50 protein-coding genes and 1 pseudogene (2 of these 51 cut by a window edge) are annotated in these 55,855 nt (G+C 68.9%); 30 read left to right on the top strand and 21 right to left on the bottom strand.

Annotation, left to right across the window (positions count from 1 at the left end; genetic code table 11):
- Nucleotides 1-230, top strand: partial view of an IclR family transcriptional regulator gene (locus VAPA_RS24480; RefSeq protein WP_021012692.1) — the end only. It extends 610 nt beyond the left edge of the window; the window shows 230 of its 840 coding nt (coding positions 611-840); its start codon lies off the left edge, out of view; it ends in the stop codon at nt 228-230.
- A 9-nt stretch (nt 231-239) separates the two neighbouring features.
- Here VAPA_RS24480 and rsmI read toward each other — a convergent pair whose 3' ends face one another.
- Complete coding sequence (rsmI, locus tag VAPA_RS24475) at nt 240-1,196, bottom strand: 16S rRNA (cytidine(1402)-2'-O)-methyltransferase (protein ID WP_021012691.1); 957 nt, start codon at nt 1,194-1,196, stop codon at nt 240-242.
- 46 nt (nt 1,197-1,242) lie between these two features.
- Between rsmI and VAPA_RS24470 the strand changes: the two are divergent.
- From VAPA_RS24470 to VAPA_RS24460, 3 genes and pseudogenes are all read left to right on the top strand, one after another.
- Nucleotides 1,243-1,615 (top strand): annotated as a pseudogene (locus VAPA_RS24470) (YraN family protein).
- 75 nt (nt 1,616-1,690) lie between these two features.
- Nucleotides 1,691-2,335 (top strand): SIS domain-containing protein, encoded by a 645-nt coding sequence (locus VAPA_RS24465; protein ID WP_041946232.1) that lies wholly within the window; start codon nt 1,691-1,693, stop codon nt 2,333-2,335.
- Nucleotides 2,332-3,093 carry a BON domain-containing protein gene (locus VAPA_RS24460; RefSeq protein WP_021012688.1) on the top strand — a complete coding sequence of 254 codons (762 nt, stop codon included), beginning with the start codon at nt 2,332-2,334 and terminating at the stop codon, nt 3,091-3,093. Before VAPA_RS24465 ends, VAPA_RS24460 begins: the two co-directional genes overlap by 4 nt.
- 37 nt (nt 3,094-3,130) lie before the next feature.
- Here VAPA_RS24460 and VAPA_RS24455 read toward each other — a convergent pair whose 3' ends face one another.
- From VAPA_RS24455 to VAPA_RS24445, 3 genes are read right to left on the bottom strand one after another with little or no spacing between them, the layout of a single operon-like run.
- Nucleotides 3,131-4,039, bottom strand: a complete 909-nt coding sequence (locus VAPA_RS24455) for an NAD(P)-dependent oxidoreductase (protein ID WP_021012687.1) — start codon at nt 4,037-4,039, stop codon at nt 3,131-3,133.
- 43 nt (nt 4,040-4,082) lie between these two features.
- Entirely contained in the window at nt 4,083-5,219 is a 1,137-nt protein-coding gene (locus VAPA_RS24450; RefSeq protein ID WP_021012686.1) for a PilT/PilU family type 4a pilus ATPase, read from the bottom strand.
- 27 nt (nt 5,220-5,246) lie between these two features.
- On the bottom strand, nt 5,247-6,290 hold the full coding sequence (locus VAPA_RS24445; RefSeq protein WP_021012685.1) for a type IV pilus twitching motility protein PilT: 1,044 nt from the start codon (nt 6,288-6,290) through the stop codon (nt 5,247-5,249).
- Between the two features lie 51 nt (nt 6,291-6,341).
- Here VAPA_RS24445 and VAPA_RS24440 point away from each other — a divergent pair, with 51 nt between their 5' ends.
- On the top strand, nt 6,342-7,028 hold the full coding sequence (locus VAPA_RS24440) for a YggS family pyridoxal phosphate-dependent enzyme (RefSeq protein ID WP_021012684.1): 687 nt from the start codon (nt 6,342-6,344) through the stop codon (nt 7,026-7,028).
- On the opposite strand, the gene VAPA_RS24435 is transcribed toward VAPA_RS24440, so the two are convergent.
- Nucleotides 7,025-7,498, bottom strand: coding sequence for an Lrp/AsnC ligand binding domain-containing protein (locus VAPA_RS24435; RefSeq protein ID WP_021012683.1), 474 nt, complete (start codon nt 7,496-7,498; stop codon nt 7,025-7,027). The two genes, VAPA_RS24440 and VAPA_RS24435, sit on opposite strands and share 4 nt — an antisense overlap.
- Before the next feature lie 88 nt (nt 7,499-7,586).
- On the opposite strand from VAPA_RS24435, the gene VAPA_RS24430 reads away from it, so the two are divergent.
- A complete protein-coding gene (locus tag VAPA_RS24430; RefSeq protein WP_021012682.1) occupies nt 7,587-10,559 on the top strand; it encodes an L-glutamate gamma-semialdehyde dehydrogenase in 2,973 nt (990 codons plus the stop codon).
- A gap of 18 nt (nt 10,560-10,577) precedes the next feature.
- On the opposite strand, the gene VAPA_RS24425 is transcribed toward VAPA_RS24430, so the two are convergent.
- Both VAPA_RS24425 and VAPA_RS24420 read right to left on the bottom strand, forming a co-directional pair.
- Complete coding sequence (locus VAPA_RS24425) at nt 10,578-11,042, bottom strand: hypothetical protein (RefSeq protein ID WP_021012681.1); 465 nt, start codon at nt 11,040-11,042, stop codon at nt 10,578-10,580.
- A 143-nt stretch (nt 11,043-11,185) separates the two neighbouring features.
- Nucleotides 11,186-11,518, bottom strand: coding sequence for a hypothetical protein (locus tag VAPA_RS24420; protein WP_021012680.1), 333 nt, complete (start codon nt 11,516-11,518; stop codon nt 11,186-11,188).
- Between the two features lie 251 nt (nt 11,519-11,769).
- Here VAPA_RS24420 and VAPA_RS24415 point away from each other — a divergent pair, with 251 nt between their 5' ends.
- The 5 genes from VAPA_RS24415 to VAPA_RS24395 all read left to right on the top strand — a co-directional run bounded on the left by VAPA_RS24415 (nt 11,770) and on the right by VAPA_RS24395 (nt 16,065).
- Complete coding sequence (locus tag VAPA_RS24415; protein ID WP_021012679.1) at nt 11,770-13,041, top strand: Glu/Leu/Phe/Val family dehydrogenase; 1,272 nt, start codon at nt 11,770-11,772, stop codon at nt 13,039-13,041.
- Between the two features lie 34 nt (nt 13,042-13,075).
- Nucleotides 13,076-13,729, top strand: a complete 654-nt coding sequence (locus VAPA_RS24410; protein ID WP_021012678.1) for a nucleoside/nucleotide kinase family protein — start codon at nt 13,076-13,078, stop codon at nt 13,727-13,729.
- Nucleotides 13,730-13,813: 84 nt separating this feature from the next.
- The gene (locus tag VAPA_RS24405; protein WP_021012677.1) at nt 13,814-14,485 is read left to right on the top strand and encodes a DUF2242 domain-containing protein; all 672 of its coding nucleotides are present in this window, start codon (nt 13,814-13,816) and stop codon (nt 14,483-14,485) included.
- Between the two features lie 51 nt (nt 14,486-14,536).
- Nucleotides 14,537-15,028: a MarR family winged helix-turn-helix transcriptional regulator gene (locus tag VAPA_RS24400; RefSeq protein WP_021012676.1), complete on the top strand. Its 492-nt coding sequence runs from the start codon at nt 14,537-14,539 to the stop codon at nt 15,026-15,028.
- Between the two features lie 5 nt (nt 15,029-15,033).
- Nucleotides 15,034-16,065, top strand: a complete 1,032-nt coding sequence (locus tag VAPA_RS24395) for an FUSC family protein (RefSeq protein ID WP_230558928.1) — start codon at nt 15,034-15,036, stop codon at nt 16,063-16,065.
- Nucleotides 16,066-16,071: 6 nt separating this feature from the next.
- Here the strand turns inward: VAPA_RS24395 and rocF are convergent, their stop codons facing one another.
- A complete protein-coding gene (gene rocF, locus VAPA_RS24390) occupies nt 16,072-16,995 on the bottom strand; it encodes an arginase (protein WP_021012674.1) in 924 nt (307 codons plus the stop codon).
- Nucleotides 16,992-19,085 carry a prolyl oligopeptidase family serine peptidase gene (locus tag VAPA_RS24385; protein WP_021012673.1) on the bottom strand — a complete coding sequence of 698 codons (2,094 nt, stop codon included), beginning with the start codon at nt 19,083-19,085 and terminating at the stop codon, nt 16,992-16,994. Before VAPA_RS24385 ends, rocF begins: the two co-directional genes overlap by 4 nt.
- A gap of 154 nt (nt 19,086-19,239) precedes the next feature.
- Between VAPA_RS24385 and VAPA_RS24380 the strand changes: the two genes are divergently transcribed.
- From VAPA_RS24380 to VAPA_RS24360, 5 genes are all read left to right on the top strand, one after another.
- On the top strand, nt 19,240-20,898 hold the full coding sequence (locus tag VAPA_RS24380) for a WS/DGAT/MGAT family O-acyltransferase (protein WP_021012672.1): 1,659 nt from the start codon (nt 19,240-19,242) through the stop codon (nt 20,896-20,898).
- A 136-nt stretch (nt 20,899-21,034) separates the two neighbouring features.
- The gene (locus VAPA_RS24375) at nt 21,035-21,592 is read left to right on the top strand and encodes a hypothetical protein (protein WP_021012671.1); all 558 of its coding nucleotides are present in this window, start codon (nt 21,035-21,037) and stop codon (nt 21,590-21,592) included.
- A gap of 17 nt (nt 21,593-21,609) precedes the next feature.
- Nucleotides 21,610-22,137, top strand: a complete 528-nt coding sequence (locus tag VAPA_RS24370) for a phasin family protein (protein ID WP_041946231.1) — start codon at nt 21,610-21,612, stop codon at nt 22,135-22,137.
- Nucleotides 22,138-22,184: 47 nt separating this feature from the next.
- A complete protein-coding gene (locus VAPA_RS24365; protein WP_021012669.1) occupies nt 22,185-22,820 on the top strand; it encodes a TetR/AcrR family transcriptional regulator in 636 nt (211 codons plus the stop codon).
- A gap of 86 nt (nt 22,821-22,906) precedes the next feature.
- Nucleotides 22,907-23,680, top strand: a complete 774-nt coding sequence (locus VAPA_RS24360; protein WP_021012668.1) for an esterase/lipase family protein — start codon at nt 22,907-22,909, stop codon at nt 23,678-23,680.
- Between the two features lie 12 nt (nt 23,681-23,692).
- On the opposite strand, the gene VAPA_RS24355 is transcribed toward VAPA_RS24360, so the two are convergent.
- The 3 genes from VAPA_RS24355 to VAPA_RS24345 form a co-directional block, all read right to left on the bottom strand.
- Nucleotides 23,693-26,923: a bifunctional cytochrome P450/NADPH--P450 reductase gene (locus VAPA_RS24355; protein ID WP_021012667.1), complete on the bottom strand. Its 3,231-nt coding sequence runs from the start codon at nt 26,921-26,923 to the stop codon at nt 23,693-23,695.
- A gap of 424 nt (nt 26,924-27,347) precedes the next feature.
- Entirely contained in the window at nt 27,348-28,604 is a 1,257-nt protein-coding gene (locus VAPA_RS24350; protein ID WP_021012666.1) for a branched-chain amino acid ABC transporter substrate-binding protein, read from the bottom strand.
- A 26-nt stretch (nt 28,605-28,630) separates the two neighbouring features.
- A complete protein-coding gene (locus VAPA_RS24345; protein ID WP_021012665.1) occupies nt 28,631-29,329 on the bottom strand; it encodes a TetR/AcrR family transcriptional regulator in 699 nt (232 codons plus the stop codon).
- 86 nt (nt 29,330-29,415) lie between these two features.
- On the opposite strand from VAPA_RS24345, the gene VAPA_RS24340 reads away from it, so the two are divergent.
- The 4 genes from VAPA_RS24340 (at nt 29,416) to VAPA_RS24325 (ending at nt 36,237) form a co-directional block, all read left to right on the top strand.
- Nucleotides 29,416-31,029 carry an AMP-binding protein gene (locus tag VAPA_RS24340; RefSeq protein WP_021012664.1) on the top strand — a complete coding sequence of 538 codons (1,614 nt, stop codon included), beginning with the start codon at nt 29,416-29,418 and terminating at the stop codon, nt 31,027-31,029.
- 11 nt (nt 31,030-31,040) lie between these two features.
- A complete protein-coding gene (locus VAPA_RS24335; protein ID WP_021012663.1) occupies nt 31,041-34,337 on the top strand; it encodes a carboxyl transferase domain-containing protein in 3,297 nt (1,098 codons plus the stop codon).
- A 164-nt stretch (nt 34,338-34,501) separates the two neighbouring features.
- Nucleotides 34,502-35,728, top strand: a complete 1,227-nt coding sequence (locus VAPA_RS24330) for a GDSL-type esterase/lipase family protein (RefSeq protein WP_230558926.1) — start codon at nt 34,502-34,504, stop codon at nt 35,726-35,728.
- Between the two features lie 131 nt (nt 35,729-35,859).
- A complete protein-coding gene (locus VAPA_RS24325; protein WP_021012661.1) occupies nt 35,860-36,237 on the top strand; it encodes a YXWGXW repeat-containing protein in 378 nt (125 codons plus the stop codon).
- A gap of 29 nt (nt 36,238-36,266) precedes the next feature.
- Here VAPA_RS24325 and purU read toward each other — a convergent pair whose 3' ends face one another.
- On the bottom strand, nt 36,267-37,124 hold the full coding sequence (purU, locus tag VAPA_RS24320) for a formyltetrahydrofolate deformylase (protein WP_021012660.1): 858 nt from the start codon (nt 37,122-37,124) through the stop codon (nt 36,267-36,269).
- Between the two features lie 67 nt (nt 37,125-37,191).
- Between purU and aptA the strand changes: the two genes are divergently transcribed.
- Entirely contained in the window at nt 37,192-38,526 is a 1,335-nt protein-coding gene (aptA, locus tag VAPA_RS24315) for an omega-aminotransferase AptA (RefSeq protein WP_021012659.1), read from the top strand.
- Nucleotides 38,527-38,574: 48 nt separating this feature from the next.
- Here the strand turns inward: aptA and VAPA_RS24310 are convergent, their stop codons facing one another.
- Nucleotides 38,575-39,405 (bottom strand): ChaN family lipoprotein, encoded by an 831-nt coding sequence (locus VAPA_RS24310; protein ID WP_021012658.1) that lies wholly within the window; start codon nt 39,403-39,405, stop codon nt 38,575-38,577.
- 60 nt (nt 39,406-39,465) lie between these two features.
- Here VAPA_RS24310 and VAPA_RS24305 point away from each other — a divergent pair, with 60 nt between their 5' ends.
- Nucleotides 39,466-40,527: an AbrB family transcriptional regulator gene (locus tag VAPA_RS24305; RefSeq protein WP_021012657.1), complete on the top strand. Its 1,062-nt coding sequence runs from the start codon at nt 39,466-39,468 to the stop codon at nt 40,525-40,527.
- 74 nt (nt 40,528-40,601) lie between these two features.
- On the opposite strand, the gene VAPA_RS24300 is transcribed toward VAPA_RS24305, so the two are convergent.
- On the bottom strand, nt 40,602-40,880 hold the full coding sequence (locus VAPA_RS24300) for a BTH_I0359 family protein (protein WP_021012656.1): 279 nt from the start codon (nt 40,878-40,880) through the stop codon (nt 40,602-40,604).
- A 120-nt stretch (nt 40,881-41,000) separates the two neighbouring features.
- Nucleotides 41,001-42,212, bottom strand: a complete 1,212-nt coding sequence (locus VAPA_RS24295) for a DUF3108 domain-containing protein (RefSeq protein WP_021012655.1) — start codon at nt 42,210-42,212, stop codon at nt 41,001-41,003.
- 134 nt (nt 42,213-42,346) lie between these two features.
- On the opposite strand from VAPA_RS24295, the gene VAPA_RS24290 reads away from it, so the two are divergent.
- On the top strand, nt 42,347-43,420 hold the full coding sequence (locus VAPA_RS24290) for a fumarylacetoacetate hydrolase family protein (protein ID WP_021012654.1): 1,074 nt from the start codon (nt 42,347-42,349) through the stop codon (nt 43,418-43,420).
- Here the strand turns inward: VAPA_RS24290 and VAPA_RS35550 are convergent, their stop codons facing one another.
- Nucleotides 43,421-44,200 (bottom strand): helix-turn-helix transcriptional regulator, encoded by a 780-nt coding sequence (locus VAPA_RS35550; RefSeq protein WP_021012653.1) that lies wholly within the window; start codon nt 44,198-44,200, stop codon nt 43,421-43,423.
- Between the two features lie 82 nt (nt 44,201-44,282).
- On the opposite strand from VAPA_RS35550, the gene VAPA_RS24280 reads away from it, so the two are divergent.
- The 3 genes from VAPA_RS24280 to VAPA_RS24270 are packed head-to-tail and all read left to right on the top strand — an operon-like array spanning nt 44,283 to nt 47,269.
- A complete protein-coding gene (locus VAPA_RS24280) occupies nt 44,283-46,064 on the top strand; it encodes an FAD-dependent monooxygenase (RefSeq protein ID WP_021012652.1) in 1,782 nt (593 codons plus the stop codon).
- Nucleotides 46,061-46,291 carry a hypothetical protein gene (locus VAPA_RS24275; RefSeq protein WP_021012651.1) on the top strand — a complete coding sequence of 77 codons (231 nt, stop codon included), beginning with the start codon at nt 46,061-46,063 and terminating at the stop codon, nt 46,289-46,291. Before VAPA_RS24280 ends, VAPA_RS24275 begins: the two co-directional genes overlap by 4 nt.
- A 3-nt stretch (nt 46,292-46,294) precedes the next feature.
- Nucleotides 46,295-47,269, top strand: coding sequence for a Bug family tripartite tricarboxylate transporter substrate binding protein (locus VAPA_RS24270; protein WP_021012650.1), 975 nt, complete (start codon nt 46,295-46,297; stop codon nt 47,267-47,269).
- Nucleotides 47,270-47,297: 28 nt separating this feature from the next.
- Here the strand turns inward: VAPA_RS24270 and VAPA_RS24265 are convergent, their stop codons facing one another.
- Nucleotides 47,298-48,509, bottom strand: coding sequence for a toxin-antitoxin system YwqK family antitoxin (locus tag VAPA_RS24265; RefSeq protein ID WP_021012649.1), 1,212 nt, complete (start codon nt 48,507-48,509; stop codon nt 47,298-47,300).
- Nucleotides 48,506-48,919, bottom strand: coding sequence for a VOC family protein (locus VAPA_RS24260; RefSeq protein WP_021012648.1), 414 nt, complete (start codon nt 48,917-48,919; stop codon nt 48,506-48,508). Before VAPA_RS24260 ends, VAPA_RS24265 begins: the two co-directional genes overlap by 4 nt.
- Nucleotides 48,920-49,027: 108 nt before the next feature.
- Between VAPA_RS24260 and VAPA_RS24255 the strand changes: the two genes are divergently transcribed.
- From VAPA_RS24255 to VAPA_RS24240, 4 genes are all read left to right on the top strand, one after another.
- Entirely contained in the window at nt 49,028-50,167 is a 1,140-nt protein-coding gene (locus VAPA_RS24255; RefSeq protein WP_230558925.1) for a TraB/GumN family protein, read from the top strand.
- An 11-nt stretch (nt 50,168-50,178) separates the two neighbouring features.
- A complete protein-coding gene (locus VAPA_RS24250) occupies nt 50,179-50,550 on the top strand; it encodes a DUF2946 family protein (protein ID WP_021012646.1) in 372 nt (123 codons plus the stop codon).
- Nucleotides 50,551-50,666: 116 nt separating this feature from the next.
- Nucleotides 50,667-52,955: a TonB-dependent receptor gene (locus VAPA_RS24245; RefSeq protein WP_041946597.1), complete on the top strand. Its 2,289-nt coding sequence runs from the start codon at nt 50,667-50,669 to the stop codon at nt 52,953-52,955.
- A 36-nt stretch (nt 52,956-52,991) separates the two neighbouring features.
- The gene (locus tag VAPA_RS24240; RefSeq protein ID WP_021012644.1) at nt 52,992-53,900 is read left to right on the top strand and encodes a copper chaperone PCu(A)C; all 909 of its coding nucleotides are present in this window, start codon (nt 52,992-52,994) and stop codon (nt 53,898-53,900) included.
- Between the two features lie 9 nt (nt 53,901-53,909).
- On the opposite strand, the gene VAPA_RS24235 is transcribed toward VAPA_RS24240, so the two are convergent.
- Nucleotides 53,910-55,649: a phospholipase D family protein gene (locus VAPA_RS24235; protein WP_021012643.1), complete on the bottom strand. Its 1,740-nt coding sequence runs from the start codon at nt 55,647-55,649 to the stop codon at nt 53,910-53,912.
- A gap of 93 nt (nt 55,650-55,742) precedes the next feature.
- On the bottom strand, nt 55,743-55,855 hold the 3' portion of the coding sequence (locus tag VAPA_RS24230) for an ATP-binding cassette domain-containing protein (protein WP_021012642.1). 1,795 nt of this gene lie beyond the right edge of the window; only the last 113 of its 1,908 coding nucleotides appear in the window; its start codon lies off the right edge, out of view — the gene reads right to left on this strand; it ends in the stop codon at nt 55,743-55,745.

Here is a 55,855-nt window from a genome sequence, read left to right as displayed (position 1 = left end):
GCATGGCGCTCCTGGTGCGCGCGACGCGCGAGCGCGGCTGGTCGGTCATCGGCAACCATGCCACCGACGGGGTGCTGGCGGTGGGCATGGCGGTGCGCAGCAGCGAAGGCGAGCCCGTGGCCGCGATCAGCGTGGCATCGACGCTGGATCGCATGCCGCGCGAGCGCCAGCAGCTGATCGCGCGCTGGATGCGCGAGGCGCTGGCCGCGCTGCTGCCGGGCGGGCTGTGAGCCTGGCGGCTATGCGCCGCTCTCGTCTTCCTCGTTGCCGTCGTCATTTCGAATGCGCAGCGCCGTTTCATACAGCGCATTGCGCGGCGCGCCGCTGATCTCGGCCGCGAGCCGCACCGCGGTCTTCACGGGCAGCTCGGCCAGCAGCAGGCGCAACACGCGTTCGCCTTCGGCACCGTCGTCGGCGGCCGCGGCCACCGGGTGCAGCACCAGCGCGAATTCGCCGCGCGTGCGGTCGCGGCCGGCGGCGAACCAGCCCGGCAGCTCCGCGGCGGCGACGGTCGCGATCTCCTCGAATTGCTTGGTGAGTTCGCGGCCGACGGTGATGCGGCGCTCGCCCAGCGTCGCGAGGGCGCGCGCCACGGCCTCGATGCGGTGCGGCGCTTCCAGCAGCACCACCGCGCGCCGCTCCTGCGCGAGCGCCTGCACGGCCGCGTCGCGCTCGCCGGCCTTCGTCGGCAGGAAGCCCGCGAACACGAAGGCGCTGCTCTCGTCGCCCGCCGCCACGAGGCCGGCGGCGCCGACCAGCGTGGTGACGCTGCTTGCGCCCGGCAGCGGCAGCACGCGCTGGCCGGCGGCGCGCACGGCCGCGACCAGCCGCGCGCCCGGGTCGCTCACGCCGGGCGTGCCGGCGTCGCTCACGTAGGCGATGCGCTCGCCCTGCGCGAGCCGCGCGACCACGGCCTGGGCGGCCTCGGCCTCGTTGTGCTGGTGCACGGCCAGCAGCTGGGCATTCGGCCGGTCGATGCCGTAGGCGCGCAGCAGGCTCTGCGTGTGGCGCGTGTCCTCGCAGGCGATGGCGTCCACCAGCTGCAGCACATGCAGCGCGCGCAGCGTGATGTCGGCCAGGTTGCCGATGGGCGTGGCCACCACGTAGAGCGTGCCCTGCGGATAATGCTGTGCACCCGAGGCATCGCGCGCGGCCGCCAGGGCGGCGCCGAAGGAAGCGGGTGCGAGTGAAGCCAAGGGGTTTCTCCGTAGGAACAAAAAAGAAAGCCGGCAGGGAGCCAGCATGAAGACCATCACGACCAGGCATCGCGGCGATGCGGCGGAAGACGCCGCGCTCGACCACCTTCAATGCGCCGGCCTGGCGCTGGTTGCGCGCAATTATCGAACGCCCGGACGCGGCGGCGGCGAGATCGACCTGATCATGCGCGATCCGCGCGACGCCACGCTGGTGTTCGTGGAGGTGCGGCAGCGCAGCAGCGGCACGCATGGCGGCGCCGGCGGCAGCATCACGGGCGTCAAGCAGCGGCGCATCGTGTTCGCGGCGCGCCACTACCTGAACGGCCTGCGCACGCATGCCGCCATGCCGTTTCGACGTGGTGCTGGTCGAGGAGCGCATCACCTGGCTGCAGGGCGCATTCGACGCGGGCGGGAACTGAAAGCGCGCCGCAGGCTCCACCCATACATCGAACGCAAACGTCTTGTTTCATCGCCCCCCGGTATCATCGCGCCCCATGCTCGAGCAACGGATTCAGCAACACTTCATCGATAGCGCCGACCTCAAGTACCAGGCCGGCCCAGTCCTCAGCAAACCCATTTCGCAGGCAATGCAGGCCATCCTGGCGTGCGTGACCAGCGGCGGCAAGGTGCTGGCCTGCGGTGCGGGCGTCTCGGGCCTGCTGGCGGCGCAGTTCGCGGCGCAGTTCGTCGGCCGCTTCGAGCGCGAGCGCCCCGAGCTGGGCGCCATCGCGCTGCCCGGCGACACCACCGACCCGGCGGCCGACAGCGCCAACGCCATCGACGCCGACCGCTTCGCCCGCCAGGTGCGCGCGCTCGGCCAGGCCGGCGACGTGCTGCTGGCGCTCAGCGCCAGCGGACAGTCCGCGGCGGTGCTGGCCGCGGTCATGGCGGCGCACGAGCGCGACATGACGGTGGTGGCGCTGCTCGGCAACGCCAGCGCCGGCCAGCCGGCATCGCCCGGCGTGGGCAGCAGCGGAACCGGCGGCGCGATCGGACGCGCACTGCGCGAAACGGATGTCCAGATCGGCGTGTCGCATGAACGTGCGGCGCGTATCCACGAAGTCCACCTGCTTGCACTGCACTGCCTGTGCGACGGCGTGGATGCCCAGTTACTCGGAGAACAGGAAGCTTCCACATGACAACGACACCGTTCCAACGCCTCGCCATTGCTCTTGCCTCGGGGACCGTGCTGGTTGCCGGGCTTTCGGCCTGCGTGCCGCTCGTGGTCGGAGGGGCCGCGGCGGTGGGCGTGGGCATGGTGGCGACCGATCGCCGCAGCTCCGGCGCCCAACTCGACGACCAGGGCATCGAGCTGCGCGCGGCCGCCCGTGTGCGCGAGATCGCCAACGACAACATGTACGTGAGCGTCACCAGTTTCAACCGCCAGGTGCTGCTGACGGGCGCCGTGGGCAGCGAGGCCGACCGCCGCCGCGTCGAGGAGGTGGTGCAGCGCGTGGACAACGTGCGCTCGGTGGTCAACGAGCTCACCATCGGCCAGTCCAGCACCTTCCAGGAACGCTCGAACGACGTGTTCATCAGCGGCAAGGTCAAGGCCTCGCTGCTCGACGCCAAGGACATCTTCGCCAATTCGTTCAAGGTGGTGACCGAACGCGGCGTGGTCTACCTGATGGGCATCGCGACGCGCCGCGAAACCGACCGCGCGACGGAAATCGCGCGCGGCATCTCGGGCGTGCAGAAGGTGGTGCGCGTGGTCGAGGTGGTGAGCGAGGCCGAGCTGGCCAGCCAGGCGCAGCGCGGCGGCACGGGGGCACCCGCCCCTGCACCCGCGCCGTCGTCGGCACCCGGGACTTCTTCTTCGTCGCGCGTACCGCTGCCGCCGATGGAGCCGCTGCCGCCGGCCCAGCCCGGCGGCGCGACGACCACGCCGGTGCGCTGATCCCGCAAAACAAAGCCCGCTTGCGCGGGCTTTGTTTTTACTTGAGCCGGATGATCAGGCTCGACGTGTCCCAGCGCCGGCCGCCGGCCTGCTGCACGTCGGCATAGAACTGGTCGACCAGCGCCGTCACGGGCAGGCGCGCGCCGTTGCGCTTGGCCTCGTCGAGCACCAGGCCCAGGTCCTTGCGCATCCAGTCGACGGCAAAGCCGTAGTCGAACTTGCCGTCGATCATGGTCTTGCCGCGGTTGTCCATCTGCCAGCTCTGGGCGGCGCCCTTGCCGATCACCTCGAGCACCAGCTTCATGTCGAGGCCGGCGCGCTGGCCGAAGGCAATGGCTTCGGAGAGGCCCTGCACCAGGCCCGCGATGGCGATCTGGTTCACCATTTTTGCCAGCTGGCCGGCGCCGCTTGCGCCCAGCAGCGTGACGGCGCGCGCAAAGGCGTCCATCACCGGCTTGACGCGCTCGAAGCTCGCCTTGTCGCCGCCGCACATCACGGTGAGCGCGCCGTTCTGCGCGCCGGCCTGGCCGCCGGACACCGGCGCGTCGATGAACTGCAGTCCGGTCGACGCCGCCGCATTCGACAGCTCGCGCGCCACGTCGGCCGAAGCGGTGGTGTGGTCGACGAGCACGCTGCCCTTCTTCATGCCGGCGAAGGCGCCGTTCGGGCCCAGCACCACGGCGCGCAGGTCGTCGTCGTTGCCCACGCAGCTGAAGACGATGTCGGCGCCCGCAGCCGCTTCGCGCGGGGTGGCGGCATGGCGGCCGGGCGCGCCGAACTCGGCGACCCAGGCCTCGGCCTTGGCCGGTGTGCGGTTGTAGACCGTGACCTTGTGGCCGGCCTTGGCCAGGTGCCCGGCCATCGGGCCGCCCATGACGCCAAGGCCCAGGAAGGCCACCGTCTGGGAGGGGGTGGATTCGTAGGTTCGGGGATTGATGCTGCTCATGGGCGAGAGCTTAAAGCCAACGCGGCGCCCGCGTCACCCGCGCCTAAACAATCGCGAAATGCTCCGTGCCGGCCGACAGGTCGGTGCTGCGCGCGCGCTGGCTGTTGAGCTTGATCTGCAGCCGCAGGTCGTTGGCCGAGTCGGCGTTGCGGATGGCGTCCTCGAAGGTGATCGAGTGGCTCTCGAACAGGTCGAACAGCGCCTGGTCGAAGGTCTGCATGCCAAGGTTGCGGCTCTTCCTCATGATCTCCTTGATCTCGCCCACCTCGCCCTTGAAGATCAGGTCCGAAATGAGCGGCGTGTTCAGCAGCACTTCCACTGCCGCCACGCGGCCCTGGCCGTCCTCGGTGGGCACCAGGCGCTGGGAGATCAGCGAACGCAGGTTCAGCGACAGGTCCATCAGCAGCTGGGCGCGGCGCTCCTCGGGGAAGAAGTTGATGATCCGGTCCAGCGCCTGGTTGGCGCTGTTGGCGTGCAGCGTGGCCATGCACAGGTGGCCGGTTTCGGCAAAGGCCACCGCGTGCTCCATGGTCTCGCGGTCGCGGATTTCGCCCATCAGGATCACGTCGGGCGCCTGGCGCAGCGTGTTCTTGAGCGCGGCTTCCCAGCTGTCGGTGTCGATGCCCACTTCGCGCTGCGTCACCACGCAGTTCTTGTGCGGATGCACGAACTCGACCGGATCTTCCACCGTCACGATGTGGCCGTAGGAGTTTTCGTTGCGCCAGTCGATCATGGCCGCCAGCGTGGTCGACTTGCCCGAGCCGGTGGCGCCCACCAGGATGGTGAGGCCGCGCTTGGTCATCGACACGTCCTTCAGCACCTGCGGCATGCCCAGCCCGTCGATGGTCGGCAGCTTGGCCGGGATGGTCCGCAGCACCATGCCGACCTTGCCCTGCTGCACGAACGCGTTCACGCGGAAGCGGCCGATGCCCGTCGGCGAGATCGCGAAGTTGCATTCCTTGGTGCGCTCGAACTCCGCCGTCTGGCGGTCGTTCATGACCGAGCGCGTGAGCGCCAGCGTGTGCTGCGCCCCCAGCGCCTGCTGCGACACCTTGGTGACCTTGCCGTCGACCTTGATCGCGGGCGGAAAGTCGGCGGTGATGAACAAGTCGCTGCCGTTGCGGCTCACCATGAGCTTGAGCAGGTCGTTGATGAACTGGCTGGCTTGATCGCGTTCCATGATGTCGGTACTCCGAAGGGCTGTGGATCAGCCGGGGAAATTCTCGGGGATCTTGGCCTTGCCCCGTGCTTCCGCCGCCGAAATGGCATTGCGGCGCACGAGGTCGGTCAGGTTCTGGTCCAGCGTCTGCATGCCCGAGCCCTGGCCGGTCTGGATGGCCGAATACATCTGCGCCACCTTGGCTTCGCGGATCAGGTTGCGGATGGCCGGCGTGCCCAGCATGATCTCGTGCGCCGCCACGCGGCCCTGGCCGTCCTTGGTCTTGCACAGCGTCTGCGAGATCACGGCCTGCAGCGATTCGGACAGCATGGCGCGGATCATTTCCTTTTCCTCGCCCGGGAACACGTCGATGATCCGGTCGATGGTCTTGGCGGCCGACGAGGTGTGCAGCGTGCCGAACACCAGGTGGCCCGTTTCGGCCGCGGTCATGGCCAGGCGAATGGTTTCCAGGTCGCGCAGCTCGCCCACCAGGATGGCGTCCGGGTCTTCGCGCAGCGCCGAGCGCAGGGCGTTGGAGAACGAGAGCGTCATCGGACCGACCTCGCGCTGGTTGATCAGGCACTTCTTGGATTCGTGCACGAATTCGATCGGGTCTTCCACCGTGAGGATGTGGCCGTACTCGTTTTCGTTCAGGTAGTTGACCATCGCGGCCAGCGTGGTCGACTTGCCCGAGCCGGTGGGCCCCGTCACCAGCACCAGCCCGCGCGGCTTGAGCGCCAGTTCCGCGAAAATCTTCGGCGCGTTGAGCTGCTCCAGCGTGAGGATCTTCGAAGGAATGGTCCGGAACACCGCCGCCGCGCCGCGCGCCTGGTTGAAGGCATTCACGCGGAAGCGCGCGAGGCCGTCGATCTCGAACGAGAAGTCGACCTCCAGGAACTCTTCATAGTGCTTGCGGTGCGTGTCGCTCATGATGTCGTACACCATGGCGTGCACCGACTTGTGGTCGAGCGCATCGACGTTGATGCGCCGCACGTCGCCGTGGACGCGAATCATCGGCGGCAGGCCGGCCGACAGATGCAGGTCGGAGGCTTTGTTCTTGACGCTGAATGCCAGCAGTTGGGTAATGTCCACGGGGCTCCTCGGCTCGAGTTCGGTGACGTTTTGATACGATTTTGGAAGATTATGACGATGATTGGCGACGACCTCCAGCAAGTAAAGAACCGGATCGCAAAGGCCTGCGCCGAGCATGGGCGCAACCCGGCCGAAGTCCGGCTGCTGGCGGTGTCCAAGACCTTCGGGCCCGAGGCCGTGCGCGAGGCCCATGCGGCGGGGCAGCGGGCCTTCGGCGAGAACTATGTCCAGGAGGGGCTGGACAAGATCGCGGCGCTTTCGGACCTGCGCGCGGAACTCGAATGGCACTGCATCGGCCCTCTGCAGAGCAACAAGACGCGGCCCGTGGCCGAGCAATTCGACTGGGTGCACGGCATCGACCGGCTCAAGATCGCCGAGCGTCTTTCGGCGCAGCGGCCGGCGCATCTGCCGCCGCTGCAGGTGTGCCTGCAGGTCAACGTGGACGGCGGCGCCAACAAGTCCGGCGTGCCCCCGGAAGAGGCGTTGCCGCTCGCGCGCGCTGTGGCGGCTTTGCCACATCTGCGGCTGCGCGGGCTCATGGCCATTCCCGAACCGGCGCCGGATTTCGCCGCGCAGCGCGAACTGTGCCTGCGCGCCCGCGCCGTGTACGACGCGATCCGCGCCGCCGGCATCGAGCTCGACACGCTCTCGCTGGGCATGAGCGCCGACCTCGAAGCGGCCGTCAGCGCCGGCAGCACGATGGTGCGCATCGGCACCGCCATCTTCGGCCGCCGCTAGATGCCCAGCGGCAGCCGCGCGCTGCTCTTGATTTCCTCCATCACTGCGTAGGTGCGGGTTTCGCGCACGCCGGGCAATTGCCACAGCACCGTGCCGGCGAAGTCGCGGTAGGCCGCCATGTCGGCCATGCGGGTCTTGAGCAGGTAGTCGAAGCCGCCCGCGACCATGTGGCATTCCATGATCTCGTCGCGCACCTGCACGGCCGCCTTGAACTGGTCGAACACGTTGGGCGTGGTGCGGTCGAGCAGTATTTCGACGAACACCGTGAGTCCGCGCCCGAGCTTGTGCGGATCGAGCCGCGCCTCGTAGCCCTGGATGAAACCGTCGCGCGTGAGCCGCTGCACCCGGGCCAGCACGGCGGTGGGCGAGAGCGCCACCATCTCGGCCAGCTTGAGGTTGGTGATGCGGCCGTCTTCCTGAAGAATCTTCAGCAGCCGGAGATCGATGCGATCCAGATCCAGGTCGAACATTGGTGAATTATCCGGCTGAGTCCATATTTTTTGGAAAAAGATTCGGCATATATCCAAAGACTATAGGGGATGGAACCAAGGAACTGCCATGCACCTGCCCATCCCTTACCGCCCTGAAGCCGATGTCGTCTCGCACCGGCTCGCCTCGCTCGAAGGCGCGCTCGACTGGACCGCCGCGGCCGCCGCCGCCACGCCCTGGGTGGAGGCGGTGCGCCGCCATCCGCCGCCGTTCTGGGCCATGGAAAGCCTGCTGCGCGAATACCCCATTTCCAGCGCCGAGGGGCTGGCGCTGATGCGCCTGGCCGAGGCGCTGCTTCGCGTGCCCGACGCCGCCACGGCCATCGCGCTCACGGCCGACCAGCTGGGCCGCGCCGATTTCGAGGGCACGGCCGATTCCACGCTGTCGCGGCTGTCGTCCGCCGCGATCGCGATGTCGAAGAAATTCCTGCCCGAAGGCGACCACCCGCCCGGCCTCATGGCCAAGCTCGGCGCGCGCACGGTGGTGGCCGCCACGCTGCGCGCGGTGCAGCTGCTGGGGCGCCAGTTCGTGCTGGGCCAGACCATCGCCGAAGCGATGGACGAAGCCCGCTCCGCGCACCGCAAGCAGGACGCCCTGCGCTTCAGCTACGACATGCTCGGCGAAGGCGCGCGCACCGACGCCGATGCGCTGCGCTACCTCGACAGCTACACGCAGGCCATCGGCGCCATTGCGGCCGGTGCCGATGCGGCGCGTGCGCCCGAGCACAACGACGGCATCTCCATCAAGCTCAGCGCGCTGCATCCGCGCTACGAAGACGCGCAGCGCGAGCGCGTGATGCGCGAACTGGTGCCGCGCGTGTGGCAGCTGTGCGAGCTCGCGGCCGATGCCGGCCTCAACCTCACCATCGATGCGGAAGAGGTCGACCGGCTCGAGCTGTCGCTCGACGTGTTCGAGGCGCTGGCCGCGCGCGTGGCCGCCGAACGGCCGCAATGGCGCGGCTTCGGCCTGGCGCTGCAGGCCTACCAGACGCGCGCGCTCGAACTGATTGCGCACGTCACGGCGGTGGCGCGCCGACACAAGCTGCGGCTGATGTGCCGCCTCGTGAAGGGCGCCTACTGGGACGCCGAGATCAAGCGGGCCCAGGAACTCGGCCTGCCGCACTACCCGGTCTTCACGCACAAGCACCACAGCGACGTGAGCTACCTGGCCTGCGCGCGTGCGCTGCTGTCGGCGCCCGACGCGGTCTATCCGCAGTTCGCCACCCACAACGCGGGCACCATCGCGGCCATCCTGCAGATGGCCGAGGCGGCCCAGGCACCCTTTGAGCTGCAGCGCCTGCATGGCATGGGCGAGGGCGTCTACCGCGAAGTGATGAAGAGCACCGACGCGCCGGTGCGCGTGTATGCGCCGGTGGGCCAGCACAAGGACCTGCTCGCCTACCTCGTGCGGCGCCTGCTGGAAAACGGCGCCAACTCGTCGTTCGTGAACCAGCTCGGCGACGAGGACGTGGACATCGGCGAGCTGCTCATGTCGCCGCTCTGGCTCGAGGAGGCGAACCCCGCCTTGCCGCTGCCGCCCGCGCTCTACGGCCCGGCGCCGGCGCGGCGCAACAGCGAAGGTATCGACCTTGCCGTGGAGCCGATGCGCGCGCCGCTGCTGGCGGCCCTGGAGACCACCGCCGTGCCTGGTATCGAAGCGTTCGACGCCGCGGGCGCGCCCAAGGCCGTTGCCGCCAGCGCCGCCGCTTTCCGCCGCTGGCGCAAGACGCCGGTCGAGGCGCGCGCCGCCATGCTGCGCCAGGCCGCCGACGCGCTGCAGCGCGAGCTGCCGCGCTTCTGCGCGCTGCTGGTCAAGGAGGCCTTCAAGACCTGGGGCGACGCGGTGGCCGAAGTGCGCGAGGCCGTCGACTTCCTGCGCTACTACGCCGACGAGGCCGAACGCATCATGCAGCCCGTGGCGCTGCCCGGCCCCACGGGCGAGAGCAACGAACTGAGGCTCACGGCGCGCGGCCCCTGGGTGTGCATCAGCCCGTGGAATTTTCCGCTCGCGATCTTCACCGGGCAGGTGGCGGCCGCGCTCGCCACCGGCAACACGGTGCTTGCCAAGCCGGCCGAACAGACGCCGGCCATCGCGCTCGAAGCCGTGAAGCTGCTGCACGCAGCCGGCGTGCCGGCCGATGCGCTGCAGCTGCTGCACGGCCCCGGCGAAACGGTGGGCGCCGCGCTGGTGGCGGCGCCGGGCGTGGCGGGCGTGGTGTTCACCGGCTCGACCCAGGTGGCGCGCATCATCCACCGCGCGCTCGCGGCCAAGGACGGCCCGATCGTGCCGCTGATCGCCGAGACCGGCGGCATCAACGCGATGCTGGTCGATTCGAGCGCGCTGCCCGAGCAGGTGGTCGACGCCGTGGTGCAGAGCGCGTTCCGTTCGGCCGGCCAGCGCTGCTCGGCGCTGCGGCTCCTGGTGCTGCACGACGGCATTGCCGAGGCGGTGATCGAGATGATCCGCGGCGCGGCCGGGGAACTGACCGCCGGCGACCCGGCGCTGCTGTCGACCGACGTGGGGCCGGTGATCGACGGCGAGGCGGCCGACAACATCCGGCGCCATCTGAAGCGCCTGGATTCGGAAGCGAAGCGCCTGCTTGCACCGGCTTCTTCTTCAACCGGGGGCAACCTGATCGCGCCGCAAGCCTACGAGGTGCCCTCCATCGACAGCGTGACCAGCGAGATCTTCGGGCCGGTGCTGCAGATCGCGCGCTGGGGCCAGGGCGAGCTGAGCGATCCCGCGGAGGTGATCGAGCGCATCAACGCGCTCGGCTACGGCCTCACGCTCGGCATCCAGACCCGCATCGATTCGCGCGCGCAGGCGCTCGCGACGCGTGCGCACGTGGGCAACATCTACGTGAACCGCAACATCATCGGTGCGGTGGTCGGCGTGCAGCCCTTCGGCGGCGAGGGCCTGAGCGGCACCGGACCCAAGGCCGGCGGGCCGCACTACCTGTACCGCTTCTGTGCCGAGCAGACGGTCACGGTCAACACCACGGCGGCCGGCGGCAACGCGGCGCTGCTGAGCACGGTTGCGTAGGGCCGCGGCCGGTCATCTTCAACGCAAGGGATGGCCGTCTCCTTCGGCGCGCGCGGACGATTGCCGGCTGTTGAACTCGTCGATCAGCGCGCCGTAGGCCGGGCTCGTGCGCAGCCGCGCATATTCGGCGGCGGCCTGCCGGTAGGCGGGGCTCGACGGATCGGCGCCCGCTTCGCCGTTCTGCTGCGCGGCCAGGCCGGAGCGGATCCAGAGCTGCGTGTCCGCGGCCACGACCGCGCGGCTGTTCGCCGAGACCCGCGGCTCGGGCTGCGGCGAGCCCTCGGCATAGCCTTGCGTGGGAGCGCTCGCGAGCCACTGCCGGGCGTCGGCCGAGACGGCGGCGCGCGTGGTGGACGAGCTGAACGGAACGGGCCGCGGATCGCCTTCCGCGTAGTTGCCGGCAAAACTCGGCGCCGAGGCGATGGCAAGCAGTGCGGCGACGGTGGCAGTGCCGAGAACGCGGGTGGTGGAAGAGAACTTCATTCGCTGACTCCTTGATGTGGTGGGTTGGTGAAACCAACTCTACGAAGTGGATCTGCGCGATCGCTGACCGGTCGATGACAGTTCGGTTATCTGCGGCGGCCCCGGTGCACGCGTACACGTGCACACGCGGGGCCGCTGGTTGTTTATCGCTCGCCCGACGGGATCGTCCCTTCGCGCATGGCCTTGATCGCTTCCGCCGCCACGGCCTCGCGCGTCGCGGGCTGGCCCGCGCGCGATGCGGGCCAGGGCGCGCCGCGGCTCACCGCATTCCACGCGGGCTGCTTCTGCGCCGCCTCGAGTTCGGCGACGACCTTGTCGCGCGACGGGTCCAGGCGAAGATGGTCGGGGTAGCGTTCCACCCCGGTCTCGGTGGGCGCGAAGTGGAATTCGCCGGCGGCCGAAGCGGCCAGGGGCGCCAGCGTGGCGACAGCCAGGACCGCGGCGGACAGCGGGGCGAAAAGGGTGCGGTGCAGCATGGTGAAGATCTCCTTGGGTTGTTTGCCGGCGCCACATGGCACCGGCCATGCCGGCTCATGCCGGCATGCCGGATCAATCTAGGAATCCAGGCCGTCAATGGCCGCACGCCGCGATTACGTCTGTGCAATCGGTGGCCGCAACGCCGCATAACGTCTCTTGCATAACCGCCTTCGCGGCGCGCATAAGCCATGGCGCGACGCGCGCGAGAGGTCTATCGTTGCGGCCATCCATTCAAACCAAGGGATCTCCCATGAGTGAAAAGCTCTCCTTCGTCAATCCGACCGCCAACAGCCCCTGGGGCACGTACCTCTCGCAGGTCGATCGCGTGGTGCCGTACCTCGGCCCGCTGGCCCGCTGGGTGGAGACGCTCAAGCGCCCCAAGCGCGCGCTGATCGTCGACGTGCCGATCGAGATGGACGACGGCACCATCGCCCACTTCGAGGGCTACCGCGTGCAGCACAACCTGAGCCGCGGCCCGGGCAAGGGCGGCGTGCGCTTCCACCCCGACGTCACGCTGGAAGAAGTGATGGCGCTGTCGGCCTGGATGACCATCAAGACCGCCGCCGTCAACCTGCCGTACGGCGGCGCCAAAGGCGGCATCCGCGTCGATCCGAAGAAGCTTTCGCTGCAGGAGCTGGAGAAGGTCACGCGCCGCTACACCAGCGAGATCGGCATCATCATCGGCCCGCACACCGACATTCCTGCGCCCGACGTGAACACCAACGCGCAGATCATGGCGTGGATGATGGACACCTATTCGATGAACGTCGGCGGCACCGCCACCGGCGTGGTCACGGGCAAGCCGCTGCACCTGGGTGGCTCGCTGGGCCGCGTCAAGGCCACCGGCCGCGGCGTGTTCGTCACCGGCCGCGAAGCGGCGCGTCGGCTGGGCCTCGACCTGCGCGGCGCGCGCATCGCGGTGCAGGGCTTCGGCAACGTGGGTTCGGTCGCGGCCGAGCTTTTTGCCGAAGCGGGCGCGAAGATCGTCGCGGTGCAGGACCACACCGGCACCATCGTCAATTCCAGCGGCCTCGACCTTGCGACGCTGATTCCGGTGGCCAACAAGGAAGGCGTCGTCGCCTTCAAGGGCGGCGAGGTGGTGCCCAACGAAGCCTTCTGGGACGTGGCCTGCGACATCCTGATTCCCGCGGCGCTCGAAGGCCAGATCACCGCCGAGCGCGCGCAGAAGACGAGCGCCAAGCTGGTGCTCGAAGGCGCCAACGGCCCCACGGTGCCCATGGCCGACGACATCCTTGCCGAGCGCGGCGTGCTGGTGGTGCCCGACGTGATCTGCAACGCCGGCGGCGTGACGGTGAGCTATTTCGAATGGGTGCAGGACTTCTCGTCCTTCTTCTGGGACGAGGACGAGATCAACGTGCGCCTCGACCGCATCATGATGAAGGCGCTCAACCAGATCTGGGACACGGCCGACAGGCACAAGATCACGCTGCGCACGGCGACGTATGCGGTGGCCTGCGAGCGCATCCTGATGGCACGCCAGGAACGCGGCCTGTATCCCTGATCCGGCGAGGCCGCGGGGGTTGTACGCTCGCGGGATGAGCACCATTCCCGCGCAAGAACTTCCCTCCGTTCCCGCCGACGGCCTCGCCCGGCTGCAGGCGCTGATGGCCGACGGGCGGCGCAAGCTGCTCGGCCTGGTCGGCGCACCCGGGGCGGGCAAGTCCACGCTCGCGCTGGCGCTGCTGCGGGCCGTCGGCGCCGAGCGCGCGCAGGTCGTGCCGATGGACGGCTTCCATCTGGCCAACGTCGAGCTGCAGCGGCTCGGCCGCGCCGGCCGCAAGGGCGCCCCGGACACCTTCGACAGCGCCGGCTATGTCGCGCTGCTGCAGCGGCTGCGCACGCAGGGGCCGAACGACCCCATCGTCTATGCGCCCGAATTCCGCCGCGAGATCGAGGAGCCGATCGCCGGCGCCATCGCGGTGCTGCCTTCGACGCAACTGGTCATCACCGAGGGCAACTACCTTCTGCACGACGCCGGCCCCTGGGCCGGCGCGGCGGCCATTCTCGACGAGGTCTGGTACGTCGACATCGACGATGCGGTGCGCGAGGAGCGCCTGCTGAAGCGCCACCAGCAGTTCGGCCGCAGCGCCGAGGCTGCGCGCGACTGGGTGGCCGGCACCGATGCGCCCAATGCACGCTTGATTGCCGCCACCCGCGGGCGTGCGCACCACCTGCTGCGCTGGGCCTGAAAACTTGCGGCGCGAGGGGAACGCCGGCGCCGGGCCATGCTCGAAGCTTCGCCGGCGCACACGCCGGTTAGGATTCGCCGCTCCATGACCCTGCCTCCCCTTTCCACTTCTGCTTTTTCCGTTCTTCGCACGCCCGTTCTGGTTCTCGGCCTCGTGTCCATGCTGGTGCTCGCCGCTTGCGGCAGCAGCCCGCGCCGCGTGTCGTACGAGACCGAGGAGTTCGATTCCACCACCACCCACACGCGCACCTACACCGCCACGGAAGCCCAGACCTGCGAAGCCGCGCGCCGCGCCCTGCTGAGCCAGGGCTACATGATCAGCGCGGCCAACCCCGACCTGGTGACCGGGCGCAAGAGCTTCCAGCCGGCGTCCGAGGTGCATGTGGAGGTCGAGTTCCGCGTGGTGTGCGCGCGCGAGGGCGGCAAGGCCGGCGGGCGAAGCACCGTGGCCTTCGCGACCGCGCTGCAGGACCGCTATGGCATCAAGAAGGTCAACAACTCGGCCAGCGTGGGCGTGGGCGCCTTCGGATCGCTCTCGCTGCCCTTTGCCGGCAGCGACGACGCGATGGTCAAGGTGGCCAGCGAAACGCTCACCGACGAGCTCTTCTACGACCGCTTCTTCGCGCTGCTCGATCGCTTTCTCGAGGGCCAGGGCGGCGAAGAGCCTGAAGTTCCCAGCGTGGCACCCGAAGCGCCGCGGCCCTCTGCGCCGCCAGCCCTCACCTTTCCCGTGAAGCCGGTACCGAACCTGGGTTGAGCGTGCGCCGGCGGGCGGCGCCAGATAGCAAGATGCGTCTTACAATCTGGCGTGGCTTCCAAAATCGATTCCCCTGACGCGGCGCAGTGCGCCTCGCATGTCCGCACCGCGGTGTCGCAGCTGTCGCGCCAGCTGCGCAGCGGCGCGGCCGCGCCCGAAGGCCCGAGCGTGGCCAAGCTCAGCGTGCTGGGCCAGCTGCACCGGCACGGGCCGTGCACGCCCACCGCGCTGGCGGGGCATGAACGCGTCAAGCTCCAGTCGCTGACCCGGCTGCTGGCCGAACTGGAAGCCGAGGGCTGGATCGGGCGCGCGCCGCATGCCACCGACGGGCGCCAGTGGATGCTGTCGCTCACGCCCGAGGGCATGCGCCGGCTCAAGGCGCTCATGCGCTCGCGCGAGGCCGCATTGGCCCGCGCCATTTCCGCAACGCTGAGCGGCGAACAGCGCGCGCTGCTGCTGCAGGCCTGCGGGCTGCTCGACCGCATTGCCGGCGCACTCGAAAGCGACGGCGAGCCCTCCGCGGACGTGGCCCGATCGCGATGATGCGCATGGCACCCGCCCTGCGGCGCATCGGCGGCTTCTGGCAGCAGGGCCGCTGGCGTGCGGGCGCGCAGTTGGCGGCCACGGTGGCGCTCGCATGGCTGGTGGCCGCGGCGATGCGGCTGCCCGAAAGCTTCTGGGCCGTGATGAGCGTGCTGATCGTCATGCGACCGAGCGCCGGCGCCACGCTCGATGCCGGCTGGGAGCGCGTGCGCGGCACGGCCGGCGGCGCGCTTTGCGGACTCGCGGGGGTCTACCTGCAACACCTGGGCACGCCGGTGCTCGCGACCACGCTGGCCACCGTCATGCTGCTGGCTTTCGCCGGCGCTGCATTGCCGGGCTTGCGCAGTGCGCCTGTGGCCGCGCTGATCATCCTCTCGGCCAGCGCCATTCCCGGCCACTCGCCGCTTCAGGTGGCGCTGTTGCGCATGGTGCAGACCGGCGTCGGCGTGGGCGTGGCACTGGCGGTTTCGGTCGTCGCGTCGGAGTACCGCGCGGGTCCGCGCTTCGATGCGGGTTGCGCTGCATTGCTGCGCGGCATGGCGAAGCGCCTGGCCGCGCTGGGCAGCGGCAGCGCTGCCGGGCTGCCTGCCGAGGCCGAGGTCGAACGCGTCAATGCCGCCGCGCGCGCGGCGCTCGCCCGGCTGGCGGTGCTCGCGGGCAGTGCAGACCTGGAAGCCCGCTGGCGGCGCCGCGGCGCTGCCGTGCCGGCGGCGCAGTCCTGCCGCAGCAAGGCGCGGCTCGCGGCGCGGGTCTTCCAGGACGCCACCATGCTCGAACGCATGCTCCGCCGGGCGCCGGCTGCCGATCCCGCGTGGCAGGACAGCGCCCGGGCCGCGGCCGCCGCGCTCGCCGCCGTGGCCGATGCGCTCGATGGCCAGGGCATGCCCGATCTCGCGAGGCTTGCGCAGATCGCAAGGCGGCATGAGGAGCCGGGCGCTTCGTCCGCCTTGCTGCTGGCGGCGCCGGTGTGCCTGCTGCTCGAAGACCTGCAGCGCATGCAGCGCTGCGTGAGCGGCATGGGGGCGGCCACGGCCTGAAGCCGCTCAGCGCACCAGCGTCGACTTTCCGAACAGGCTCTCGATCAGCTCCACCGCCACTTCGGCGGTCTGGTTGCGCACGTCGAGCGCCGGGTTGAGCTCCACCACGTCGACCGAGCCGAGGCGGCGGGTGTCGGCGACCATTTCCATGCACAGCTGCATCTCGCGGTAGGTCGGGCCGCCGCGCACGCCGGTGCCCACGCCGGGCGCGATGTTCGGGTCGAGGCAATCCAGGTCGAAGCTCACGTGCAGGTGGGTGTCCTCGTCCACGTCCTGCAGCGCCTCGGTCATGGTGGTGCGCATGCCGTGCTCGTCGATGTGGCGCATGTCGAACACATGCAGGCCGAGCGTGCGGATGGCGTCCTTCTCGTCCGCGTCGACGCTGCGGATGCCGATGAAGCGGATGGCGTCGTGCTCCAGCGCGGCCCGCTCGCCGCTCCAGCCGGTGAGCGCCGCGGGCCCGTGGCCCAGCAGGCAGGACACGGGCATGCCGTGCAGGTTGCCGCTCGGGCTGGTGGTTTCGGTGTTGACGTCGGAGTGCGCGTCGAGCCACAGCACGCGCAGTTTCTTGCCCCGCTTGCGCGCATGCCAGGCCACGGCGCTGATCGAGCCGATCGCCAGGCAATGGTCGCCGCCCATCATGAGCGGCACGTGGCCGGTGCCCAGGGCGGTGTCGACGGCCGCGTAGACCGAGCGATTCCAGGCGATCACTTCGTCGAGATGGCGCAGGCCGTTGGCCGGCGGCGCCCAGGGCGTGGCGGGGCCCGCGAGATTGCCGCGGTCGATCACGGTGAAGCCCTGCCGCGCAAGCGCCTCCGCGAGCCCGGCCACGCGCAGCGCATCGGGGCCCATGCCGGCGCCGCGCACGCTGGCGCCGATGTCGGTGGGCGCGCCGATCAGTTCGAGGGTGGTGCCGTTGTCGTTGCTCATGTCGATGTTCGTCCGATGTGCTTCCACAGGTAGGCATAGCCCAGGGCGTCCATGAAGGCCGACTCCTTGTTGTCCGTGGCCGCGCTGTGGCCGCCTTCCATGTTCTCGTAGAAGCTGGCGTCGTAACCCATGGCGGCCAGCTTGGCGGCCATCTTGCGCGCATGCACCGGCCCCACGCGGTCGTCGCGCGTCGATGTGGTGAAGAGCGCCGGCGGATAGGGTTGGCCCTTCTTCGCATTCTCGTAGGGCGAGAAGGCCTGGATCCATGCCCATTCTTCCGGCTGGTCGGGGTCGCCGTATTCGGCAATCCAGGAAGCGCCGGCCGACAGGTGGGTGTAGCGCTTCATGTCGAGCAGCGCCACCTCGCTCACGATGGCGCCGTAGAGCTTGGGATAGAGCGTGAGCATGTTGCCCATCAGCAGGCCGCCGTTGCTGCCGCCCATGGCGCCCAGGTGCCGCGGCGAGGTGATGTTGCGCGCGATGAGGTGCTCGGAAACCGCGGCGAAGTCTTCGCAGGTGCGCAGGCGGTTGCGCTGCAGCGCGGCCTGGTGCCAGCGCGGCCCGTACTCGCCGCCGCCGCGGATGTTGGCCACCACGTAGACGCCGCCCTGCTCGAGCCATGCGCGGCCGATGGCGCCGCTGTAGCTCGGCTGCAGCGAGATCTCGAAGCCGCCGTAGGCGTACTGCAGCGTCGGGTTGCTGCCGTTGGCCTGCAGGTTCTTCGGCGCGATTTCGAAGTAGGGCACGCGCGTGCCGTCCTTCGAGGTGGCGAAATGCTGGCTCACGCGCAAGCCGGAGGCGTCGAAGAAGGCGGGGCTGTCTTTCAGCGGCTCGGGCTCGCCCCGGCCGATGGTGCCGACGTAGAGCGTGGTCGGCTGCAGGAAGCCGCTCACGGTCAGAAAATAGTCGTCGTTCTCGTCTTCGTCGATGCCGCCGGCCGCGATGGTCGAGAGCTCGGGCGCGCCGCCCAGGCTCTCGCGCTTCCATTGCTGCGAGCCGGCCTGCGGCGTGAGCACTTCGAGCTTGTTCACCACGTCGTGCATCACGTTGAGGATCAGGTGGTGGCGGGTCCACGAATGGTCGTCGAGCGCGGTGGTGTCGTCGGGCTCGAACAGCACGGTGATCTCGCGCTTGCCGGCCATGTAGTCGTCGAACCGCGCCGCCAGCAGCGAGCCCGGCTTGTAGGTGGCGCCGCCCACGGTCCAGGGGCTGCGCGGCTCGACCAGCATCCACTCGCGCGTGACCTCGGTGCTGGCGTCGTCGGGCACGTCGATCTTCGCCAGCCGGCCGTCGCTCGCGCGCAGCCAGGTCTCGCTGTCGTAGAAGTCCATCTGGCGCGAGACGAAGTCGCGCTCGAAACCCGGCGTGTTGTCGCGCCAGGCGCTGACCGTCATGTCGTCCGCGCCGCCTTCGTAGACCGTGGCCGCGCTTTCCAGCGGCGTGCCGCGCTTCCATTCCTTCACGATGCGCGGATAGCTGGAACTGGTCATCGAGCCGGGACCGAAATCGGTGGCCACGTAGAGATGGTTCATGTCCTTCCAGGCGACGTTGCTCTTGGCCTCGGGCAGCGCGAAGCCGCTGGCGACGAACTCCTTGAGCTCGAGGTCGAACTCGCGCACCACGTTCGCGTCGGCGCCACCGCGCGAGAGCGAGATCAGGCAGCGCTTGTAGTCGGGCTGCAGGCACTGGGCACCGTGCCAGACCCAGTTTTCCTTGTCGGCCTCGGCCAGCGCGTCGACATCGATCACGGTTTCCCAGTCGGGCCGGGGCTTGCGGTATTCGGCCAGTGTGGTGCGCCGCCACAGGCCCTTGGGGTTCTTCCTGTCGCGCCAGAAGTTGTAGAAGAGCGGGCCGATCTTGCGCACCATCGGGATGCGGGCTTGCGAGTCGAGCACTTCGAGGATGCCCTGCTCCATCCGCTCGAAGGCGGGCGATTGCGCGTAGCGCTGCACGGTCTTCGCGTTGTGCTGCCGGGCCCATTCGAGCTGTTCGGCGCCGTCGATGTCTTCGAGCCACAGGTGCTCGTCGGGCTGCGTGGAAGCGGTGGATGTCATGGGCGCAGTGTACGAATCCGCCGTGAAGAAAGGCATGCCTGCCGGCAGGGTCGGCCAAAGCTATTGAATTCATAGCGCACCGCGCGCGGGTCTCCGGACAAACCCGCGTTCCGCTGTTTGGCCTCGATGCGCGGGCTGCCCACGGGTATCCTGCCGGACGGCGCCCGGCGAACACAAGGAGACACGACACATGAAACACCTGAGCGGTCTTGATGCCACCTTCCTGCACCTGGAAACACCCGAGATGCCGATGCACGTGGGCTCGCTCAACGTGCTCGACCTGCCCAAGGGCTACAAGGGCGATTTCTACGAGGACGCCAAGCAGTTCATGGCCGGCCGCATCCACCTGGCCGACGTGTTCACGCGCAAGCTCGCGCTGATGCCCTTCGACATGACCAACCCGGTGTGGGTGGCCGACGATGACATCGACCTCGACTACCACGTGCGCCACATCACGCTGCCCAGGCCCGGCACCAACCGGCAGCTGCAGCAGTACGTGGCGCGGCTGCATTCCACGCTGCTCGACCGCAGCCGCCCGATGTGGGAGTTCTTCATCATCGACGGCCTGAAGAGCGGCCAGGTGGCGCTCTACACCAAGGTGCACCATGCGGGCATCGACGGGCAGGCCGGCGTGGCGCTCGGCAAGGCCATCTTCGACCTCGAGCCCACGGGCCGCGTGGTGAAGCCGCCGCGCGCGCGTCCGCGCAGCAGCGGCTACCAGCTCGGCATGGCCGAACTCGCGACCGCGGCGCTGCGCAACACGGCGCAGCAGTACGTCAAGCTGTTCAAGATGGCGCCGGCCATTGCGCGGGCGCTCGGCGGCCTGGCCAAGCCCGACGAGAAGGCGGCCGAGAAGGACGCCGCCACCGCGCCGAAGAAGTTCAACCTGTTTGCCCCGCGCACCTCGCTGAACGTGTCGATCACCAACCAGCGCACCTTCGCCGGCCGCACCATTTCGCTGGCCGAGACCAAGCACATCGCCAAGCATTTCGGCGTGTCGCTCAACGACGTGGTGATGGCCACCGTGGCCGGCGCGCTGCGCCACTACCTGGCCGACAACAACGAGCTGCCGGCCAAGCCGCTGGTGGCCGGCGTGCCCGTGAGCCTGCGCGAGGCCGGCGACGACACGGCCAACAACCAGGCCAGCATGATCCTCGTGAGCCTGGCCACCGACATCACCGACCCGGTGCAGCGGCTGAAGGCGATCAACGCCTCGTCGACCAGCTCGAAGTCGACCATGAACCGCTTCAAGGCGGTGATCCTCGACGACTTTCCCACCTTTGCCGCGCCCTGGCTGGTGTCGGGCATCGCCTCGATGGTGGGCCGCTCGGGCCTCGTGAACCTGCTGCCGCCGGCCGCCAACGTGGCCATCTCCAACGTGGCGGGCGCGCCGTTCCCGATGTACTTTGCGGGCGCGCTCGTCACCAGCTACTACCCGGTGTCGATCGCGAGCCACGGCACGGCCCTCAACGTCACGGTGCAGAGCTACAACGGGCGCATGGACTACGGCCTCATCGCCTGCCGCCGCGCGGTGCCCGACATCACAGAGATCGGCGACTACATGCTGGCCGAGCACCAGCTGCTGATGGGCCTGACGCAGACACATCCCGCGGCAGCGGGCGCGGCTCCCGCGAAGGCGGCACCCAAGCCTGCCGCGAAACCTGCCGCGGAACCCGTTGCAAGGAAGGCGGCAGCAAAGAAGCCGCCGGCAGTGAAGGCCTCCGCAGCCAAGGCACCGGTCGCCAAGACTGCCGCCAGGAAAGTGCCGGCCAAGGCAGCCGCACCCAAGGCCGCGCCGCGCAAACCCGCCGCGCCCGCCAAACGCGCCAGGGCGGCCGCTGCGGCATGATCGGCAGGCAGGCGGGCCGGAAAATTGGGGCAGTTGGACTAGTTTTCCAACCGTTCTAGCTTTTCAGGCCTAGGCACTCCGGAAGAAGATCACCCCATCGCGATTCCCGCGACCGATCAACTTCCAGGAAATCCACATGACCACGCAAGCTTCCTTCTCTTCCGCTGCCATCCACGTCATCGGCCAGTACAACGACGCAGGCAAGACCCTGGTGGGTGCCTATCGCGCCGGCGTTCATCGCCTGCTCGGCGGCGCCGCTTCGCGCTACAGCGAATTCCTGGGCAGCCGCCAGCTTCCGCTGGTGAGCGAGCAGGTCAAGGCCAACCTGATCGGCGCGCAGGAAAAGATCAACGGCTTCCTGGCCAGCCGCCTGGACATCGACACCGGCCGCATCGTCTCGGTGATGGACCGCGTCGCCGCAGGCACCACGAGCGGCATCGAAACCGTGGCCGGCCGCGTGGCGCGCGTCGAATCGCCCGTCGTCAGCTCGGTGGTCAAGACGCTGAATGCCCTGAACCAGCCGATCGCCAACGTGTCGGTGCAGATCGCCGACAAGGTGGCCGCCGGTGCCAGGCAGATCGAAGTGCGCGTGAGCGGCACCGAAGAAGAAGCCAAGCCCGTGCGCAGCGTGAAGGCCAAGGCCGCCGCCGCCAAGAAGCCGGTTCGCCGCACCGCCGCCCGCAAGGCGGCCTGACCCTGGAGCAACAACGCATGGCGACCCGCCTCGATCCGACGGACGATGCCAAGAAGAAGAGGGCGGCGCCTGCGAAGCCTGCAAGGAAGGCTCCTGCGGCCAGGAAGGCGCCCGCAGCCGGGAAGAGGGCTGCGGCGGCAACGAAAAAAACGGCTGCTGCCGCACCGGACGCCGGGCCGGGCAAAAAGGCCGTCGGCGCCGAGGGCCTGCTGCGTGCCGGCCTGAAGGTGCTCGGCAATGTGCGCGACGACGTCGCCAAGCGCCAGGCCAACGTGATCGAAGGGCTGCTGGGCATCGGCCAGGGCAAGTTCGATCCGGCGGGTGCCAAGCCCGCGGTTCCCCGCGGCTTCCCGAGCCTCGACAGCTTCGGCCTGCGCAAGTTCGAGGACGTGTTCGACCAGCGCGTGGCCACCGCCCTGCAGCGCCTGGGCATGCCCAGCGCGGAAGAGGTGCAGGCACTGCGTGAAGAGGTGATCCGGCTGCGCGAACGCCTCGCGCAACTCGAGCCAAAGAACGCCGGCCCGCGCGGCAGCGGCAAGCGCTGAGCGTCGGCCCGGCGAAGCACCGACGCACGCAGCAGCATCAGCCGGTTGTGGCCAGTTCCAACACCACGCGCGAGCGCATCCTGCAGGCCAGCCTTGCGCTGTTCAATGCGCAAGGCCTGGCGGCGGTGTCCACGCACAAGATTGCGGCCGAGCTCGGGATGAGCCCGGGCAACCTGCACTATCACTTCAAGGCCAAGCAGCTGATCGTCGAATGGCTGTTCCGGCGTTTCGAGCAGCGGCTCGAAGTGCTCGACGGGTCTTCCGGCTCGATCACCGCGATCGACGACCTCTGGCTGGCGCTGCACCTTCGCTTCGAAGCCATCGACCAGTACCGGTTCATCTACCGCGACATGGCCTTTCTGGCCAGCGAATACCCCGCGCTCGGCCAGCGCGCGCAGGCGCTCACCGCGCAGAACCTGCTGGCGGCCCAGGCGCTGTGCGAAGGGCTGGTGGCCTCGGGCGTGATCGAGACCAGCGCCGAGCAGGCGCGCATCCTCGCCTTGCAGATGGTCTTCACCACCACCTGCTGGCTCTCGTTCGAACGCCTGGTGCCGGGGCGCGACGCGCTGGCGCAGGCCGACCCGGGATTGGCGGCTTTCTACACGCTGACCTTGATTTCCCCGTATGTTTCCAGCGAATCGAGGGCTTACCTCGATTACCTGCGGGGCAAATACCTCGGATAAAGATCGCTGTTGTCCGACGGCGCGGTGAAACTTCGGTTCGCCATGCTCGTCCTACAGAACAAAGAACAGAAAGGAATGCCGCCCCCATGACCACCGCCACCCGAGACCCCATCGCGCCGCCGTCGGGCCTGCTGCTGCTGGCCGAAGCGCGCGCACTCTGGGAAACGGGCGCCGGCATCGCCATGTGGCCGCTGCTGCAGCTCGCGCCGCGCGGCGACGGGCATCCGGTGCTCGTGCTGCCCGGCCTCGTGGCGGGCGACGGCTCGACGCTGGTGCTGCGCCGCTACCTGTGCAGCCGCGGCTACGACGCGCACGGCTGGGGCCTGGGCCGCAACTTCGGCCCGCGCGAAGGCGTGGAAGACGGCATGCTCGCGCTCCTGAAGTCCCTCTGCGAAAAGAGCGGCCAGAAGGTCAGCCTGATCGGCTGGAGCCTTGGCGGCGTGTACGCGCGGCTGCTGGCGTCGGCGCAGCCGGAGCTGGTGCGCAACGTCATCACCCTGGGCAGTCCGTTTTCCGGCAGCCCGCGCGCCACCAATGCATGGCGCGTGTACGAGGGCGTGAGCGGCCAGAGCTCGCACGACCCGCGCCGCATGAAGTTCGTGCAGCCCACGCCGCCGGTGCCCACGACCTCGATCTTCAGCCGCACCGACGGCGTGGTCGCATGGCGCTGCAGCCTCGAGAAGCCGGGGCCGCAGGCAGAAAACATCGAGGTGGTGGCGAGCCATCTCGGGCTTGGCGCGCATCCGGCGGTGCTCTATGCAGTGGCCGATCGGCTCGCGCAGCAGGAGGGCGGCTGGAAGCCTTTCAACCGCGGCCTGCTGGGGCCGCTGGTCTATCCCGATCCAGGCCGCAAGGCCTGAGTTTCCGAGGGGCTAGGCCCCTGCCCAGACGTCGAGCACATAGCGCTGGTCGGCAATCATGCGGTCCATCCACGCCGCGCCGTCATGGCCATGCTCGCGCGCCAGGTCGGCCAGCGTGCGCCGCACGTCGGGCTCCATGCGCGAACCGTCGCCGCATACATAGATCACCGCGCCCGCTTCCAGCAGCTTCCACACGGCCGCGCCCTGCTCGCGGATCAGGTCCTGCACATAGACCTTGCGCTCGCTGGCGCGCGAGAACGCCGTGTGCAGCGTCATCAGGCCGCGGTGCGACCAGGCCTCGAGCTCCTCGGCATAGATGAAATCCTGCTCGGGATGGCGGCAGCCGAAGAACAGCATCGCGTCGCCCAGTGCTTCGCCGCGCTCGACCTGCGCCGCGCGCTCCTGCAGGAAGCCGCGGAACGGCGCGAGGCCGGTGCCGGGGCCGATCATGACGAGCGGCCGCTGCGCATCCTCGGGCAGGCGGAAACCTTCGGCCGTGGTCTCGCGAATGACGCCGTGCACCGTGTCGCCCGCTTCGGCGCGCGCCAGGTAGTTGGAGCACACGCCCTCGAAGGTGCCGTTGCCCGAGAGCGCCGGCGCGCTGACCACGCCCACGGTGACGCTGCAGCGCCCCGGCGTCATCGCCGGCGACGACGAGATCGAGTAGTAGCGCGGCGAGAGCGGCGACAGCATTTCGAGGAACACCGCGAACGGCAGCTGGCAGGCGCGGTGTTCCTCGAGCAGGTCGAGCAGCGACTTGCGCTTGTGCAGCACCTCGGCCCTGTAGGCCGCCTGCGAGGCTTCGTCGCTGCCCGAGAGCGCGGCGAGCTTCGGCCTGGTGACCGGGCACTCGGTGTATGCCGCGAGCGTGGCGATCTGCTTGCGCGTGGCCACGTCCTGCAGCTCGACATAGTCGCCGAGCAGGCGGTCGACCGCCATCACCTGGTCGACCGGCAGGGCCGTCTTGCGGCCCGGATCGGCATGCAGCCGCACATGCGCCGAGCGGTCGAATCCGAAGCGCGCCATGGCGCGCTCCACCTGGGCCGGGCTGTTGCGCGGCACCACGCTCAGGTGGTCGCCGGCGCGGTAGTTCACGCCTTCGGGCAGCATCAGCTCGACGTGGCGCGTGGAGCGGCCCGCTTCGCCGGCGCCGCCGGGGTTCTTCTGCAGCTCGCGGTTCTCGATCACGCGCAGGGCCACCGCGCCCAGCGCGTCGACGAGTGCGTTCTTCTGCGGCGGCGGCAGTTCCTCGAGCGTGTAGAGCGGCTCGGCCTCGGCGGGCGTGTCGGCGCCGGACTGGATGCCGAAGGCCTTCACCAGTTCGGGCCAGAGCGCGTCGCTCCAGTCCTGGAAGGCGCCGTCCATGTCCTCGCGCGCATCGCCCTCGCCGCGCGGATGCACGCGCATGGCGCCGAGCGCCTCGAGCCGCTCGTCGATGCGCCGCGGTACCGCCTGGTAGGTGGCGGCCCAGTCGGTGTTGCCGCAGCCGAAGACGCTGAAGCGCACGCCATTGAGCGAATCGTCGGCCTTGTCGAGCCAGCGATGGAACTCGGCGGCGTTGTCGGGCGCCACGCCGTTGTACGAGGCGCAGACGATGGCGATGGCGCCATTGGCGGGCAGCCGCTCGGCGTAGTCGTCGAGCGAAGCCACCTGCGTCGAGAAGCCACGCAGCTCGCCGGCCTCGGCCAGCTGGCGCGCCAGGTCTTCGGCCGTGCCGAGGTTGGAGCCCTGCAGCACCAGCAGCGAGGTGCCGTGGCGCGCGGCCTGCGGCTTGCGCGCGGCCTGTTTCGTGGAAGCGGACGGCGCAACCGCCGCCTCCACGTGGGCGCCATTGCCGCGGGCGCGCGTGGCCGGGTCGCGCAGCAGTGCCTTGATCTTCAGGCCTTCCGGCTTGATCGTGAGCGCCTCCTTGATCCTGAGCTTGTAGCCCGTGTGGTCGACGAGGTCGAAGCGCTGCAGGATCATGCCCAGCGTGAGCACCGCCTCCTGCAATGCGAACTGGCGCCCGATGCAGGCGCGCTGCCCGTTGCCGAAGGGCTTGAAGGCATTCACCGGCCGCTCGCGCTCGGCCTCGCGGCTGAAGTGGTCGGGGTTGAACGCGTCGGCGTCTTCGCCCCAGATGCCCTTGTCGCGATGCAGCGCCAGCGCGTGCATGATGACCATGTTCTTCTTCTTGATCGTGTACTGGCCGCCGATGGTCGTGTCTTCCTTCGCGCGCATCGCGATGGCGGGGGCGGTCGGGTACAGGCGCAGCGCCTCCTTCAGCACCTGCATGACGTACTGCAGGCGGTTGACCTGCGCATAGGTCGGCTTCTGCGAGGTGTCGGGCCCGAACACGTTGTCGACCTCGGCCTGCGCCCTGGCCAGCGCCTCGGGGTTCTTGAGCAGGAAGTAGATCGCGAACGAGAGCAGGCCGCTGGTGGTCTCGTGCCCCGCGATCAGGAATTCGATGCACTCGTCGCGGATCATCTTGTCGGTGAGCTTCTCGCCGCTCTTCTTGTCCACGCCCGCGATCATGTAGCTCAGCAGGTCGGGCTTGGTGGCAATGTCGGCCCCGCCCGCGCGGCGCTCCTCGATGATGTCTTCCACCATCTTGTGCATGAAGCGGATGTCCTTGCGCTGCTGCGCGAGCTCCTTCTTGAGCATGAACTCTTCGAGCGGCAGGCCGCGGCGGTTCTGCACCGTCTCCAGCGTGCGCACCATCGCATCGACGAAGGGATGGAAGCCCTCGCGGTAGAACGAATTGAAGCGGTAGCCGAAACCGCACAGGCCGATGGTGTCGAGCGTGAGCGCCGTCATGTCGCGCACCACGTCCACCTCTTCGTCGAAGTTCAGGCGCTCCCACTTGGTGACCAGCTGGCCCGCGATGTCCAGCATCATCGGGTGGTAGGCCTGCATGGCGCGCTGGCTGAAGTTGGCCAGCAGGATGTTGTGCGGCTTCGACCAGGTCTCCTCGTGCGTGTCGGAGGTGAAGAGCCCGTGCGATGCCGCGCGAAGGCGCCGCAGCGCGCCGCGCGTGCTCTTGTCGAAGCGCGCCTCTTCGCAAAGCTCGTCGACCAGCGCGGGCGACGACACCACGATCACCGGCATGCCCGGCATGTCGAGCCAGTAGATGCCGCCGAGGTCCTGCGCGATCTTCCACATGTCGAGCACGGGGGAGTCGGAGCCGATCGACAGCAGGTTGCCGACGAACGGTTTCTTTGCGGGATGCGGGATCGGATGGAGCGAGTTTTTGCCTGCCATGGGTGTCGTGCCTTTGGAGTGGACCCGCTTCGGAGATTCCGGGGTGTGACTCCGGAGTATCCCGAGGGCACCGGCGGCGGGCAGGACGGGGTTTCCCTTAGGCTGGTTCAGTGCCCTTGTTCGGGGGCGCCGCTGTGCGGGGTGCGCTCCCGCCGACGGGGTGCCTTGCTCCGCGAATGTCCCCCGGCCTGCGGCCTCCTCCTTGATTTCGCTGCGCAAGGCACCCCATCGGCGGGAGCGTTATGCGCAGCGGTCGTTGATTGCAGGATCAATAGCCGCGTGTCCAGGTGCACAGGGCATCGGGTGCTCCCCGCAGCGAAATCAAGGAGGAGCCCGAAGGGCGGGGGACATTCGCGGAGGGGAGTACCCGGTGACCTGGGCACGCGCCCAGAAGGACTTCAGCCCCAACAGGAAGCCGAAGCCCTCAGGGCCGAACCATCTTGCATTCAGAGCCCTGTGCCAACTCGTTGCCCGTGTAGACAGCGTCCGTCCGGAAGCCGTAGTTCGTGCCTTCCCAGCCCACCTTCACGCTCTTGCCGTCGACCGGTGCAATCGTGTTGACCACCTGCGGCAGCAGCAGCTGATGGTCCTCGGCGCGCATGCGGATCGGCCCCACCACCGAGTCGTAGCTCGTGTCCTCGAGCGCACGCGCCACCTTCACCGTGTCGGTCGAGCCGGCCTTGTCGATCGCGGCGGCCAGCAGGCGTGGCGTGAAGTCGATGCGCGGCGCGAGGAAGTCCTTGCCCGTCTTCGCCTTGTAGGCCTTGGCCAGGGCATCGGCGCGCGGCGTTTCGGCCTGACCCGGATGCCATTCCGCCACCCAGGTCAGCTGCCCGAGCCTGGCCTGCGACACCGCCAGCACCGTTCCCGGCACCGAGCCCGCGCTGTGGTTGAAGTAGCGCAGGTTGTAGCCGGCATCGCCCGCGGCCTTGAGCAGCAGCGTCATGTCCTGGCCCCAGTTGCCGGTGATGACCGAGTCGGCCCCGCTTTGCTTGATGTTCGCGATGTAGGGCGAGAAGTCCTTCACGCGGCCGATGGGATGCAGCGTTTCGCCGACGAACTGCACATCGGGCCGCGCCAGCCCCACCAGCTGCCTGCCGTAGCTCGCCCACTGCTTGCCATGCGCATAGTCCTGGTTCAGCAGGTAGACCTTCTTCACGTCCGGCGTCTTCTTGATGTAGTTGGCCAGCGCCTTCATCTTCATCGCGGTGTTGGCCTCGGTCTGGAAGTGCCAGAAGCTGCAGCCCTTGCCGGTCATCTCGGGGTCGATCGACGAATGGTTCAGCACGATCAGTTCCTTGCCCGGATTGCGCTGGTTCCAGCGCGCCACCGATTGAACGAGCGCGGTCACCACCGAGGAGCCCGATCCACCCGTGACGATGGCCTTGGCGCCCTGGTCGATGGCCGCCTGCAGCGCGCTCTGGCTTTCCTGCGCCGAGAGCTTGCTGTCGAACTGCAGCAGCTGCAGCTTGGTGCCGCCGAGCACACCGCCCTTGGCGTTGATCTCCTCGATGGCGTACTGCGTGTGCGTCAGCATCAGCTCGCCCACGTTCGCGAACGGCCCCGAGAGCGGGTCGATGTAGGCGATCTTGTAGGTGGGCTGCTGCGCCTGCACGCCGCCGGCAAGGGCCAGCAGGCAGGCGAGGGCGACCGGCGCCAGTGGCGCGTGCTTGGACTTCATGGTTTTGTCTCTCTCGGGTTTTGTGGTCAGTCTTGGGTGCGAAGGCCGATCACCCGGCTCGCAAGCTTCGTGAGTTCGGCCACCACCTCGTCGGGCGAGAGGCGCCCGCCCGGCCGGTACCAGCTGTAAAGGAAACCCGGCAGGCTGCAGGCGGCCAGCGCGGTGATCTTGGTTTCGGTGAAGTCCAGGTCGCCGTCGCGGCGCGCCTCTTCGAGCAGCGGGCAGAGCAGGTCGTAGAAGTGGTGCGCGAGTCTTTTCTGCGCCGCGATGTATTCGGGCCGGTACACCTGCGGCTCGCGGTACGGAAAGAAGGCGCAGGGGTGGTGCGCAATGGTGGCGCGGATCAGGCGTTCGATGCCTTCGAGCACCTTCTCGCTCGCGCGGCGCGGATCGCCGGCCGCGAAATCGAGCGCGGTGAAGCAATCGACCGCGGGGCGCCACGACAGCGTTTCGAAGATCTCCTGCTTGTCGCGGAAGTAGTAGTACACGAACGGCTTGGTCACGCCCAGCGCGCGAACGATCTGCGCCATGGTGGTGTTGGCATAGCCCTGCGCCGCAAAGAGCCGTGCCGCCGCCTGCAGGATGCGCTCGCGCTGGAGGTCGGTGCCCTGCGTGGCTGCGCGCTGGCGCCCGGTGCCCTGCGGCAGGTGCGGCTGCGCCGTGGCAGCGGCCGAGGTTCCGGCCTTGCCAGAGGGTTTGTGCCGTGTCGCGGAAGTTATACCCATGGGTAGGATTGTTGGTGCACCATGCACCCATTGGCAAGCGCTTGCCCCGTGCAGGCGGCTATCGATAACCCTGAGAAAGTGACGCCATGGAGACATTGCCCGACCGTCCGCAACAGCCCCTTCACGAGTACCTGCGCGCCCATGCGCGCGAGCGCGGCGACCGCGTGGCCTGCATCTGGTACGGCCATGCCATGAGCTGGGCGCAGCTCGACCGCGCGAGCGATGCCTTCGCGGCGCGGCTGCAGGCCATCGGCGTGAAGAAGGGCGAGCCGGTGGTGCTGTTCCTCAACAATTGCCCGCAATACCTCGTCGCGCATTTCGGCATCCAGAAGATCGGCGCCATCGTCTGCCCGAGCGGCCCGCTCAACAAGGAGCACGAGCTGGCCTACCAGGTCAACGACCTGAAGGCGCGCGTGATCGTCGCCGCCGCGCCGCTGCTGCCGGTGGTGCGCAAGGTGCAGCCGGAGAGCGCGCTCGCGCATGTGTTCGTGGTGCACTACGCCGACCTGCTGCCCGAAGAGCCCGTGCCCGACCTGCCCGCCGAACTGCTCGCCGAGCGCAACGCTCCGCGCAGCGTGCCCCAGGGATGCGAAGATTTCCTGGCCGTGATGCAGGGCAGCGCAGTGCCGCAGCCGGTGGCCATCGACCTCGACGACGTGGCACTCATGACCTACACCTCCGGCACCACCGGGCTGCCCAAGGGCGCGATGCTGAGCTACGGCAATGCGCTCTTCAAGACCCGCGGGGCAGCCGACTGCAACGGCGTGGCCGGCGACGACGTGCTGCTTTCCATCGCGCCGCTCTATCACATCGCCGGCATGCTGATGGGCGTGAACGTGCCGGTGCTCAGCGGCGCGGCCTCGGTGCTGCTGCATCGATTCGATCCGCGCGCGGTGCTGCAGGCCATCGCGCGCTACAGGGTGAGCTGGTGGTACAGCATCGCGCCGATGAACGTGGCCTGCATGCAGGTGCCCGACATCGCGGGCTTCGACCTCTCGAGCCTGCGGCGCAATCCGGTCACGAGCTTCGGCATCACCTTCACCGAGCCGCTGGCCGCGCAATGGCGCACGCATGCGCCCAACTGCACGTCGTTCGAAGCCGCCTACGGGCTCAGCGAAACCCACACCTGCGACACCTACACGCCGCACCACGCGCCGCGCTGGGGCACGCAGGGCATCGCGGTGCCGGGCGTGAGCATCCGCATCGTCGACCCCGACACGCAGGCCGACCTGCCCACGGGCGAGGTCGGCGAGATCGTGCTGGCCAGCCCCGGTTCCTTCAAGGGCTACTGGAACAAGCCCGAGGCCACGGCGGCCACGCTGCAGGGTGGATGGGTGCACACCGGCGACATGGGCAAGCTCGACGCCGATGGCTATCTCACCTTCATCGGCCGCTTCAAGGAAATGATCAAGGTCTCGGGCTACAGCGTGTTTCCCGAAGAGGTCGAGACCATCCTCATCAAGCATCCCGCGGTGGCCCAGGCCGCTGTCATCGCGCAGCCCGATGCCGAGAAGGGCGAGGTGGTCAAGGCGTTCATCGTGCGCAAGCCCGGCGCGGCGCTCGAGGCCGACGCGCTCATGGCCTGGTCGCGCGACAACATGGCCAGCTACAAGGCGCCGCGCGCCGTGAGCTTCATCGATGCGTTGCCGACCACCGGTGCCGGCAAGGTGCTGCGGCGCCTGCTGAAAGACAATGCCTGAAAGGTTCTCCCTTGCTCTCCAAAGTCCTGATTGCCAACCGCGGCGAGATTGCCGTGCGGCTGGTGCGCGCGCTGCGCGACCTGGGCATTGCCAGCGTGGCGGTGCATGCGCGCGACGATGCGTCGGCATTGCATGCGCAGCTGGCCGACACAGCCGTCGCGCTCGACGCGGCCGGGCCCTCGGCCTACCTCGACGTTGCCGCACTGATCGGCGTGGCGAAGGCGCAAGGCTGCGATGCAGTGCATCCCGGCTACGGCTTCCTGAGCGAACGCGCGGACTTCGCGCAGGCCTGCGCGGACGCGGGGCTGGTCTTCATCGGGCCCGCGCCCGAGCAGCTGGCGTTGTTCGGCGACAAGGCGCGTGCACGTACGCTTGCCACGCAATGCGACGTACCCGTGATGCCCGGCAGCGCCGGCGCGGTGACGCTCGCGCAGGCACAGGCCTTCTTTGCCGAACAGCAGGCGCAGGGTGCTGCGGGCGTGATGATCAAGGCCATCGGCGGCGGTGGCGGGCGCGGCATGCGTGCGGTGCTGAATGCCGAGGATTTGCCCGAAGCGCATGCGCGCTGCGTGTCCGAGGCCAAGGCGGCCTTCGGCGTCGAAGGCGTGTATGTCGAGCGCCTGATGCGCAATGCGCGGCACATCGAAGTGCAGGTGCTGGGCGATGGTCAGGCCGTGGCCAGCCTCGGCGAGCGCGAGTGCACCTTGCAGCGGCGTTTCCAGAAGCTGGTGGAGATCGCGCCCAGCCCTTCGCTGCCCGATGCGCTGCGGGCCTCCATCACGCAGGCCGCGCTGCGCATGGCCAAGGCCGCGGGCTATCGCAGCCTGGGCACCTTTGAATTTCTCGTCGATGCCGCATCGGCCACGCTTCCCTTCGTCTTCATCGAGGCGAATCCGCGGCTGCAGGTGGAGCACACGGTGACCGAGGCGGTGACCGGCCTCGATCTCGTGCAGCTGCAGATGGCGGTGGCAGCCGGCCAGCCCTTGAAGGCGCTTGGCGTGGACGCCGGCCGCACGGCGGCGCAACGCGGGTTTGCGGTGCAATGGCGCATCAATGCGGAGACGCTCGATGCCCATGGCAACGCGCGGCCCTCGGGCGGAACGCTTGCGCGCTTCGATCTGCCGAGCGGGCCCGGCGTGCGGGTCGACACGCATGGCTACGCGGGGCTCGCGCCTTCGCCGCACTACGACACGCTGCTTGCCAAGCTGATCGTGCATTCGTCGTCGCCGCATTTTTCCGATGCATTGCGCCGCTCGCTGCGCGCGCTCGAGGAATGCCACATCGACGGCATCGCGACCAACCTTGCGTTGCTGCGCGCCATTGCGGCGCGGCCCGAGTTTGCGGCGCAGGCGGTGCACACGCGCTTCGTCGAGGCGCATCTGGGCGACCTGCTGGCCGCCGCGGCGTCGCTTGAAAAGCATGCAAAGAAGATCGCACCTGCCGTCATGCAGGCGGCGGGGCCTGCAGCCGATGAAGCGGACGACCTGACGATCAAGGCCCCGATGCCCGCCAAGCTGGTGCAGTTCGAGGTGGCGGTGGGCGATGTGCTTCCTGCCGGCGCACAGCTCGGCGTGCTCGAAGCCATGAAGATGGAGCACCTGCTGCACGCGCCCGCGGCCGGCCGCGTGGTCGCGCTGCTGGCCGAGCCGGGCGACTACCTCGTCGAAGGCCAGTCGCTGGTGCGGCTGGAGCCCGTCGATGCCGAGGCGGCCGAAGCCGAGGCGCGCGCAGAACAGGACCTCGACGCCATCCGGCCCGATCTGCAGAAGGTGATCGACCGCCATGCCTACACGCTCGACGCCAACCGCGGCGCGGCCGTGGCCAAGCGGCATGCGCAGGGCGGACGCACCGCGCGCGAGAACATCGCCGACCTGTGCGACACGGCCTCCGACCCCGGCAACTTCATCGAATACGGCGCGCTCGCCATCGCCGCGCAGACGCGCCGCCGCACGCTCGAAGACCTGATCGCCAACACGCCGGCCGACGGCATGGTGACGGGCCTGGGCAGCATCAACGCGAAGCAGTTCGGCCCCGAGGCGTCGCGCTGCGCCGTGCTGGCCTACGACTACACGGTGCTGGCCGGTACGCAGGGCATGCGCAACCACCACAAGACCGACCGCATGCTGTCGATCGCGCACCAGCTGAAGCTGCCGGTGGTGCTGTTCGCCGAAGGCGGCGGCGGGCGGCCGGGCGATACCGACATGCCCATCGTCGCGGGCCTCAACAACCACACCTTCAGCCAGTTCGCGGCACTCTCGGGCAAGGTGCCGGTGGTGGGCATCGTGCATGGCCGCTGCTTCGCGGGCAACGCCGCGCTGCTGGGCTGTGCCGACGTGATCATTGCCACGCGCGGCAGCAACATCGGCATGAGCGGCCCCGCCATGATCGAGGGCGGCGGGCTCGGCAGCTTCGCGCCCGAGCAGATCGGGCCGAGCAGCGTGCAGTCGCGCAACGGCGTGATCGACATCCTCGTGGAGGGCGAGGCCGCGGCGGTGGCTGCCGCGAAGCAATACCTTTCTTATTTCCAGGGAGCGGTTTCCGACTGGCAATGCGCTGACCCGCGCGCGCTGCGCCACGTGGTGCCCGAGAACCGGCTGCGCGTGTACGACGTGCGCGCCGCGATGCGCGGCGTGGCCGACACCGGCTCGCTGCTCGAACTGCGCGCCGGCTTCGGCGCGGGCATCGTCACCGCGCTGGCACGCATCGAGGGCAGGCCGGTGGGGTTGATGGCCAACAACCCGCATCACCTTGGCGGTGCCATCGACGTGGAAGCAGCCGACAAGTCCGCGCGCTTCATGCAGCTGTGCAACGCGCACGGGCTGCCGATCGTCTCGCTGTGCGACACGCCCGGCTTCATGGTCGGCCCGGAGATCGAGGCACAGGCGCAGGTCCGCCATGTCTGCCGCATGTTCATGGTGGCCTCGCATTTGCGCGTGTCCTTCTTTGCCGTGGTGCTGCGCAAGGGCTACGGCCTGGGCGCGCAGGCCATGACGGCCGGCGGCTTCGATGCGCCGGTGTTCACGGTGGCCTGGCCGACCGGCGAATTCGGCGCCATGGGGCTCGAGGGCGCGGTGCGCCTGGGCTACCGCAAGGAGCTGGCCGCGGTGCCCGAAGGCGCCGAGCGCGACGCGCTGTTCAAGACGCTGGTGGCGCAGCAATACGCCAACGGCGAGGCGATCCACATGGCGCAGACGCTCGAGATCGATGCGGTGATCGATCCCGCCGAAACCCGCACCTGGCTGGTGCGCGGACTCGCATCCGCGGGGCGTTCCACGCAGGCGACCTTGCCCTATGTAGACACTTGGTAACCATGCACTAGACCTCGTCACATGCAGTGGCAAGGGGGCTCCGTAAACTGGGTCGCTTTGCGCGCATGAGACTGGATTCGCATTGGCTTTCTGCTCTTCGCCAAGGTGCGCTGCGGCATTGGATGGCCGCGGCCGGTTGCCTGCTGTTCGCCGTAGCAGTGGCCGTGCAGGCTGTTCAACCCGATACGCATCCGAGGCAGCCCGCCGAGGCGCACTGGGTCGCCAGCTGGGCTGTTGCCCCGGTGGATTTCCGCGAGCTGAGCGCGAATCCCCTTCTCAAGGCTGCGGCACCCAGGCCCGGCGGTGACGCGTTCCGCGGACAGACGCTGCGGCAGCAGTTCGAGCCTGCGCTGGGGGGCGATCGCGTTCGCATCCGTTTCTCCAACCGGTTCGGCAAGGCGCCGTTGCACATTGCCGCGGCGAGCGTGGCGCGCAGTACCGGTGCCGGTGCGGTTTCGCCGGCCACGCTGCGCACGCTGCGTTTCGGCGGGCGCGGCAGCGTGGTCATCGCGCCGGGCGCCGAAGCCTGGAGCGACGGTGTCGGCCTGAAAGTCGAGGCCGGACAGGCGGTGGCGGTGAGCGCCTTCTTCGATCGCGCCGTGCCCTTTGCGACCGTTCACCTGCAGTCGCCCGACACCAGCTGGGTGGCTGGGGGCAATGCCGTTGCAACGCCCCGGCTGAACGACGCCGCGCCCCTGCCGTTGAATCACATCGTGACCGGCTTCGACGTGATGACCACGCAGCCCGTGCGCACGGTGGCGGCCTTCGGCGACTCGATCACCGCGGGCGGCGGCGAGGCGGGCGACGGGTCGTATCCCGAGCTGCTCGCCACGCGCCTGCGCAACAGCCCTTCGGCGGCGCAGGCGGTCTCGGTGCTGAACATGGGCATTGGCGGCAACCGCTTGCTGGCCGACGGCATCGGCCCCAACGGCCTCTCGCGCTTTGCGCGCGATGCGCTCGGGCAGAGCGGCGTGACGCACGTGATGGTGCTGCTGGGCACCAACGACATCGGCCGCAGCGTGTTCGTCCTGCCGGGGCGGCCGACGCCGGAGCATGAGGTCGTGACGGCAGAGCGCATCACCGATGGCCTGCAGCAATTGGTCAAGCAGGCCCGCGCCAAGGGCGTGAAGGTGCTGATCGGCACCGTGCCGCCGTTCAGGAACACGCCCTACTGGACGGAGGCGACCGAGGCCATGCGCGGCGAGGTCAACCGCTGGATCCGCAGCCGCCAGGACGTGGACGGCGTGATCGATTTCGACGCCGTGCTGCGCAACCCCGCCGATCCGACGACGTTCAATCCCCTCTACGACAACGGCGACCACCTGCATCCCAACAAGGCGGGCCATGCTGCCATGGCCGCGGCTGTCGACCTCCGCGAATTGCAGGAGTAGCCGCAGGAGTGAGTGCCAACAAAGGCACTGCGTTGGCGATACACCTCTACACAATGTCCCGTCGAGTGCTTACAGGCGCTTCACACGGCCTCGTCAGCATGAAGGCTCCAACCACTCATGAGGGGACACCCATGAAAAAACTCGCAATCACCCTTTCCGTCGCCGCCGCTTCGCTGTTCTCGGTGGGGGGCGTACTGATGGTGCCGACCGCCGCCCAGGCGCAGCCCGGCGTGTTTGTCGAGGTGCCGCCGCCGCCGCCACGCCACGAGCGCATTCCGCCTCCGCGCCGCGGCTATGTGTGGGCCCCGGGGCACTATGAATGGCGGGGTGGACACCATGTATGGATCAGGGGCATGTATGTGCGCGCCCGTCCGGGCTATGCCTACCGTCCGCCGGAATGGCGCGAACGCGACGGCCGCTGGGAATACCGCCGTGGCGAATGGGACCGTGACGGCGACGGCGTGCCGAACCGCTACGACCGCCGTCCGAACAATCCGAACCGGAACTGACCTGCGGTAATCCTGAACGGGCTCCCGCGCTACCGGAATACGACCGTGCGGTGCCCGTTCAACAGCACCCGGTGCTCGCTGTGCCACTTCACGGCCCGGGCCAGCACCTGGCTCTCGGTGTCGCGGCCGCGGGCCGTGAGGTCTTCGACCGTGTCGGTGTGGTCGGCGCGCGCCACGTCCTGCTCGATGATCGGGCCTTCGTCGAGGTCGGCCGTCACGTAGTGGGCGGTGGCGCCAATGAGCTTCACGCCGCGGTCGTGCGCCTGGTAGTAGGGCTTGGCGCCCTTGAAGCTGGGCAGGAACGAGTGATGGATGTTGATGGCCCGGCCGGCCAGGCTCTTGCACAGGTCGTTGCTCAGGATCTGCATGTAGCGCGCGAGCACCACGAGCTCGGCGCCCTCGGCCTCGATGATTTCCAGCTGCCTGGCTTCGCCCTGCGCCTTGGTGGCGGCCGTCACGGGAATGTGATGGAAGGGCACGTTGTAGCTGGCGGCCAGCTGGTAGAAGTCACGGTGGTTCGAGATGATGGCGCGCACGTCGATGGCGAGCAGGCCGCTCTTCCAGCGGAACAGCAGGTCGTTGAGGCAGTGGCCTTCCTTGCTGACCAGGATCACGGTCTTCATGGGCTCTGCCGCGGCATGCAGCTGCAGGTTCATGCCGAAACCGGCGCCGAAGGTGGCGAGCTGTTCGCGCAGGGCCGCCTCGGTGTGGTCGCTGCAGGCGAAGCGCACGCGCATGAAGAACAGGCCCGTGTCGTGGTCGTTGTACTGGGCGGCTTCCTCGATGTTGCCGCCGCGTTCGAGCAAAAAGCCCGAAACGGCATGCACGATGCCCGTCCGGTCGGGGCAGGAGAGGTTCAGGATGTAAGCGGGCGTAGTGGTCGTCATGAGGGGCACGATTGTCGCAGGGGTGCCAGAATGCCGTTTTTTGGTGCGCGTTAAGCAGGAGCAATCGATGGCTTATCAGGACTTCAACATGGGCAACCAGTGGCTGCCTTTCACTCCCAACCGCCACTTCCAGAAAGACCCTCGCGTTTTCGTGGCCGCCGACGGCATGGAATTCACCACGCACGACGGCAAGAAGGTGATCGACGGCATCTCGTCGCTGTGGTGCGTGGGCGCGGGCCACAACCGCAAGCCCATCAACGAGGCCATCAAGAAGCAGCTCGACACGCTCGACTACGCCACCGCGTTCCAGGTCAGCAACGACAAGGCCTTCAAGGCGGCCGAGATGATCGCCGCGCTGGCGCCCGGCGACCTCAACAAGGTGCTGTTCTGCAATTCGGGCTCCGAGGCGGCCGACACCTCGATGAAGGTGGCGCTGGCCTATCACCGCGCGCGCGGCGAGGGCCATCGCAACGTGTTCATCGGCCGCGAGAAGGGCTACCACGGCGTGGGCTTCGGCGGCATGTCGGTGGGCGGCATTCCGGGCAACCGCAAGGTGTTCGGCTCGGCCTTCCTGCCGCGCGTGGACCACATGCGCTTCATCCATGACCCGGTCAACCATGCCTACATCCACAACGAGGAGCCGGTGTGGGCCGAAGACCCGCTGGTCGAGCTCGAGACCCGCATCCTGCCGCTGCACGACCCGAGCAACATCGCCGCGATCATCGTGGAGCCGGTGGCCGGTTCGGCCGGCTGGTACCTGCCGCCCAAGGGCTACCTGAAGCGCCTGCGCGAGATCTGCGACAAGCACGGCATCCTGCTGATCTTCGACGAGGTCATCACCGGCTTCGGCCGCATGGGCACCAACTTCGCGTCGGACTATTACGGCGTGGTGCCCGACATGCTGAATTTCGCCAAGTGCGTGACCAACGGCGTGATTCCGCTGGGCGGCGTGATCTGCCGCGACAAGCTCTACGACGCGATGATGAAGACCGACGCGCCCGAGCATGTGGTCGAGTTCTTCCATGGCTACACCTACTCGGGCCATCCGGTGGCCTGCGCCGCCGCCATTGCCACGCTCGACCTGTTCAAGCAGGAAGACCTGTTCGCCCGTGCCGGCGAAATGGGCAAGGTGCTGGGCGATGCGTTCCACAGCGCCTTCAAGGGCCTGCCGAACGTGATCAGCATCCGCAGCCTCGGCCTGGCCGCCGCGGTGGAGCTCGCGCCCATCGCGGGCGCACCGGGCAAGCGCGCCTACGACATCTTCCTGGACTGCTTCCACAAGGGCGCGCTGGTGCGGCCCGCCGGCGACGTGCTGGTGATTGCGCCGCCGTACATCGTGGAGAAGCAGCACATCGACACGCTGGTCAACACGCTGGCGGACTCGATCAGGAAGTTTGCCTGAGCCGCCGGGCCGCTCCCAAGGCGAAGACCGCAGCGCGCAGCGCGGAGGCTATCGAACGCGGATTCCTGCGCAGTAGTCCGTTGGCGGCAGCGGGGGCGTGCGCCACACGGCGTCGTAGGCCCCCTTGTCCTGTTCCTCGTCCGGCGATTCGCCGGCCTGCAGCCGCACGGCCTTGACCGACACATCGGTCGGCAGGTGCTGCGGCACGCCCAGCACCTTGGTGGCATGGCCCGCGCCGCTGATCAGCAGCACCGTCTTGCCCGGCTGGCGGGCCTTGACGATGGCCTGCGCCATGGCGCGGTCGCGCCCCACCTGGATGCGTGTCATCGGCACGATCTGGGGCTCGGGCAGCAGCTTGCAGTGGCCTTCCCGCACGGCGTCCTGCTGTGCGGTGTAGGCCTCGCCGTTGAGCTGCACGTCGAGCGAAACGTCGGTCATGGCGTTCTTCATCCGCGCGCGCGGCAGGTTGGCGCCGATGGCGGGAACGCCGGCGCGCACCGCCGCCATCACGGCCGGGCCATAGCTCTGCCAGGGCCAGGCTTTCTCGTTCCAGGCGAGCGCGTCGCGCACCTGCGCATCGGTGGCCGTGGCGTCGAGGCGGGCGGTGCTGTGGCCTTCCTCGGCCATTTCGAGCAGCAGCGCGGCCAACTTGCCCCGGCTGGCCAGCGCCTCGACGGTTTCGCGCTCGATCGCATGGTGCTCCGGGGCGTCGTGCTGCTCGCCCAGGATCAGCGCATCCACCGGCAGCAGCGCCGCCGCGCGGCGCGCCACGGGTGCGTTGGGGCCGTCGAGGAAAGCGGTGCAACCCGCACAGGCAATGGCCGCGAACAGGGGCAGCAGGAATCGGGAAGCCCGTGCGGGAAAGGGGTGGCATCGCATCGCGCCATACTATGCGTTGGCGCTCGCACGCAGCGCCATCCAATTCCGCTTCTTCCTGTCGTGTCTTTCCGCTTTCTGGTTCGCGTGCTGGCCACGCTGTTGCTTGCACTCGCCGCGGCGGAAATCTGCCTCGCCCTGCATACGCCCCTGCCGTGGATGATCGGCCCGCTGCTGGCGGTATCGCTGGCATCGATTGCCGGCGCGCCCACGGCCAGCTTCACGCCGCTGCGCAATGCCGGGCAGTGGACCATCGGCACGGTGCTGGGCCTTTATTTCACGCCGCAGGTGGTGGCGCTGGTGGCCGGCGTCTGGTGGGCCATTGCGCTTGCCATTGCCTGGGCATTGCTGCTCGGCTGGGGATTCGGGCGCTGGCTGCACGGGCTGCACGCCCAGCGGATGCCGCATGTGCCGGCCAGATCCATGAGAGCCACGACTTACTTCGCAGGCGCCATCGGCGGCGCCTCCGAGATGACGCTGCTGTCCGAATCGGCCGGCGCGCGCACCGATCTGGTCGCCGCGGCGCACAGCCTGCGCCTGGTGGTGGTGACCATCGCCATTCCGTTCGCGATGCAGTGGAGCGGCCTGCACGGGCTCGACGTCAATCCGTCCGCGGTGCGCGAAGTGAATGCGGGCGGGCTCCTGCTGCTCGCGCTGGCCACCGGTGCCGGCGGGCTTGCGATGCAGGCGCTGGGCCGCACCAACCCCTGGTTCATGGGGCCGCTGGTGGTGGCGATGGCTTTCACCGTTGCGGGCCAGTCGCTTTCGGCCGTGCCCGCCTGGATGTCGAATACCGCGCAGCTCGTGATTGCGGTGAGCCTGGGCGTTCGTTTCAGCCGCGAATTCCTGCACACGGCGCCGCGCTGGCTGGGGACGGTGGCGCTGGGCACTGTCGGCATGCTGGTGCTGTGCGCGGGCGCCGCCTGGCTGCTGGCCTGGGCGACGGGGCTGCATCCCGCCACGATGATCCTGGGCACCTCGCCGGGCGGCATTGCCGAGATGTCGATCACCGCCAAGGTGCTGCAGCTGGGGGTGCCGGTGGTGACGGCGTTCCAGGTGTGCCGGCTGGTGGCGGTGCTGCTGCTCGTCGGGCCGATGTACCGATGGATTTACGAACGGAAATGAGCGGCGGGCGCTGAAAGGACGCAAAAAAAGCGCCTGTCGGGCGCTTTTCTTGATTCGGGTGGGCGAGCCGGGGCTCAGTGCACCAGCACCGGCGTGTGGGCCAGCTCGGCATAGCCCTCGAGCGTGTCCTCGACCTCTTCCTGCGTGGGCGTGTTGAGCTGCCAGGCGGCAATCTGCTGCTGGAACAGTTCGGCCCAGGAACCGTCGAGGTAGACCTCCTTGCCCGAGCGCTTGTCGACGATCTCGAAGCCGTGGCGTTCCAGCACCGGGACGTTGGGTTGGGCCGGGGCGTCGCTTTCGTTCGGCTGCACGTGCACGACGACGAAGGACTCCGAGTCATAGAGCATGTTCATTGCGGGGCCTGTGAGGATGTCGATGGCGTTCATGGAGGTTAGATAGCAATCAACGCGCCAGTTTCAAGAAGGGTTGTCGCATTGCGGTCACAACGGTGTTTCTTTACTTGTTTTGTACTATCAGCTGGACGGCCCCGCGGGAAGGGATTCGCGCAGCTGCATGTCGGCGAAATCGCCGTTGGGCTGTGTCTGTTTCATCCGTACCGGTAGGTACCCCAGCGCCGGCGCGAGCCAGATTTCGATCTTGTCGTCGAACTCGCGCCGCGGGCTGCGCGTGAGCTTGCGCACCGCGTAATCGCCCGCCGGCACGCTCATCTGCTCCTCGCCTTCGATGTTGAACACCCAGACGCCCGCATCGCGCGGCCCTGCCGTCTGGATGGAAATGCGGCTGCCCGCCGGATAGCGGCCCGGGTCGCCCGCCAGCATGCCGCCGAGCTGCATCACCACGCTGAGCCGGTCCTGCGCGCCGGGCAGCAGGGGAACGCTGGGCGCGTTGTTGCTGAACATGATCTGCCCCTGGTCGCGCAGGAAGTGCGAGGCGACCTCGCCCTTGCGGCTTTCCGAAAAGCGCGCCGGCTCGATGCCGGTGGAGCCGATCCGGCCGGTGCTGTGCTGGCTGCGGATGGTCCGGAACAGGAATTTCAGCGACAGCCGGGCGTCGTAGCTGCTGCCGTCCTGCAGCCAGACCAGGTCGCCGAAAACGCCCTGCATCGGCGAGGCGCCCTGCTGGCCCGTGACCGCGAAGGCGAGCTTGACCGAACCGGGGATGCGCAGCGCTTCGGGTCCGACGACGTTGCCCGCCGTGGCGCTGGCGGCGCCCGCGGCCTCGCCGGGCGCCCCGTTTCCGACGCCGGTGTTGGCCGTGCTGCCCGCCCCGCCCAGCACAGCGCCTGCCGGGGCGCTGGCCGCCTGCTCGGGAGCGGGTGCTCCTGAATCAATAGCATTCTGCGCTGTGAGGTCAGGCGTTTCCGTTGCCGGCTGCTCCGAAACCTGGGGTTGTGGCACCGGCTCGGGTGGCGCCACCGGCTTGGGCCTGGACGGCTCGCGCGGCCGGCGCGGTTTTGCGGGCGGCGGCGGCTTGGCCTCGGCAACGGGCGGCGCGGCGGCAGGCGCGGCCGGCTTTTCCGCGGCCGGCGGCGCGATCACGATGGTGCGGGTGATGAACTTGTTCGCGAGCGGCGATGGGTCGGGCCCGATGGCCGTGGGCGCGAGCCCCAGCAGCAGCACGTGGACCAGCGCCACCGCCAGCGTCAGCCCGGCCAGCGCGCGCCACGACGGGCGCCCTGGCGGGACGGCAGAGGACGGCAACTGGGAGGCGACGAGCGTCGGCATGAGGTGGTGGAGTGAGCACCAGCGCCGAGGTTCACAAGGAGCACCTCGGTACACTGCCGCCCGTTCAACCAGTTTAGTGGGCGCGGCGCCGGCTCTCGTGTTCGCGCCGTGTCCTTCATCACGCATTTGCCATCATGAAACTCGCCACCCTGAAGGACGGCTCGCGCGACGGCCAGCTCGTCGTCGTCTCGCGCGACCTCACGCTCGCCCATTACGCCACCGGCATCGCCAGCCGGCTGCAGCAGGTGCTGGACGACTGGGGCTTCATGAGCCCGCAGCTGCAGGACCTGTACGACGCCGTCAACACCGGCCGCGCGCGCCATTCCTTCCCCTTCGACCCTGCCCAGTGCATGGCGCCGCTGCCGCGCGCCTACCAGTGGGCCGACGGCTCGGCCTACCTGAACCACGTCGAGCTGGTGCGCAAGGCGCGCAATGCCGAGGTGCCCGAGAGCTTCTACACCGACCCGCTGATGTACCAGGGCGGCAGCGACGACTTCCTCGGCCCGGTCGACGACGTGGTCGTGCCCAGCGAAGCCATGGGCATCGACTTCGAAGCCGAGATCGCGGTGATCACCGGCGACGTGAGGATGGGCGCCACGCCCGACCAGGCGCTCGACGGCATCCGCCTGGTGATGCTGGCCAACGACGTGAGCCTGCGCAACCTGATCCCGGCCGAGCTGGCCAAGGGCTTCGGCTTCTTCCAGAGCAAGCCGGCCACCGCCTTCAGCCCCGTGGCCGTGACGCTCGACGAGATCGGCGAAGCCTGGCAGGACGGCCGCGTGCACCTCACGCTGCAAAGCAGCTGGAACGGCCGCAAGGTCGGCATGTGCGACGCCGGGCCCGAGATGACCTTTCACTTCGGCCAGCTCATCGCCCACATCGCCAAGACGCGCAACGTGCGCGCCGGCAGCATCGTCGGCAGCGGCACCGTGAGCAACCAGGGCGTGGAAAGGAACGGCCAGATGGACTGGCCCAAGGGCTATTCGTGCATTGCCGAGAAGCGCTGCATCGAGACCATCCAGGGCGGCGAGCCGGTGACCGAATTCATGAAGTTCGGCGACACCATCCGCATCGAGATGAAGGGGCTGGACGGTCGCTCGCTGTTCGGCGCGATCGACCAGGAGATCGTGTCGGCGGCAGGGCGGCCGAAGGTGGCGCCGGTGTCGCTGGTGAACCCGCAGGACGACGACAACGGCGCCGAAGACTAACTAACGCGGCGCGGCGCGCAGCAGCTCCTTCTGGCTGCGTATGCCCAGCCGCCGGAACGCCCGGTACTGGTGGGTGCGCACCGTCGTCAGTTCGATGCCGATTTCGCGCGCCGCTTCCTTGGCCGTGCGGCCGGCCATCAGCTGGCCGATGACTTCGCGCTCGCGCAGGCTCAAGGTCAGAAGGCGCGAGGCGAGGGTGGGCGCCACCGCTTCCCGGGCGGCCATGGCGCTGCGGCCGTGGGCCAGGGTGGCGTCGGCCAGCAGCGTGGCGTGGCGCTCGATGGCCGCGAAGTCGCCGGCGTCGAATTCGGGCTGCGCCAGGCTTCGGTAGAAGCTCACCGCCACGCGCTGGCCGGCGGGCGTCAGGAGCAGCACCGACGCCCGTTCGCGGATGCCCACGTCGCCGTAGCAGGCCGCCCGATAGGCGGGGTCGGCCACCTCGTCGGCGCGCTGGTGTCCCAGCCAGAGCTGCGCGCGCCGGGGCAGCTTGCGCGCCGCCAGCCAGGTCATGTTGGGATCGAGCAGGTCGAAGCGCTGCGCCACATAGCGCTCGGCCGTGCGTTCGGCCGTGGTGCCGTAGCTGCTGGCGGCCGACACCGCCTCGATGCGGCCGGTGGCGTCGACCGCGAACACGGTGCAGAAGGTCACGGGCATCACGCGGTGCATGGCCGCGAGGCAACTGGCCGCCAGGTGCGGCGTGCCGATGCCTGCGAGCACGTCGCCGACGAGGGCTGCGGACAGCGCGGTGTCCGCAGCGGGCTGAATGCGCCAGCGTCTCATGAGGGAAGTAGAAGGGCAGGGTAATTACTTCGTACGAAGTTATGACAATGGCCGGCACCGCACATCGGGACAATCCCGCTGCATGACGAACCCCTCCGTTGCGGCCGCCGCGCCGCCGCCCGGCACACGGGCCGCCGATGCCGCCAGCGGCCCCGTGCCGCCACCGGCCAGCGCCACCGAGCTGCCGCCCTCCGTCGGCGCCTTTCACTACACGCGCTACCAGGCACGCACGCCCGCGCTCGCGCACGACGGCATGGAGCCCGGCCGCCATCCCGTGGTGATCGCGGGCGGCGGGCCCGTCGGCATGGCGCTCGCGCTGGGGCTCGCAAACCAGGGCGTGCGCTGCGTGATCCTCGAAGCCGACGACACGGTGTGCGTGGGCAGCCGCGCGGCCTGCATCTCGCGCCGCAGCCTGGAGATCATGGAGCGGCTGAATGTGCTGCCGGCCTTCATGGCCAAGGGCCTGCCGTGGACCGGCGGGCGCAGCTTCTACAAGACGGCCGAGGTGTTCCGCTTCGAGATGCCGCACGACGAGCGGCAGAAGCTGCCGCCGATGATCAACCTCGAGCAGTACTACATCGAGCAATACCTGCTCGAGGAAATCCTCCGCCGCAACGAGGCGGCGCCGGGGCGCATCGACATCCGCTGGGCCACCGAACTCACCGGCCTCGCGCAGGACGAAGAGGGCGTGACGCTGGACGTGCGCAACCCCGAGGGCGCCTACCGGCTGCGCGGCCGATGGCTCGCCGCCTGCGACGGCGGCCAGAGCTTCGTGCGCAAGGCGCTGGGGCTCGCGCTCGAGGGCACGGGCTACGAAGGCCGCTACGTGATCATCGACATCGAGCTGCACAGCAAGCACCCGACCGAGCGCCGCGCGTGGTTCGACCCGCCGTGGAACCCGGGTTCGACCGTGCTGATGCACCGCCAGCCCGACGACATCTGGCGCATCGACTACCAGCTGCGCGCGGGCCAGAGCACCGAGGAAGCGCTGAAGCCGGCGGCCGTGGCCGAATTCGTGCAGCGCCACCTGGACGCGATCGGCGAAGGCCACCTGCCGTGGAAGACGGTCTGGACCTCGGTCTACCGCGCGGGGGCGATGACGCTCGACAGCTACCGGCATGGCCGCGTGCTGTTCGCGGGCAATGCGGCGCATGCGATGCCGATCTTCGGCGTGCGCGGCCTCAATTCGGGTTTCGACGATGCGGACAACCTGGCCTGGAAGCTGGCCTTCGTGGCGCGCGGGCTTTCGGATGCGTCGCTGCTCGATTCGTATTCGCAGGAGCGCATCGCGGCCTTTCACGTCAACGCCGAGAACGCCATGCGCAGCACCGAGTTCATGTCGCCGCCGTCGCGTGGCTTCGATCTGCTGCGCGAGGCTGCGCTCTCGCTGTCGCAAGTGCACCGCGGCATCGCGCAGCTGATCAACCCGCGCCAGACGCAGGCCGTGCGCTACGCGGATTCGGCGCTGTCGAGCGAAGGCGATGCGCTGCCTGCGGGGCCATTGCCCGGCGAGGTCATGGCCGAGCAGCAGCTCGAGCAAGGCCACCTGACCGACTGGATCGGCCCGGTCTTCACGCTGCTGGTGCTGCAGCCGGGCGCCGATGCCGTGCCGTTGCCGGAGGACGAGGTGGCAGAGGCGCTTCGCGGCGCGCTGCCGTTCGCGGTTCGCACCATTGCAAGTCCGGGCATCGAAGCTGCCGACGCGCAGGCCGGCCCTGCCGTGTTCGAGGCGTTGGGCGCGCGCGGCGGTGCCGTCTACCTGCTGCGCCCCGACGGCCATGTGGCCGCGCGCTGGCAGCGCATGCCCCGCGGCGCGCTGGCGGGCGCCCTGGCTCGCGCTGCTTCCACGGAGATCTCCGCATGACCACATCGCTTCCATCCGGCGCGCGCGACCGGCTCTACGCAGAGTGCGCGCGCGCCATTACCGAGGCGGGCGCCGAGCGCGAATCGCTGTTTCTCGCCCGCCTTGCGCTGCTGCTGTTCGAGCAGGTCGGCGACGAGGCGCGCTGCCGCGCCGCGCTGGCCGACGCACTGTGCGCGCTGCCCGTACCATCGCTGTCCGCAATCGAATCGCTACAAACAGGAGACTGATCCATGGATCGCCGCACCCTTCTCGCCACGCTCGCCTCCGGTGCCGCCGTGGCCGCCGCGCCCTTTGCCCGCGCACAGGACTATCCCGCACAACTCATCAAGTGGGTGGTGCCCTATCCGGCCGGCGGCGGCACCGACGTGATCGCACGCGTGCTGGCCGAAGCCATGCGCCAGACCCTGGGCCAGCAGATCGTGGTCGACAACCGCCCTGGCGCCTCGACCAACATCGGCGCCGACCTCGTCGCCAAGAGCAAGCCCGACGGCTACACCATTCTCTCGGCGGACAACGCCGTGCTGGCCTTCAACGAGCACCTGTTCGGCAAGTTGCCGTTCAATCCGGAAAAGGACTTCACCTACATCGGCGCCATCGGCAAGTTCCCGCTCGCGCTGGTGGTGCACCCCGATTTCCCGGCCAAGAATTTCAAGGAGTTCCTGGCCTACGTGAAGGCCAATCCGGGCAAGGTCAACTACGCCTCGCCGGGCAATGGGTCGCCGCACCACCTGGCCATGGAAATGTTCAAGGCGCGTACCGGCACCTTCATCACCCACATTCCCTACCGCGGCGCGGCGCCCGCCATGGCCGACGTCATGGGCGGCCAGGTGCCGTGCATGTTCCTCGACCTGGCGTCGGGCCTGCCGATCATGCAGGGCAACAAGGTGCGCGTGCTGGCCATCGGCTCGGGCGCGCGCAGCAAGGCGCTGCCCAATGTGCCGACGCTGGCCGAAGTGGGCGTACCCAACACCGAGGTGTTCGCGTTCCAGGGCATTCTCGGCCCGGCCGGATTGCCGCCCGCGGTGGTTGCCAAGCTCAACGGCGACCTGAACCGCGCGTTCGGCACGCCGGCCGTGCAGAAGCGTTTCGACGATTTCGGCATGGAAGCGATGCCGGGCACGCCGGCGCAGTTCGCGGCGCTGTCGCGCGCCGAGTCGAAGCGCTGGGGCCCGATCATCAAGCAGGCCGGCATCAAGCTGGACTGAGTCCAGCTGCCCGGGCGGCGGGCTCCCTCTACTGCGTGTAGGCCTTGCGCGAGCCGTCTTCGAGGACGTGCTCGTCGTGCTGCAGTTCGCCGTCCTCGTCCCAGCTGCGCTCGCGCGTCACGCGGCCCTTGGCATCGAAGCTCGATTCAGCCAGCAGGATGCCCTTTTCGCTGAAGCGCCGGTGCGTGCCCACCGGCACCTGGCGCCCGCGGCCCGCCACGAGGTAGCGGCCGTGCGCGGCGCGCTGGCCGCTGTCGTAGAACTCCGTGATCTCGACCGTGCGCGCATCGCCGGCTCCCCGGTAGACGGACTTGCTGCGAGGCCGGCCATTGAGGTGGTAGCTGTCGTCGCCGATCGGTTCGCCCGCCGGATTCCATCGCTGGTCACGGATCAGCGTTCCCTTTTCGGAGAACTCCTGCTCGCGTTGCCGCACGGCGCTGCGTTCGAGCAGCAGCCACACCGTTTCGCGGCGCTTCACGCCTTCGGATGAAAACTGGCGCTCGGTGCGCTGGCGGCCGACGATCTCGTCCTGCACGGAAGGCTTGCCGTTGTCGTAGAAGTTCTGCGAGCGCACCCGCTTGCCCGCCAGGTACGAAACCCGCGAGCGCAGGATGCCACCCGCATCGAACAGCTCGACCTGCGACGGCCCGCCGGCGAATCCGCACAGCCGGGCGTCGTCGGCTGCCGGTGCCAGCATGGGTGCTTCGGCGCAGCGCAGTGCCGACATCTGCCCGCGCTCCGTGAACTCGACGAAGGCGCGGTCGGTTCCGACCGCCGGATAGAAGGTGGCGCGGCGCAGCTGGCCGCTCGGGTAGAAGCTGCGCACCAGGCCGTGCTCCTGTCCGTCGTCGTAGACCGCCTCGCGCACGACCTGCCCGTTGGCTGCGAACTCGCGGGCGAGGCCGTGGATGTTGCCCTTGGCGTTGAGGGTGTGCTCCCTGGCCAGCTTGCCCTTTTCATAGAAGCGCGCCAGGCCCATGAAGACGCCGTTCTGAATCTGCTGCTCGCGCTGGAGCTCGCCGGTTTCGCGCTCCTTGCAGCGCATCAGCCCCGTCTTGCCCGCGGTGCTGCTGCCGTCGGACGGGTTGACCTTGTGGCCGTCGAGCTCGCAATCGAGGACCGCGTGGGCGGCGCCCGCCGCAAAGAGCCAGAGTGCGGCGGCCGCGATCCGGAGCGCAGTTGCACCGGGGCCCGCAGAGGCTGCGAGCCGGCTGGGGGCGGCTCGGGGCGGGGGGCTCATTTGTCGTAGAGCGCTGCCAGGGAACGAAAGCCCTTGACCTCGATCGGATTGCCGAACGGGTCGCAGAAGAACATGGTCCACTGCTCGCCCGGCTGGCCTTCGAAGCGCACCTGCGGCTCGAGCACGAACTCGATGTCGGCGGCCTTCAGCCGCTTCGCAAGCGCTTGCCAGTCAGGCAGTGCGAGCACGATGCCGAAGTGCGGCATCGGCACCATCGCGTCGCCGACGCGGCCGGTGCGGGTGGTGGCGAAGGGTTCGCCCAGGTGCAGCGAGATCTGATGGCCGAAAAAGTCGAAATCCACCCATGTGTCCGTGCTGCGGCCTTCGGCGCAGCCAAGGACGTTGCCATAGAAGCGGCGGGCCGCGTCGAGATCGCGGACGTGAAAGGCAAGATGGAAGATGCTCTGCATGTTCCGGATTATGGGCAGCGGTGCTGTGAGAATGCCGGACTTTCTTTCATCGTGGAGCAAGCCTTGCGGATACTCCGGATCCTGGTTGCGCCGAGGCGCGACACCCATTTGAAGACGCGCACGCGTGCGTCCTTGCTTTCGCGCCTGCCGCGCCTCGCGCTGGCCGGCGCCTGTTGCGTTCTCGCGCTGGCGGCGCAAGGCGCCTGCCCGCCGTCCGCCATTGCCAGCCTCGGAAAGCCGGGCTCGGCAGTCGGCCAGTGGAATGCGGCCGACCGCGGGCTGCTGTGGCGCGCCGACCGGGACGGGCGGACCGCCTGGCTCTATGGAACCATTCATCTCGGGCGCGCCGAGTGGGTGCGGCCCGGGCCCACCGTGCAGAAGGCGCTGGAGCAAAGCGATGCGCTCGCGCTGGAGCTCGACGTGCGCGACCCGGTCGCGATGCAGCCCATGACGCAGCAGGCGGATCCGGCCGTGGTGGCGCGGCTTCTCAGCGGCGAGCGCGCTCGGCGGCTGGCCCGCCAGAACGAGGCCGCCTGCGTGCCGCCCGGCACCACCGCGGGGCTGCAGCCCATCCTGCAGGTCATGTCGCTGGCGGGGCTGGTGGCGCGCGCCGACGGCCTGTACCCGGAGTTCGGCGCCGACGAGGCCCTGGCCGTCTCCGCGCGGAACAACAGCAAGCCGGTGTTCGCCCTCGAAAGCGCCGCCGCGCAATTGAAGATGCTGACCGGCGACTCCGAGGCCGAAGAGGCGGAGCAGATCGACGCGGCGCTGGACGAGCTGGAATCGGGCCAGCTGCGCGCGCAGATGAAGGAGCTGGCCGATATCTGGGCGCGTGGCGATGCGGACAAGCTCGCCCGCTACCCCGAGTGGTGCAACTGCCTCAACACGCCCGCCGAGCAGCGGCTGATGAAGCGCCTGCTGGACGACCGCAACCCCGGCCTGGCGGACGGCATCGAGCGCATGCACGCGAGCGGCCAGCGCGTGTTCGCCGCCGTGGGCGCGCTGCACATGGTCGGCCCGCAGGGTCTGCCGGCACTGCTGGCGGCGCGCGGCTTCAAGGTGGCCGCGGTGCCGCTGGTGGCGCAGCCGCCCGTTGCGGTGCCGACGGCGCCGCCGCCGAAGGCGACCGCCCGAGGCGCACAAGGAGCCAGGAACAATCGCGGCGCCAAGGCTTCCGGCACCCGGAGCACGGGCACCGCCAAGTCCGCACGACGCGCCCCGGCACCAAAGAGCAAACAGCGCCGATAATCGCCAGCGCCATGCACCTGCTGCGAAACCACCCCCGCTTCCTCGGCCTCGTCGGCCGGTGGGTGCTGCTGTGGTTTGCGCTCTCGCTCGGCGTGGCGGTGGCCTCGCCGATCGTGCATCCGCAGGCCGTCGAACTGGTGTGCTCGAGCGCCGGTTCGATCAAGGCGGTGGTCCACACCGGGGACGGCGTGCAGGAGATGGGCGCCTCGCACCTGGACTGCCCGCTGTGCGCGCTGACCGGCGCACCGCCGCCGTCGCCGTCCGCTGCCGCTTTCGACCTTCCCCTGCCGCTGGGCCGCGTGGTCCAGTCCATTCCCGCCGCGCGCCTTGCCGCGGCCACCGCCGCGCCGCTGCCGGCGCGCGGGCCTCCCGCCTTCTCCTGAAGCTGTCAAAACCGTCGCTGCATGCGCTCGATCGACGGGTGCATGCGGCCTGTCCGGCTTGAAGTTCGTGGAGCAGGTTCCCAGTGAAAAAGCATTCCCGCGCCGTGGCGATCGCCATGGCATTCCCCCTTGGCGCGCCCGCGTGGGCGCAGGGCGCGCCTGATCCGTCCGGAGGCGGCGGCAGCAGTGCGCGCACCCTGAGCACCGTCACTGTCAGCGACGGCCGGCCAACCTCGCTGCCGACCCAGATCCCGACCACCATCGAGGGCGCGACGCACGAGCAGATCGCTGAAACCGTCAACGCAACCGACAGCGAAGACGCGCTCAAGTACCTGCCCAGCCTGGTGGTGCGCAAGCGCTATATCGGCGATTTCAACCACGCGGTGCTCGCCACGCGCGCCTCGGGCACGGGCAACAGCGCGCGCTCGATGGTGTACGCCGACGGCATCATGCTGTCGAACCCGCTGGGCAACGGCGCCACCTATGCGCCGCGCTGGGGCATGGTGTCGCCCGAAGAAATCGAGCGCGTCGACGTGCTGTACGGGCCGTTCTCGGCCGCCTACCCGGGCAACTCGGCTGGCGCCGTGGTCGACTACGTGACGCGCATGCCCACGAAGCTCGAAGCGCATGTCAAGCTCAGCGGCTTCGCCTCGAACTTCGGCCTGTACAACAGCCACTCCTCGCCTGCGGGCCAGCAACTCGATCTCTCGCTGGGGAGCCGCAGCGGTGGTTGGTCGTGGTGGCTCAGCGCCTCGCGCACCCACAGCAAGGGGCAGGCGCTGGTGTTCGGCAACCGGCTGGTGAGCGCGGGCACGGTCGGCAGCGCTGGCACGCCCGTGACCGGCGCGGTGCTTGGGCTGAACCCGTCGAACCAGCCATGGTGGCTGGTGGGCGGCTCGACGATCTACGATACCACGCAGGAGCAGGTCAAGCTCAAGGTGGCCTACGACTTCTCGCCCACGGTGCGCGCCACCTACACGCTCGGCGCCTGGAACAACACCACGCACGGCAGTGTCGACACCTACCTGCGCGATGCCTTCGGCCGGCCGGTGTATTCGGGGCGCGTGAACATCGGCGGGCGAAGCTACAACCTCGATGCGCCGAGCGCCGCCCTGGCACCGACCGAGACCGCGCTCACGCACGACATGCATGGCCTTTCGGTGAAGAGCCATGCCGGAGGCGTGTTCGACTGGGAGGTCGCCGCAAGCCTGTTCGACCATGCGCGCGACACCTCGCGCACGCCGACCACGCCCTTGCCCGGCGCCTTCAATGGCGGACCGGGTCGCACCACCGACATGGGCGGCTCGGGCTGGCACACCTTCAAGGCCGCCGGAACATGGCGGCCCACCGGTTCGGCCGAGGGCGTGGGCGCGCACGTGGTCGACTTCGGCTTCCAGCAGGACACGGCGCGCCTGCGCACCCAGGTCGGCAACACGCTCGACTGGATCGCCGGGCCGGCCGTGACGCCGTTCTCCGCCTTCAACGGCAACACGCGATTGCAGTCGCTCTACGTGCAGGACACCTGGCGCTTCGCCAAGGACTGGAAGACCACGCTCGGCCTGCGCCACGAACGATGGGAGGCCTACGGCGGCCAGCTCGGCAATGCGACGAAGCTGCTCGACTTCGCGCCGCGCAGGAACAGCTACGACTCCCCCAAGGCCGCCCTCGCCTGGCAGGCCACGCCGGACTGGCTGTTCAGGGCGTCGACCGGCCGCGCGGTGCGCATGCCGACCGTGAGCGAGCTCTACCAGGGCTCGATCGACGGCAATCGCATCGTCAACACCAATCCGAACCTGCGCCCGGAGCGCTCGTGGACCACGGAACTCAGCGCCGAGCACGACCTCAAAGGCTGGGGGCTCGACGGCGTGCTGCGCACCACGCTCTTCTTCGAGAACACCAGGGACGCGCTCTACAGCCAGGCCCTCACCAATCTCGTGAGCACGGTGCAGAACGTCGATGCCATCCGCACCCGCGGGCTGGAGATGGCGCTGAACGCGGTCGATGTGGGCGTGAAAGGGCTGGACCTGAGCGGCAGCCTCACGCTGACGCGCTCGAAGATCGCGGCCAACGGCGGTTTTCCCTCCAGCGTCGGCCACGAACAGCCGCGTGTGCCGAAGGTGCGCGCCACGCTGCTCGCCACCTACCGGCCCGATGCGAGATGGAGCTACACCGTCGGCGCACGCTACAGCGGGCGGCAATACGGCACGCTCGACAACAGTGACGGCAATGGCGCGACCTACATGGGCTTTTCGAAGTTCTTCGTGGTCGACGCGCGCATCCGCTACCGGATCGACCGGCAATGGAGCGCCGCCGTGGGCATCGACAACCTGAACAACAACAAGTACTGGGCCTTCCATCCCTATCCGCAACGCACCTACGTGGCCGAACTCAAGTTCGACCTCTGATCCTTTTCACCCTGCATTCTTCAAGGAGTTCCAGCAATGAACCATCCACGCACCACCCTCAAGACCGCCGCCGCATGCGCCCTGCTGGCGGGCACGGCCGCCGCGTTCGCCCATGTCACCCTGCCGCGGGGCGGCGCCACCGTCGGCAGCGACTACAACGCGGCCTTCCGCGTCGGCCACGCCTGCGAAGGCGCCAAGGCCACCACCGGCCTGGCCGTCCGCCTGCCCAAGGGTTTCCTCCTGAGCGACGCGCAGGCGCGCAAGGGCTGGAAGCTCGACGTGCAGAAGAACGCCGGCGACGGCGAAGTGCGCTGGACCGCCGAAAGCCCGCAAACGGCGCTGCCCGCCAATGAGCGCGCCGAATTCGTGCTGCGCGGCAAGGTGCCCGGCACGCCCGGACCGCTGTGGTTCAAGGTGCTGCAGACCTGCGACGTGGGCAGCGTCGACTGGGCGGAAGTGCCGGCGTCGGGCAACTCGACCGCGGGGCTCAAGACCCCTGCGGCCAAGCTCGATGTGGTGGCGCAGGGCGTGGCCACGGTCGACGTGCGGGATGGCTGGGTGCGCCAGTCGGTGCCGGGCCAGAGCGGCACCGGGGCCTTCATGAAGCTCACCGCGCCCACCGGCGCCAGGCTGGTCGGCATCTCGACGCCGGCCGCCGGCGTGGCCGAGGTGCACGAGATGAAGATGGAAGGCGACACCATGAAGATGCGCGAGCTGACGGGAGGCCTCGACCTGCCCGCCGGACAGACCGTGGAGCTCAAGCCGGGCGGCTACCACGTGATGATGATGGACCTGAAGCAGGCGCTGGCCAAGGGCTCGGCCGTGCCCATGACGCTCCGGTTCGAGGATGCCAAGGGCCAGAAGACCTCGCTCGACCTGAACCTGCCGGTGGGTGCGCCGGCAGGCGCCGAAGCGGCCGCGCCGGCCCATCAGCACAAGCACTGACGCCGCGCCCTACAGCAACTGGTCCGGTGCCAGCGGGCCGAACAGCCTGAGCAGCAGGCGCAGGGTCAGGCTGGCGTCGGGCTCGGTGGACATGTCCTTCAGCCCGCTGCCTTCGGGCGCTCGCCAGACCAGCGAACCGCCGTTCAGCTCGACGCGCCATGAGCCCTCGCGCATGCCGCGCTCGATCTGAGCGGATGCCGCGCGGGAGAGCTCGGCGCTTCGCACGAGGAGGGCGATCTCGGTGTTCTGCAGCTGCGAGCGCAGGTCGAGGTTCATCGAGCCGACCACCAGCAACTGGCCGTCCATCACCAGCACCTTCGAGTGCAGCATCGAGCGCGATTCGCCGAGGCTGCCGTCGCTGCCCGACGAGCCGAAGGCGTTGCTGACGCTGGCCTGCTCGCTGCGCAACTCGTAAAGCTCGACGCCGATCTTGAGCAGATCCTCGCGATGGCGAGAGTAGCCGACATGCGCCACCGGCGCGTCGTTCGACGACAGCGAGTTGGTCAGCACCCGGATGCGCACTCCCCGGCTGCGAGCCGCCGCAAAGGCTTGCTTCATGTCCGGGCCGGGCACGAAGTAGGGCGAGATGATGAGCAGGTCGCTGCGCGCCTGTCCGATCAGCTGCAACAGGCCTTCGACGACCGTGTCGCTGCCCGCGGCGACGTCGGAGCTGGCTTCGAGCGACGCCGCGCGCCGCGACGATCTGGCGGAGTCCCCAGGCTGGCTCACCACCAGGCCCGGCGCCCTCGTCTTCTCGACGCCCTTGTCGGCCGGGATCTTTCCGGGTTGGTCGGCGAGCATCACTGCGGGTGCCCAGACGAATCGGGCGGTTTGCAGGTCCAGCGGTTTCTCGTCCCAGGCGCGGGCGAGCTGCGCTGGCGTGGGGGCTGCGCCGAGCGTGGGTTCTCCTGCGGGCGTTGCCGGCGGTGGTGAGTTTTGCGCCCGGGCCGATTCGTCGGCCAGCTCCCGGTCGGCCTGTTGCGCGCGTTCGCGGATGGCCTCCAGCTCGCTGCGCTTGACCAGCGACTGGACGGGATAGGCGCGTTCGTTGTTCCAATAGCTGTCGAAGCTGCGCGACAGATCCTGCACGATCGGCCCGGCCGCCAGGATGTCCAAGTCAATGAAGTTGCCCTTCAGCGCATTGCCGAAATAGGCATCGCCCAGGTTGCGTCCGCCGGTGACGCCGAGCACGTTGTCGGCGAGAAAGAGCTTGTTGTGCATCCGCTGCTGGATCCGCGAGGCATCGCCGATCGAATTGAGGGCGCGCGCGAACGAAGACCCGCGCGCGCCGGCGAGCGGGTTGAACAGGCGCATCTCGATGTTGGGCACGAACGCCAGGCCCAGCACCAGCGCATCGCGCCCGGTGCTGTGGAGGTCGTCGAGCAGGATCCGCACGCGCACGCCGCGCCCGGCCGCCGCCCGGATTCCCCGCACCAGCCGGCCGGTGCTGGCATCGGCATGGATGGCGTAGTACTGCAGGTCGAGCGTTTTCTGGGCGCCCTCGATCAGCGCGAGCCGGCTGCCGTAGGCGGCGGGAGGCCCCGCGAGCAGCAGGAAGCCTGATTCGAACCGCGCCGCATCGGCTTTGCGCCGCTGCTGGACCAAGGCCTCCAGCGCGGTGCCGTTGGGTGAGGAGAGTGCGGTCGATACCGGGCGGTCGACATGCTGAGGCAGTTGTGCGCAAGCGCCCTGCAGAACGAGGGCGAGAAGCGCAATGGATCGGCCAAAGAGCGCGTAGATGGAAGACATGCGGCGTTCCCGGAACTTGGAAGCCGCATATATAGCCCAGTCGGCGCTGCCCCGGCGTGGGACGGCGGGACAGTCCGGCGTAGAACCAATGAACTAGCGCGCGGCGGACAACTCCTCCTGGCGTTCCAGGGCCGCCAGCAGTTCGTCGTCGATCTGGGCGTGGCGCTGGCTCAGTTCGGCCGCGCGCGAAGCGTCGGTGGCGTAGA

The sequence above is a fragment of the Variovorax paradoxus B4 genome, assembly GCF_000463015.1.
In the GTDB taxonomy this organism is placed as follows: domain Bacteria; phylum Pseudomonadota; class Gammaproteobacteria; order Burkholderiales; family Burkholderiaceae_C; genus Variovorax; species Variovorax paradoxus_E.
The sequence above is the reverse complement of the archived record's forward strand: the minus strand, read 5'-3'. Positions and strand labels throughout refer to the sequence as shown.

Bases quoted from the DNA above. Each gene is read 5' to 3' on its own strand.
- VAPA_RS24465 (WP_041946232.1), top strand. From the start codon at position 1,691: ATGCTCGAGCAACGGATTCAGCAACACTTCATCGATAGCGCCGACCTC.
- VAPA_RS24460 (WP_021012688.1), top strand. From the start codon at position 2,332: ATGACAACGACACCGTTCCAACGCCTCGCCATTGCTCTTGCCTCGGGG.
- VAPA_RS24455 (WP_021012687.1), bottom strand. From the start codon at position 4,039: ATGAGCAGCATCAATCCCCGAACCTACGAATCCACCCCCTCCCAGACG.
- VAPA_RS24450 (WP_021012686.1), bottom strand. From the start codon at position 5,219: ATGGAACGCGATCAAGCCAGCCAGTTCATCAACGACCTGCTCAAGCTC.
- VAPA_RS24440 (WP_021012684.1), top strand. From the start codon at position 6,342: ATGACGATGATTGGCGACGACCTCCAGCAAGTAAAGAACCGGATCGCA.
- VAPA_RS24435 (WP_021012683.1), bottom strand. From the start codon at position 7,498: ATGTTCGACCTGGATCTGGATCGCATCGATCTCCGGCTGCTGAAGATT.
- VAPA_RS24430 (WP_021012682.1), top strand. From the start codon at position 7,587: ATGCACCTGCCCATCCCTTACCGCCCTGAAGCCGATGTCGTCTCGCAC.
- VAPA_RS24425 (WP_021012681.1), bottom strand. From the start codon at position 11,042: ATGAAGTTCTCTTCCACCACCCGCGTTCTCGGCACTGCCACCGTCGCC.
- VAPA_RS24420 (WP_021012680.1), bottom strand. From the start codon at position 11,518: ATGCTGCACCGCACCCTTTTCGCCCCGCTGTCCGCCGCGGTCCTGGCT.
- VAPA_RS24415 (WP_021012679.1), top strand. From the start codon at position 11,770: ATGAGTGAAAAGCTCTCCTTCGTCAATCCGACCGCCAACAGCCCCTGG.
- VAPA_RS24410 (WP_021012678.1), top strand. From the start codon at position 13,076: ATGAGCACCATTCCCGCGCAAGAACTTCCCTCCGTTCCCGCCGACGGC.
- VAPA_RS24405 (WP_021012677.1), top strand. From the start codon at position 13,814: ATGACCCTGCCTCCCCTTTCCACTTCTGCTTTTTCCGTTCTTCGCACG.
- VAPA_RS24395 (WP_230558928.1), top strand. From the start codon at position 15,034: ATGGCACCCGCCCTGCGGCGCATCGGCGGCTTCTGGCAGCAGGGCCGC.
- rocF (WP_021012674.1), bottom strand. From the start codon at position 16,995: ATGAGCAACGACAACGGCACCACCCTCGAACTGATCGGCGCGCCCACC.
- VAPA_RS24385 (WP_021012673.1), bottom strand. From the start codon at position 19,085: ATGCCTTTCTTCACGGCGGATTCGTACACTGCGCCCATGACATCCACC.
- VAPA_RS24380 (WP_021012672.1), top strand. From the start codon at position 19,240: ATGAAACACCTGAGCGGTCTTGATGCCACCTTCCTGCACCTGGAAACA.
- VAPA_RS24375 (WP_021012671.1), top strand. From the start codon at position 21,035: ATGACCACGCAAGCTTCCTTCTCTTCCGCTGCCATCCACGTCATCGGC.
- VAPA_RS24370 (WP_041946231.1), top strand. From the start codon at position 21,610: ATGGCGACCCGCCTCGATCCGACGGACGATGCCAAGAAGAAGAGGGCG.
- VAPA_RS24360 (WP_021012668.1), top strand. From the start codon at position 22,907: ATGACCACCGCCACCCGAGACCCCATCGCGCCGCCGTCGGGCCTGCTG.
- VAPA_RS24355 (WP_021012667.1), bottom strand. From the start codon at position 26,923: ATGGCAGGCAAAAACTCGCTCCATCCGATCCCGCATCCCGCAAAGAAA.
- VAPA_RS24350 (WP_021012666.1), bottom strand. From the start codon at position 28,604: ATGAAGTCCAAGCACGCGCCACTGGCGCCGGTCGCCCTCGCCTGCCTG.
- VAPA_RS24345 (WP_021012665.1), bottom strand. From the start codon at position 29,329: ATGGGTATAACTTCCGCGACACGGCACAAACCCTCTGGCAAGGCCGGA.
- VAPA_RS24340 (WP_021012664.1), top strand. From the start codon at position 29,416: ATGGAGACATTGCCCGACCGTCCGCAACAGCCCCTTCACGAGTACCTG.
- VAPA_RS24325 (WP_021012661.1), top strand. From the start codon at position 35,860: ATGAAAAAACTCGCAATCACCCTTTCCGTCGCCGCCGCTTCGCTGTTC.
- purU (WP_021012660.1), bottom strand. From the start codon at position 37,124: ATGACGACCACTACGCCCGCTTACATCCTGAACCTCTCCTGCCCCGAC.
- aptA (WP_021012659.1), top strand. From the start codon at position 37,192: ATGGCTTATCAGGACTTCAACATGGGCAACCAGTGGCTGCCTTTCACT.
- VAPA_RS24310 (WP_021012658.1), bottom strand. From the start codon at position 39,405: ATGCGATGCCACCCCTTTCCCGCACGGGCTTCCCGATTCCTGCTGCCC.
- VAPA_RS24300 (WP_021012656.1), bottom strand. From the start codon at position 40,880: ATGAACATGCTCTATGACTCGGAGTCCTTCGTCGTCGTGCACGTGCAG.
- VAPA_RS24295 (WP_021012655.1), bottom strand. From the start codon at position 42,212: ATGCCGACGCTCGTCGCCTCCCAGTTGCCGTCCTCTGCCGTCCCGCCA.
- VAPA_RS24290 (WP_021012654.1), top strand. From the start codon at position 42,347: ATGAAACTCGCCACCCTGAAGGACGGCTCGCGCGACGGCCAGCTCGTC.
- VAPA_RS35550 (WP_021012653.1), bottom strand. From the start codon at position 44,200: ATGAGACGCTGGCGCATTCAGCCCGCTGCGGACACCGCGCTGTCCGCA.
- VAPA_RS24280 (WP_021012652.1), top strand. From the start codon at position 44,283: ATGACGAACCCCTCCGTTGCGGCCGCCGCGCCGCCGCCCGGCACACGG.
- VAPA_RS24275 (WP_021012651.1), top strand. From the start codon at position 46,061: ATGACCACATCGCTTCCATCCGGCGCGCGCGACCGGCTCTACGCAGAG.
- VAPA_RS24270 (WP_021012650.1), top strand. From the start codon at position 46,295: ATGGATCGCCGCACCCTTCTCGCCACGCTCGCCTCCGGTGCCGCCGTG.
- VAPA_RS24265 (WP_021012649.1), bottom strand. From the start codon at position 48,509: ATGAGCCCCCCGCCCCGAGCCGCCCCCAGCCGGCTCGCAGCCTCTGCG.
- VAPA_RS24260 (WP_021012648.1), bottom strand. From the start codon at position 48,919: ATGCAGAGCATCTTCCATCTTGCCTTTCACGTCCGCGATCTCGACGCG.
- VAPA_RS24250 (WP_021012646.1), top strand. From the start codon at position 50,179: ATGCACCTGCTGCGAAACCACCCCCGCTTCCTCGGCCTCGTCGGCCGG.
- VAPA_RS24245 (WP_041946597.1), top strand. From the start codon at position 50,667: ATGGCATTCCCCCTTGGCGCGCCCGCGTGGGCGCAGGGCGCGCCTGAT.
- VAPA_RS24240 (WP_021012644.1), top strand. From the start codon at position 52,992: ATGAACCATCCACGCACCACCCTCAAGACCGCCGCCGCATGCGCCCTG.
- VAPA_RS24235 (WP_021012643.1), bottom strand. From the start codon at position 55,649: ATGTCTTCCATCTACGCGCTCTTTGGCCGATCCATTGCGCTTCTCGCC.